At 59.9% G+C, this 57428-nt stretch carries 56 protein-coding genes (1 of these 56 running past the window's edge); 15 read left to right on the top strand and 41 right to left on the bottom strand.

Annotated features, from left to right (window positions below; translation table 11 throughout):
- Nucleotides 1-241 precede the first annotated feature (241 nt).
- The 5 genes from purT to ACIO0C_RS19255 all read right to left on the bottom strand — a co-directional run bounded on the left by purT (nucleotide 242) and on the right by ACIO0C_RS19255 (nucleotide 3463).
- A complete protein-coding gene (gene purT, locus ACIO0C_RS19235) occupies nucleotides 242-1423 on the bottom strand; it encodes a formate-dependent phosphoribosylglycinamide formyltransferase (RefSeq protein ID WP_401314603.1) in 1182 nt (393 codons plus the stop codon).
- Between the two features lie 99 nt (nucleotides 1424-1522).
- Complete coding sequence (locus tag ACIO0C_RS19240) at nucleotides 1523-1990, bottom strand: preQ0 transporter (RefSeq protein WP_401314605.1); 468 nt, start codon at nucleotides 1988-1990, stop codon at nucleotides 1523-1525.
- 81 nt (nucleotides 1991-2071) lie between these two features.
- Nucleotides 2072-2287: a DUF1289 domain-containing protein gene (locus tag ACIO0C_RS19245; protein ID WP_401314607.1), complete on the bottom strand. Its 216-nt coding sequence runs from the start codon at nucleotides 2285-2287 to the stop codon at nucleotides 2072-2074.
- Nucleotides 2284-2808, bottom strand: a complete 525-nt coding sequence (locus ACIO0C_RS19250) for a gamma carbonic anhydrase family protein (RefSeq protein WP_034150809.1) — start codon at nucleotides 2806-2808, stop codon at nucleotides 2284-2286. The genes ACIO0C_RS19245 and ACIO0C_RS19250 overlap by 4 nt, the downstream gene beginning before the upstream one ends.
- Before the next feature lie 55 nt (nucleotides 2809-2863).
- Nucleotides 2864-3463, bottom strand: coding sequence for a CoA pyrophosphatase (locus ACIO0C_RS19255; RefSeq protein ID WP_401314609.1), 600 nt, complete (start codon nucleotides 3461-3463; stop codon nucleotides 2864-2866).
- Between the two features lie 147 nt (nucleotides 3464-3610).
- On the opposite strand from ACIO0C_RS19255, the gene ACIO0C_RS19260 reads away from it, so the two are divergent.
- The 9 genes from ACIO0C_RS19260 (at nucleotide 3611) to cmoB (ending at nucleotide 11471) form a co-directional block, all read left to right on the top strand.
- Nucleotides 3611-4162 (top strand): NUDIX hydrolase, encoded by a 552-nt coding sequence (locus ACIO0C_RS19260; RefSeq protein WP_401314611.1) that lies wholly within the window; start codon nucleotides 3611-3613, stop codon nucleotides 4160-4162.
- A 125-nt stretch (nucleotides 4163-4287) separates the two neighbouring features.
- Nucleotides 4288-4791, top strand: a complete 504-nt coding sequence (locus tag ACIO0C_RS19265) for a murein L,D-transpeptidase family protein (RefSeq protein WP_401314613.1) — start codon at nucleotides 4288-4290, stop codon at nucleotides 4789-4791.
- 166 nt (nucleotides 4792-4957) lie between these two features.
- Complete coding sequence (lon, locus tag ACIO0C_RS19270) at nucleotides 4958-7375, top strand: endopeptidase La (RefSeq protein WP_401314615.1); 2418 nt, start codon at nucleotides 4958-4960, stop codon at nucleotides 7373-7375.
- A gap of 158 nt (nucleotides 7376-7533) precedes the next feature.
- Nucleotides 7534-7992, top strand: a complete 459-nt coding sequence (locus tag ACIO0C_RS19275; protein WP_401314617.1) for a hypothetical protein — start codon at nucleotides 7534-7536, stop codon at nucleotides 7990-7992.
- 126 nt (nucleotides 7993-8118) lie between these two features.
- The gene (locus ACIO0C_RS19280; protein ID WP_401314619.1) at nucleotides 8119-8487 is read left to right on the top strand and encodes a hypothetical protein; all 369 of its coding nucleotides are present in this window, start codon (nucleotides 8119-8121) and stop codon (nucleotides 8485-8487) included.
- Nucleotides 8488-8614: 127 nt separating this feature from the next.
- On the top strand, nucleotides 8615-9007 hold the full coding sequence (locus ACIO0C_RS19285) for a protease inhibitor I42 family protein (protein WP_401314620.1): 393 nt from the start codon (nucleotides 8615-8617) through the stop codon (nucleotides 9005-9007).
- A 2-nt stretch (nucleotides 9008-9009) separates the two neighbouring features.
- Entirely contained in the window at nucleotides 9010-9654 is a 645-nt protein-coding gene (locus tag ACIO0C_RS19290) for a lysoplasmalogenase (protein WP_401314622.1), read from the top strand.
- Between the two features lie 120 nt (nucleotides 9655-9774).
- Entirely contained in the window at nucleotides 9775-10518 is a 744-nt protein-coding gene (gene cmoA / locus ACIO0C_RS19295) for a carboxy-S-adenosyl-L-methionine synthase CmoA (protein ID WP_401314623.1), read from the top strand.
- Entirely contained in the window at nucleotides 10515-11471 is a 957-nt protein-coding gene (gene cmoB / locus ACIO0C_RS19300; RefSeq protein ID WP_401314625.1) for a tRNA 5-methoxyuridine(34)/uridine 5-oxyacetic acid(34) synthase CmoB, read from the top strand. Before cmoA ends, cmoB begins: the two co-directional genes overlap by 4 nt.
- 36 nt (nucleotides 11472-11507) lie before the next feature.
- On the opposite strand, the gene tadA is transcribed toward cmoB, so the two are convergent.
- The 7 genes from tadA to treP form a co-directional block, all read right to left on the bottom strand.
- Entirely contained in the window at nucleotides 11508-12005 is a 498-nt protein-coding gene (gene tadA / locus ACIO0C_RS19305) for a tRNA adenosine(34) deaminase TadA (protein WP_401314627.1), read from the bottom strand.
- A complete protein-coding gene (locus ACIO0C_RS19310) occupies nucleotides 12005-13381 on the bottom strand; it encodes a multicopper oxidase family protein (RefSeq protein ID WP_401314629.1) in 1377 nt (458 codons plus the stop codon). The genes tadA and ACIO0C_RS19310 overlap by 1 nt, the downstream gene beginning before the upstream one ends.
- Nucleotides 13382-13506: 125 nt before the next feature.
- Nucleotides 13507-13797 carry a PTS glucose transporter subunit IIB gene (locus ACIO0C_RS19315; protein WP_401314630.1) on the bottom strand — a complete coding sequence of 97 codons (291 nt, stop codon included), beginning with the start codon at nucleotides 13795-13797 and terminating at the stop codon, nucleotides 13507-13509.
- A gap of 2 nt (nucleotides 13798-13799) precedes the next feature.
- Nucleotides 13800-16334, bottom strand: a complete 2535-nt coding sequence (gene ptsP, locus ACIO0C_RS19320; RefSeq protein WP_401314632.1) for a phosphoenolpyruvate--protein phosphotransferase — start codon at nucleotides 16332-16334, stop codon at nucleotides 13800-13802.
- A 62-nt stretch (nucleotides 16335-16396) separates the two neighbouring features.
- Complete coding sequence (locus tag ACIO0C_RS19325) at nucleotides 16397-17620, bottom strand: maltoporin (RefSeq protein ID WP_401314634.1); 1224 nt, start codon at nucleotides 17618-17620, stop codon at nucleotides 16397-16399.
- Between the two features lie 105 nt (nucleotides 17621-17725).
- Nucleotides 17726-19375, bottom strand: a complete 1650-nt coding sequence (gene treC, locus ACIO0C_RS19330) for an alpha,alpha-phosphotrehalase (protein ID WP_401314635.1) — start codon at nucleotides 19373-19375, stop codon at nucleotides 17726-17728.
- Nucleotides 19376-19505: 130 nt separating this feature from the next.
- Nucleotides 19506-20948, bottom strand: a complete 1443-nt coding sequence (gene treP, locus ACIO0C_RS19335; RefSeq protein WP_401314637.1) for a PTS system trehalose-specific EIIBC component — start codon at nucleotides 20946-20948, stop codon at nucleotides 19506-19508.
- A 238-nt stretch (nucleotides 20949-21186) separates the two neighbouring features.
- Between treP and treR the strand changes: the two genes are divergently transcribed.
- Together treR and ACIO0C_RS19345 are read left to right on the top strand one after the other, a co-directional pair.
- Nucleotides 21187-21891 (top strand): trehalose operon repressor, encoded by a 705-nt coding sequence (treR, locus tag ACIO0C_RS19340; RefSeq protein ID WP_401314639.1) that lies wholly within the window; start codon nucleotides 21187-21189, stop codon nucleotides 21889-21891.
- 101 nt (nucleotides 21892-21992) lie between these two features.
- The gene (locus tag ACIO0C_RS19345) at nucleotides 21993-25079 is read left to right on the top strand and encodes a membrane-targeted effector domain-containing toxin (protein WP_401314641.1); all 3087 of its coding nucleotides are present in this window, start codon (nucleotides 21993-21995) and stop codon (nucleotides 25077-25079) included.
- A gap of 71 nt (nucleotides 25080-25150) precedes the next feature.
- Here ACIO0C_RS19345 and guaA read toward each other — a convergent pair whose 3' ends face one another.
- The 4 genes from guaA to ACIO0C_RS19365 form a co-directional block, all read right to left on the bottom strand.
- Nucleotides 25151-26728, bottom strand: a complete 1578-nt coding sequence (gene guaA, locus ACIO0C_RS19350; protein ID WP_008057764.1) for a glutamine-hydrolyzing GMP synthase — start codon at nucleotides 26726-26728, stop codon at nucleotides 25151-25153.
- A 99-nt stretch (nucleotides 26729-26827) separates the two neighbouring features.
- Nucleotides 26828-28297, bottom strand: coding sequence for an IMP dehydrogenase (gene guaB / locus ACIO0C_RS19355; RefSeq protein ID WP_401314644.1), 1470 nt, complete (start codon nucleotides 28295-28297; stop codon nucleotides 26828-26830).
- A 127-nt stretch (nucleotides 28298-28424) separates the two neighbouring features.
- Nucleotides 28425-28973, bottom strand: coding sequence for a sugar ABC transporter ATPase (locus ACIO0C_RS19360; RefSeq protein WP_401314646.1), 549 nt, complete (start codon nucleotides 28971-28973; stop codon nucleotides 28425-28427).
- A gap of 61 nt (nucleotides 28974-29034) precedes the next feature.
- Nucleotides 29035-29802 (bottom strand): sulfite exporter TauE/SafE family protein, encoded by a 768-nt coding sequence (locus ACIO0C_RS19365; protein WP_401314748.1) that lies wholly within the window; start codon nucleotides 29800-29802, stop codon nucleotides 29035-29037.
- A 183-nt stretch (nucleotides 29803-29985) separates the two neighbouring features.
- On the opposite strand from ACIO0C_RS19365, the gene xseA reads away from it, so the two are divergent.
- Entirely contained in the window at nucleotides 29986-31365 is a 1380-nt protein-coding gene (gene xseA / locus ACIO0C_RS19370) for an exodeoxyribonuclease VII large subunit (protein WP_401314749.1), read from the top strand.
- Nucleotides 31366-31368: 3 nt separating this feature from the next.
- Nucleotides 31369-32190 (top strand): peptidoglycan DD-metalloendopeptidase family protein, encoded by an 822-nt coding sequence (locus tag ACIO0C_RS19375; RefSeq protein ID WP_401314648.1) that lies wholly within the window; start codon nucleotides 31369-31371, stop codon nucleotides 32188-32190.
- A 134-nt stretch (nucleotides 32191-32324) separates the two neighbouring features.
- Here the strand turns inward: ACIO0C_RS19375 and ACIO0C_RS19380 are convergent, their stop codons facing one another.
- Nucleotides 32325-32681, bottom strand: a complete 357-nt coding sequence (locus tag ACIO0C_RS19380) for a hypothetical protein (RefSeq protein ID WP_401314650.1) — start codon at nucleotides 32679-32681, stop codon at nucleotides 32325-32327.
- 394 nt (nucleotides 32682-33075) lie between these two features.
- On the opposite strand from ACIO0C_RS19380, the gene leuA reads away from it, so the two are divergent.
- A complete protein-coding gene (leuA, locus tag ACIO0C_RS19385; RefSeq protein ID WP_401314652.1) occupies nucleotides 33076-34755 on the top strand; it encodes a 2-isopropylmalate synthase in 1680 nt (559 codons plus the stop codon).
- 97 nt (nucleotides 34756-34852) lie between these two features.
- Here leuA and ACIO0C_RS19390 read toward each other — a convergent pair whose 3' ends face one another.
- From ACIO0C_RS19390 to trmJ, 21 genes are all read right to left on the bottom strand, one after another.
- Nucleotides 34853-35644 (bottom strand): amidohydrolase, encoded by a 792-nt coding sequence (locus ACIO0C_RS19390; RefSeq protein ID WP_401314654.1) that lies wholly within the window; start codon nucleotides 35642-35644, stop codon nucleotides 34853-34855.
- Entirely contained in the window at nucleotides 35632-36780 is a 1149-nt protein-coding gene (locus ACIO0C_RS19395; RefSeq protein WP_401314656.1) for a pyridoxal phosphate-dependent aminotransferase, read from the bottom strand. Before ACIO0C_RS19395 ends, ACIO0C_RS19390 begins: the two co-directional genes overlap by 13 nt.
- A 151-nt stretch (nucleotides 36781-36931) precedes the next feature.
- The gene (gene der / locus ACIO0C_RS19400) at nucleotides 36932-38401 is read right to left on the bottom strand and encodes a ribosome biogenesis GTPase Der (protein ID WP_020795612.1); all 1470 of its coding nucleotides are present in this window, start codon (nucleotides 38399-38401) and stop codon (nucleotides 36932-36934) included.
- 139 nt (nucleotides 38402-38540) lie between these two features.
- Entirely contained in the window at nucleotides 38541-39692 is a 1152-nt protein-coding gene (gene bamB, locus ACIO0C_RS19405) for an outer membrane protein assembly factor BamB (RefSeq protein ID WP_032831492.1), read from the bottom strand.
- Nucleotides 39685-40326, bottom strand: a complete 642-nt coding sequence (locus tag ACIO0C_RS19410; protein ID WP_180205854.1) for a tetratricopeptide repeat protein — start codon at nucleotides 40324-40326, stop codon at nucleotides 39685-39687. Before ACIO0C_RS19410 ends, bamB begins: the two co-directional genes overlap by 8 nt.
- Nucleotides 40327-40367: 41 nt before the next feature.
- The gene (gene hisS, locus ACIO0C_RS19415; protein WP_401314659.1) at nucleotides 40368-41657 is read right to left on the bottom strand and encodes a histidine--tRNA ligase; all 1290 of its coding nucleotides are present in this window, start codon (nucleotides 41655-41657) and stop codon (nucleotides 40368-40370) included.
- A 35-nt stretch (nucleotides 41658-41692) separates the two neighbouring features.
- Nucleotides 41693-42802: a flavodoxin-dependent (E)-4-hydroxy-3-methylbut-2-enyl-diphosphate synthase gene (gene ispG / locus ACIO0C_RS19420; RefSeq protein ID WP_003185136.1), complete on the bottom strand. Its 1110-nt coding sequence runs from the start codon at nucleotides 42800-42802 to the stop codon at nucleotides 41693-41695.
- A gap of 3 nt (nucleotides 42803-42805) precedes the next feature.
- A complete protein-coding gene (locus ACIO0C_RS19425; RefSeq protein WP_401314661.1) occupies nucleotides 42806-43831 on the bottom strand; it encodes a RodZ domain-containing protein in 1026 nt (341 codons plus the stop codon).
- Nucleotides 43831-44589: a type IV pilus biogenesis/stability protein PilW gene (gene pilW, locus ACIO0C_RS19430; RefSeq protein WP_401314663.1), complete on the bottom strand. Its 759-nt coding sequence runs from the start codon at nucleotides 44587-44589 to the stop codon at nucleotides 43831-43833. Before pilW ends, ACIO0C_RS19425 begins: the two co-directional genes overlap by 1 nt.
- A 16-nt stretch (nucleotides 44590-44605) precedes the next feature.
- Nucleotides 44606-45748, bottom strand: a complete 1143-nt coding sequence (gene rlmN, locus ACIO0C_RS19435) for a 23S rRNA (adenine(2503)-C(2))-methyltransferase RlmN (protein WP_401314665.1) — start codon at nucleotides 45746-45748, stop codon at nucleotides 44606-44608.
- A gap of 28 nt (nucleotides 45749-45776) precedes the next feature.
- Nucleotides 45777-46202, bottom strand: a complete 426-nt coding sequence (gene ndk, locus ACIO0C_RS19440; protein ID WP_007903599.1) for a nucleoside-diphosphate kinase — start codon at nucleotides 46200-46202, stop codon at nucleotides 45777-45779.
- Nucleotides 46203-46290: 88 nt separating this feature from the next.
- Complete coding sequence (gene iscX, locus ACIO0C_RS19445; protein ID WP_401314667.1) at nucleotides 46291-46491, bottom strand: Fe-S cluster assembly protein IscX; 201 nt, start codon at nucleotides 46489-46491, stop codon at nucleotides 46291-46293.
- Between the two features lie 14 nt (nucleotides 46492-46505).
- Nucleotides 46506-46847, bottom strand: a complete 342-nt coding sequence (gene fdx / locus ACIO0C_RS19450; protein ID WP_102670192.1) for an ISC system 2Fe-2S type ferredoxin — start codon at nucleotides 46845-46847, stop codon at nucleotides 46506-46508.
- A 2-nt stretch (nucleotides 46848-46849) separates the two neighbouring features.
- Nucleotides 46850-48712, bottom strand: coding sequence for a Fe-S protein assembly chaperone HscA (gene hscA, locus ACIO0C_RS19455; RefSeq protein WP_401314670.1), 1863 nt, complete (start codon nucleotides 48710-48712; stop codon nucleotides 46850-46852).
- Between the two features lie 51 nt (nucleotides 48713-48763).
- Nucleotides 48764-49285, bottom strand: coding sequence for a co-chaperone HscB (gene hscB / locus ACIO0C_RS19460; protein ID WP_008025499.1), 522 nt, complete (start codon nucleotides 49283-49285; stop codon nucleotides 48764-48766).
- A gap of 8 nt (nucleotides 49286-49293) precedes the next feature.
- Entirely contained in the window at nucleotides 49294-49617 is a 324-nt protein-coding gene (gene iscA, locus ACIO0C_RS19465; protein WP_003227904.1) for an iron-sulfur cluster assembly protein IscA, read from the bottom strand.
- Between the two features lie 34 nt (nucleotides 49618-49651).
- A complete protein-coding gene (iscU, locus tag ACIO0C_RS19470; protein WP_007974006.1) occupies nucleotides 49652-50038 on the bottom strand; it encodes a Fe-S cluster assembly scaffold IscU in 387 nt (128 codons plus the stop codon).
- A 102-nt stretch (nucleotides 50039-50140) separates the two neighbouring features.
- Nucleotides 50141-51355, bottom strand: a complete 1215-nt coding sequence (locus tag ACIO0C_RS19475) for an IscS subfamily cysteine desulfurase (protein WP_020795599.1) — start codon at nucleotides 51353-51355, stop codon at nucleotides 50141-50143.
- Between the two features lie 50 nt (nucleotides 51356-51405).
- Nucleotides 51406-51897 carry a Fe-S cluster assembly transcriptional regulator IscR gene (gene iscR / locus ACIO0C_RS19480; RefSeq protein WP_007903581.1) on the bottom strand — a complete coding sequence of 164 codons (492 nt, stop codon included), beginning with the start codon at nucleotides 51895-51897 and terminating at the stop codon, nucleotides 51406-51408.
- Between the two features lie 240 nt (nucleotides 51898-52137).
- Nucleotides 52138-52914 carry a serine O-acetyltransferase gene (cysE, locus tag ACIO0C_RS19485; RefSeq protein ID WP_046820397.1) on the bottom strand — a complete coding sequence of 259 codons (777 nt, stop codon included), beginning with the start codon at nucleotides 52912-52914 and terminating at the stop codon, nucleotides 52138-52140.
- A 2-nt stretch (nucleotides 52915-52916) separates the two neighbouring features.
- On the bottom strand, nucleotides 52917-53687 hold the full coding sequence (gene trmJ / locus ACIO0C_RS19490; RefSeq protein ID WP_401314673.1) for a tRNA (cytosine(32)/uridine(32)-2'-O)-methyltransferase TrmJ: 771 nt from the start codon (nucleotides 53685-53687) through the stop codon (nucleotides 52917-52919).
- Between the two features lie 146 nt (nucleotides 53688-53833).
- Between trmJ and suhB the strand changes: the two genes are divergently transcribed.
- Nucleotides 53834-54652 carry an inositol-phosphate phosphatase gene (gene suhB, locus ACIO0C_RS19495; RefSeq protein ID WP_008057724.1) on the top strand — a complete coding sequence of 273 codons (819 nt, stop codon included), beginning with the start codon at nucleotides 53834-53836 and terminating at the stop codon, nucleotides 54650-54652.
- A 60-nt stretch (nucleotides 54653-54712) separates the two neighbouring features.
- Here the strand turns inward: suhB and ACIO0C_RS19500 are convergent, their stop codons facing one another.
- The 3 genes from ACIO0C_RS19500 to secD all read right to left on the bottom strand — a co-directional run.
- Entirely contained in the window at nucleotides 54713-55264 is a 552-nt protein-coding gene (locus ACIO0C_RS19500; RefSeq protein ID WP_401314676.1) for a glycine zipper 2TM domain-containing protein, read from the bottom strand.
- A gap of 119 nt (nucleotides 55265-55383) precedes the next feature.
- Nucleotides 55384-56298, bottom strand: a complete 915-nt coding sequence (secF, locus tag ACIO0C_RS19505; RefSeq protein ID WP_401314678.1) for a protein translocase subunit SecF — start codon at nucleotides 56296-56298, stop codon at nucleotides 55384-55386.
- 9 nt (nucleotides 56299-56307) lie between these two features.
- On the bottom strand, nucleotides 56308-57428 hold the 3' portion of the coding sequence (secD, locus tag ACIO0C_RS19510) for a protein translocase subunit SecD (protein WP_401314680.1). It continues 748 nt past the right edge of the window; only the last 1121 of its 1869 coding nucleotides appear in the window; the start codon falls outside the window, past its right edge; the stop codon is at nucleotides 56308-56310.

Below are 57428 nucleotides of genomic sequence, written 5' to 3' on the forward strand. Positions count from 1 at the left end.
CAGGACGTGCAGCGTTTGACGTAGCGATCAGCTTGATGCCTTTCGGTGGATTGCCGAAAGAACTGACGCGGGATCGCACTGAGTAAATGGGCTAAGCGGGTGCTGGTGAACATGAGTCAAAATCGAGTCCGAAAAGTCTGATTATGGCTGACAAGCGCCAACAGCAAGGGGGAGCAAGCTCCCCCTTCGGTTTTTACCGGACACTAGTGACGCTCTGCGTGGGAACGATCAGAGAGGGAGTCTACAGCTCTACCACAACAGCCTGAGAAGCGCGGGTCGCTTTAGCCCGGGCCGCTTCGATCGACTCATCCCGCGCCAGTGCAACACCCATCCGGCGCTGGCCATTGACTTCAGGCTTGCCAAACAGACGCAACGCCGTATCCGGCTCGCTCAACGCCGCGCCCAGGTTGGCGAAAGCGGTCTGGGTCGACTGGCCTTCCACCAGGATCACCGCCGAAGCCGATGGGCCGAACTGACGGATCAACGGAATCGGCAAACCAAGGATCGCCCGCGCATGCAGGGCGAACTGCGACAGATCCTGGGAAATAAGGGTCACCAGACCGGTGTCGTGCGGACGCGGCGACACTTCGCTGAACCAAACCTGATCACCCTTGATGAACAGCTCGACGCCAAACAGACCACGACCACCCAAGGCCTCGGTCACCGCCTTGGCCACACGCTCCGATTCAGCCAGGGCTACCGGGCTCATGGCCTGAGGCTGCCAGCTTTCCTGGTAGTCGCCCTTCTCCTGGCGATGGCCGACCGGTGCGCAAAAGGTCGTGCCGCCGACGTGACGCACAGTCAGCAGGGTAATTTCATAATCGAAATCGATAAAACCTTCGATGATCACCCGGCCTTTACCGGCACGCCCGCCTTCCTGGGCGTAATCCCAGGCCGTCTTCACGTCATCGACGCTGCGCAGCAGGCTCTGGCCCTTGCCCGACGAGCTCATGACCGGCTTGACCACGCAAGGGAAACCGAGGTCCTCGACGGCCTTGCTGTAGTCCTCGAAGGTGTCGGCGAAGTGATAAGGCGAAGTCGGCAGGTCCAGTTCTTCGGCGGCCAGGCGACGGATCCCTTCGCGGTTCATGGTCAGCTGTGCGGCGCGCGCCGTGGGGATCACGGTGAAGCCTTCGGATTCCAGCTCCACCAGGGTCGCGGTGGCGATGGCTTCGATTTCCGGCACGATGAAGTGCGGCTGCTCGGCTTCGATGACTGCGCGCAGGGCCGCGCCATCGAGCATGTTGATCACGTGGCTGCGATGCGCCACCTGCATGGCCGGCGCATTGGCGTAGCGATCCACGGCAATCACTTCAACGCCCAGGCGTTGCAGCTCGATCACCACTTCCTTGCCCAGTTCGCCACAGCCACACATCAATACGCGGGTCGCGGTGGGCGACAATGGAGTTCCGATACGGGTCATCTCAAGTCCTCAAGAAGCGGATCATCGAGGGATGCGGCGCCTGGCGCGCTTCCCATGGGGAGAAAGCGCGGCATTTTACATGAACCGCGGGGTTTGGCTTCAGCTGACGAGCGCCAGCTTGCGCAAGCGCCAGGCCATGATCAGCCAGACGGCCGTGACGCCGGCGAACTTGGAACCCAGGGCGGTGAGAATCACGCCCGGGGTCAGCGCGTCGATCATGCCGAAGAAGATGAACGTATCGAGCGGGATGCTCAGGGCCGAACTTATCCACAGGCGGTCGTGCAACGGGCGCCGGGTGATGCTGAACACCAGCCAGTCGATGCACTCCGACACGGCGAATGCCGTGGCGCTGGCCAGGGCGATGGAGGGATCGGAGGTGATGTAGGACAACACCAGCGCCGCCAGCATCGCCGCGATCGCGCCGTGACCGAAGCGGGTCTGCACCATGTCGCGCAACACGAACACCAGGCCGCCCCAGGCCGACCAGATGATGTCCAGGTCCGGGGCGGAGGAGAAGGCGTAGTTGATCAGCACGACACTGCCGATGTAGGCGATCAGGAAGAGCATGTGGGGCACCAGTCAATTTGGCGCACAGGGTACTTCAACCAAACGCCAATTCAAAAGATCGCAGGCTGCGATCTTTTGATCTTATCGGCCGGGTGTCTTGCCGATCATCCACACCAACCCACTGGCCTTGGCACGCTCATGGCACAACCCCAACACCGTGCGGCGCTCGTCGTTGCTCATGCGGCTCCAGCGGGTGATTTCCTCAACCGTACGCTGACAGCCCGTGCAAATGTCATCGTCGTCCAGTGCGCAAATATTCACGCAGGGCGATGCCACTGGGCGTTCTGGAGCGCTCATTGTTCCTGCTCAGCCAGATCGCGGGCATACCGCTGAGAGTTATGCACATAGTGGGCAGCACTGGCTTCCAGCATCTTTTTCTGCTGTTCGGTCAGCTCGCGCACCACCTTGCCGGGTGAGCCCATGACCAGCGAACCATCCGGAATTTCCTTGCCTTCGCCAATCAACGAATTGGCGCCGATGATGCAGTTCTTGCCGATTTTCGCGCCGTTGAGAATCACCGCGTTGATACCGATCAGGCTGTAGTCGCCCACGGTGCAGCCATGCAGCATGGCGTTGTGGCCGATGGTCACGCCGGTACCGATGGTGAGCGGGTAACCCATGTCGGTATGCATCACGGTGCCATCCTGGACATTGCTGTTCTTGCCGATCAGGATCAGCTCGTTGTCGCCCCGCAGCACGGCGTTGAACCAGACGTTGGCGCCCTCTTCCAGTTTGACCTTGCCCACCAGCACGGCATTGGGAGCGACCCAGCTCTGTGGATGGGTCTCGACACGGGCGTCGCCCAGGCGGTATTTCATCTTGTTGTCCTCAAGGCTCAGGCTGCGGCGTGTTCAGGCCATTCGAGTGATGGCTTCAGGTATTGATAAAGCTTTTAGGCGGTAAGTGCAGGCTGATTTTCGCGTCATAGAGCAGATTGATCAACTCCACTATCATGATCGCCGTCAGGCCCCAGATCTTGAATTCGCCATAGCGATAACTCGGCACGTACCAACTGCGCCCCTGGTAATCGATACGATGGGTATGCTCGCGCGGGTCCTTGCGGAAGAACTCCAGCGGCACACTGAACACAGCGGCGATCTCGGCATCGTTGGCCCGGTATTGGACAAAATCCGGAATCACCCCGACATAAGGCGTGACCTTGATGCCATGCAGGGAGATCAACGGGCTCAGCGGGCCGATCACTTCGACCAGGCCCGGTGGCAGGCCGATCTCTTCTTCGGCTTCGCGCAGGGCGGTAAACACGAGGTCGGGGTCTTCGGGGTCGCGTCGACCACCGGGGAAGGCGACTTCGCCACCATGGGTCGACAGCCCGCTGGCGCGCAGGGTCAAGACCAACTCCGGCTCGTCACTGCGGGTGATCGGTAGCAGGACGGCAGCTTCTGGGAAACGTCGGTCGGTCTCCAACGTGCGCGGTGTGTGGTGACTTACCCGATGCAGTAGCTCGTCCAGCATGAGTGTTCTCGATCAGTGCCTTACCCTGCATCATGCACCAATCGCTTCGGTCGCCCAACCCCCCGGACAGTGGCATGTCGCGAAACGACAACTTGCCGACAGCCACCGCCGCACGCCAAGATAGGCGCAGCATTCAGGAACCCAAGCATGAAATTTTGCAGTCAGTGCGGCAACCCGGTGACCCAACGCATTCCCGAGGGCGATTCGCGCCTGCGTTTTGTCTGCGACAGCTGTCACACCATTCACTACCAGAACCCCAACATCGTTGCCGGTTGCGTGGCGACCTGGGGCACCCAGGTGCTGTTATGCCGCCGCGCCATCGAACCGCGCCGTGGCTATTGGACCCTGCCCGCCGGCTTCATGGAAAACGGCGAAACCATCGAGCAGGCGGCCATTCGTGAGACCGCCGAGGAAGCCTGCGCGCGGGTGCGCAACCTGAACATCTATACATTGATCGATGTGCCGCACATCAGCCAGGTGCATGTGTTCTTCCGCGCCGAGCTGGCGGACCTGGATTTTGCCGCCGGTGTAGAGAGCCTGGAAGTGCAACTATTCGACGAAGCCGACATTCCTTGGGACGAGCTGGCTTTCCGCACGGTGGGCCGTACCTTAGAATGCTTCTTCGCTGACCGGCGGACCGAGGTCTACCCCGTGCGGTCCGAATCGATCCCGCCGCTGGTTCAGCCTGTCATCACTTGATGTCATCTTGGTATCATCACCCGGCGCGAAAAGATTGTCCGAACTCGGCCCGGACTCTCGGCAGCGCCTGCAAAAACACCTATAAATAGATATATGGTCGCGACACCTGCTGGGGAATCGTTTCAATGCGCTGGTTGCTTGCCCTGTTCTGCTTGTCGTTCGTCACGGTGTCCCAGGCTACTGCCATGGAGCCTCTGGACGGCAAGGTCATCGAGAAAATCCTGGTTCTCAAGTCTGCCCATCAATTGCAATTGATCAATGACGGCAAGCCGGTCAAGACCTATCGCATTTCCCTGGGCAAACGGCCCAAGGGGCCAAAGCTTATGGAAGGCGACAAACGCACGCCTGAAGGTTTCTACTGGATCGACTGGCGCAAGGTCAGCGACCGCTTCAACCTGGCGATGCATATTTCCTACCCGAACATCACCGATTCCGCTCGCTCACGGCGTGAAGGTGTCGATCCCGGCGGCATGATCATGATCCACGGCACCCCGGACACCGAAGAAAACCCCGAGCACCTGTTCCACACCCTGGACTGGACCGACGGTTGCATTGCCATGCGCAACATGGACATGCGCGAAATCTGGAACCTGGTGCCGGACGGCACGATGATCGAGATTCGTCCTTAATAAGACCGTTGAGCGTTCCCATGCCTTGGGAACGCTGCGCTGTCTGCAACAGGTAGATGCACACTACCTGTCCAGATCCTGAACGCTCCCCGAATATCCCCTCCCCCATTGAAACCACCAGAGGCCTGCCCCATCTAAGACCCATACCCCATTGCGCAGGTGCCCCATGAGCGACCAGCAAGCATTCCCCGAAGACCCCAGTGAATACGCCGATCCGGAAAACGCCGAGCAGCACACCCCAGGCAAGGGTCTCGCCCTTCCCGGCCAGAACCTGCCGGACAAGGTCTACATCATCCCGATTCACAACCGCCCCTTCTTCCCGGCCCAGGTCCTGCCGGTCATCGTCAATGAAGAACCCTGGGCGGAAACCCTCGACCTGGTCGCCAAATCCGAGCATCAGTCCCTGGCCCTGTTCTACATGGACACGCCCCAGGAAGACCCGCGTCATTTTGATACCTCGGCCCTGCCGCTGTACGGCACCCTGGTCAAGGTGCACCACGCCAGTCGCGAAAACGGCAAACTGCAATTCGTCGCCCAGGGCCTGACCCGTGTGCGCCTCAAGACCTGGCTCAAGCACCATCGCCCGCCGTACCTGGTGGAAGTCGAATACCCGCACCAGCCCACCGAGCCGACCGACGAGGTCAAGGCCTACGGGATGGCGCTGATCAACGCGATCAAGGAACTGCTGCCGCTCAATCCGCTGTACAGCGAAGAGCTGAAGAACTACCTCAACCGCTTCAGCCCCAACGACCCATCACCGTTGACCGACTTTGCCGCCGCGCTGACGTCGGCCACCGGCAGCGAACTGCAGGAAGTGCTCGACTGCGTGCCCATGCTCAAGCGCATGGAAAAAGTTCTGCCGATGCTGCGCAAGGAGGTCGAGGTCGCGCGCCTGCAAAAAGAAATTTCCGCCGAAGTTAATCGCAAGATCGGCGAGCATCAGCGCGAATTCTTCCTCAAGGAGCAGCTCAAGGTCATCCAGCAGGAGCTGGGGCTGACCAAGGACGACCGCAGCGCCGACATCGAACAATTCGAGCAACGGCTGACCGGCAAAGTGCTGCCGTCACAGGCGCAAAAGCGCATCGAAGAAGAGATGAACAAGCTGTCGATCCTCGAGACCGGTTCGCCGGAGTACGCGGTCACGCGCAACTACCTCGACTGGGCGACATCGGTGCCGTGGGGCGTGTACGGCGAGGACAAGCTCGACCTCAAGCACGCGCGCAAGGTACTGGACAACCACCATTCCGGCCTCGACGACATCAAGGACCGCATCCTCGAGTTCCTCGCGGTGGGTGCCTACAAGGGCGAAATCAGCGGTTCCATCGTACTGCTGGTGGGGCCGCCGGGCGTGGGTAAAACCAGCGTCGGCAAATCCATTGCCGAATCCCTCGGCCGACCGTTCTACCGCTTCAGCCTCGGCGGCATGCGCGACGAAGCCGAAATCAAGGGCCACCGCCGTACCTACATCGGTGCGATGCCGGGCAAACTCGTGCAAGCGCTCAAAGACGTCGAAGTGATGAACCCGGTGATCATGCTCGACGAAATCGACAAGATGGGCCAAAGCTACCAGGGCGACCCGGCCTCGGCGCTGCTGGAAACCCTCGATCCGGAGCAGAACGTCGAATTCCTCGACCATTACCTGGACCTGCGCCTGGACCTGTCGAAAGTGCTGTTCGTCTGCACCGCCAACACCCTGGATTCGATTCCTGGCCCCTTGCTGGACCGGATGGAAGTGATCCGGCTGTCGGGTTACATCACCGAAGAAAAAGTCGCCATCGCCAAACGCCACCTGTGGCCGAAGCAACTGGAAAAGGCCGGCGTGTCAAAAGGCAGCCTGAGCATCAGCGACAACGCGTTGAAGGCGCTGATCGACGGGTATGCCCGTGAGGCCGGGGTTCGCCAGCTGGAGAAAAACCTCGGCAAACTGGTACGCAAATCGGTAGTGAAACTGCTCGGCGAACCGAACGCCGTGATCAAGATTGGCCCGAAAGACCTCGAAACTTCGTTGGGCAAACCCGTGTTCCGTAATGAGCAAGTGCTGTCGGGGACGGGTGTGATCACAGGTCTCGCCTGGACCAGCATGGGCGGTGCGACCCTGCCGATCGAAGCCACGCGCATCCATACCCTCAATCGCGGCTTCAAGCTCACCGGGCAATTGGGCGATGTGATGAAAGAGTCTGCGGAAATTGCCTACAGCTACGTCAGCTCCAACCTGAAGTCGTTTGGCGGTGATCCGAAATTCTTCGACGAAGCGTTCGTGCACCTGCATGTCCCGGAAGGCGCCACCCCGAAAGACGGCCCGAGCGCCGGCGTGACCATGGCCAGTGCCCTGCTGTCCCTGGCACGTAACCAGCCGCCGAAAAAAGGCGTGGCCATGACGGGCGAACTGACGTTGACCGGGCATGTACTGCCGATTGGCGGGGTGCGTGAGAAGGTGATTGCGGCGCGGAGGCAGAAGATTTTTGAGTTGATCTTGCCGGAGCCTAATCGTGGGAGTTTTGAGGAACTTCCTGACTATCTGAAGGAAGGGATTACCGTGCACTTTGCCAAGCGTTTTGCGGATGTGGCGAAGGTGTTGTTTTAATAGCGGTAACTGCCAATGGCCAGGCTTGATTGCCTGGCCATTTTATAATCGACATGAATCGAAACCTCTTAATGCCGTAACCCGTTAATTAAATCAGTACCTGCACTTGAATACTGACTGTACATTCAAGACTCCTATACGCCTTCAAGTGACAGTTTATGTATATCGAACAACGCAGAAACCCTAACGACAGCCGCACAAGTAATGACATCCAATTTCGACCGTGCTGTCAGCAAAATTTCCTGAACGCCACTATCCAGGATCGTGAGGCATTCAACTCCGAAGTGTTTTACACCAGCGTCGGCTCCCGGGAAATCGTGGCCGTGTTCAAAGCCGGTGAAAACAACACCCCTCAAGACCGAGCATTTGATCTCTATCTACCTAAAAATATCGATAGCGGTATTTACCAACTGAATATCCCCGATCGACTGATCCAGATCGTACTTACTGAAAACTTTCCGGCGTACACAAGCTACTGGGCAACCGCAGGGGAGATCCAGCTGGAAGTTGACGGTGAGGCGCAGGAATACAGTGGCAGCTTTGACATCAAATTCAAAGACCGGCAGAACCGTGAGTTTGTATCTGACGGCATTTTTGCGTTTTCGTTGAGAAAATGAACGCCCCCCACAGGTCCTGCTGAAAATTAATCGCGAACAGATCTAACAACCTGACAACAATGACAGTATCAGCCTCTTATTTTTAACGGTATTTTCTGCTTTCCCACCTTCATCAAGGAACTCAATATGACGAACAAAAAAAGCACCAGCTATATAATTGCAAAACAAGGCGGCACCGAAATCTTCAGAACTACTAACGTCGGCGTAGAAAACAGAGGCTCGGATATTGTTATAAGGGGCCATGACACCCAGGAAAAACAAGGCTTCGGGATAGAAATCAACATTGATACGCCGAGCGGAGAACAACAGTTCCAAGTAGGGGGGGTTTTGCGAGTAATCTACCGCCACGAATGGAATGATCTGTACGCCACCCGAGGAACGTATAACGCCTATATTGAGAAGGGCTCCAGGCACGTCAAACTAACTTTCAAATTGGAGTTTGGTAACCTTGACGAGATCGAAGGAGACGTGGAAGTAACCATTTTACATCATTGACAACGCAGCATGTCCGCCCGCACCAGAGCCTGACACAGAGTCAGTATCCTCACCAGGCTCTGGTCACACTTTGTCTCATCTTCAGTTATGCTCGCCGTTCGTCGTGAACGTCGGAGCCACTGACCTTATGTCCCCCACTCGCCTGTTTATTCCTCTCGCTCTCACCTTGCTGGCCGCTTGCGCCACGCAACCTGCGCACAACGTGACCGTGGAAAAACAAAGCGAATGCCCCGTGCAACTGCACAGTGGGCAAAACCTGATCCTGACCCTGCCGAGCAATCCGACCACAGGTTACCGCTGGTCTATCCAGGATTCGGCCGGTGGTGTGTTGCGCGCGCTCAGCCCTGAGGTCTACAGCAACCCGGAAGACGCCGGCGTCGTGGGTGCTGCCGGCGTTTCAACCTGGCGCTTCCAGGCGTTCGCCACTGGCACCGGGCGTTTACGCCTGACCTCGCAACAACCTTGGGCACCGGAAGTGCTGCCGGTGGATGCCTTCGACTGCGCCATTTCGGTGAATTGACCGTGGGCTGGCTGATCCTGGCGCTGATGGGCGCCGTGACCTTTCTCTATGGACTCAGCGTGCATGCCACGCTGCTTTGCCTGCTGGTCAAGCCGTTGCCGGTGCTGGCCCTGCTCGGTTGGCTGCACGACGCACCACCCAGCGAGTATCGGCGCTGGATCAGCCTTGGATTGATTTTCTCCCTGCTCGGCGACGTGTTGCTGGCCTGGCCGGGGGATTTGTTTGTGTTCGGCCTCGGGGCGTTCCTCGTCGCCCACCTGGCCTACCTGAAAGCTTATTTGACTGACTGCAGACGGTTGGCCGTGTTGCCACTGATCCTGGCCCTCGGCGTCGGCGCGGTGCTGCTGGGGATACTGATTGCCCACGGACTGGGGCCATTGCTGATTCCGGTGATCGTCTATGGCCTGGCGATCAGCGCCATGCTCTGGCGTGCGCTGGCTCGGCTCGGCAGTGACGTGCCCAAGCGTTCGGCGCTGCTTGCGGCAGCCGGGGCCGTGGCGTTTGTGTTTTCCGATAGCGTCATTGGTATCAGTCGCTTTGTGGTGCCGTTTGATGCCGCGCCGTACGTGATCATCCTCAGTTATTGGTTGGGACAATGGGGCATCACGGCATCGGCGTTCGATCAAAAACCGCGCTGCTCGCGATAGCATTATCACTGACAGCGAAGATTCCGAGGCTCGCCCCGGCGGTTTATCAGACAACCCGCGCATCCCCGCCCCAACTTGGCTAAAATGCCGGCCTTTTCCACCGACACCGCCGGAACCGCCGTGAGCAAAGAATCCGATCGCCTTTTCGCCCAGCCTTTGGCCCAGGTGCCTGACTTCGCCTTCAATGAGGACGTGGTGCGGGTGTTCCCGGACATGATCAAGCGCTCGGTACCGGGTTATCCGACCATTGTCGAAAACCTCGGCGTGCTCGCCGCGCAGTTCGCCCAGCCCAATACTGTGCTCTACGACCTCGGCTCGTCCCTGGGGGCAGTGACTCAGGCACTACGTCGACATGTGCGCACCGACGGCTGCCGCGTCATCGCTGTGGATAACTCCGCGGCGATGGTCGAGCGATGCCGTGAATACCTGAACGGCCAGGACTCGATGTTCCAGGAGTTGCTGCCGGTGGAAGTGGTCGAAGGCGACATCCTCGCCCTCGAATTCAAGCCTGCCTCGGTGGTGGCGCTGAACTTCACCCTGCAATTCATTGCTCCCGATCAGCGAAGCGCGTTGCTGTCGCGCATCCACCAGTCCCTGTTGCCCGGTGGTGCATTGATTCTCTCGGAAAAACTGCGCTTTGAAGACGAGCAGGAGCACGCGTTGCTCACCGACCTGCACGTCGCCTTCAAGCGTGCCAACGGCTATAGCGAACTGGAAATCGCCCAGAAGCGCAGCGCCATCGAAAATGTCATGAAGCCCGATAGCCTCGAAGAACATCGCGAACGCCTGTTGGCCGCCGGGTTCTCGAAAGTCGTGCCGTGGTTCCAGTGTCTTAACTTTGCCTCGTTGATTGCCCTGCCATGATTGATCTGTCTCCCCTCGCCCGCCGCCTGGCTGGTACACCGCTGGCCGATTGGGCCAACACCCTGCAGCAGCAACTCGACAAGAAAATGGAAAAGGGTCACGGCGACCTGGAGCGTTGGCAGAGTGCGCTGGACGCTTTGCCGAAGATCCAGCCAAGCGAAGTCGACTTGTTGAACGGTTTGAAGCTGGACACCGATTGCGACGATGAAACCCGTGCACAGATGCGTACGGCATTGATGGGTTTGTCGCCGTGGCGCAAAGGGCCATTCGATCTGTTTGGCGTACACGTCGACACCGAATGGCGTTCGGACTGGAAATGGTCGCGCGTCGCACCGCACCTGGACCTCAAGGGCAAGCGCATCCTCGATGTCGGCTGCGGCAACGGTTACTACATGTGGCGCATGCTGGGTGCCGGTGCGGACAGCGTGATCGGCGTCGATCCGAACTGGTTGTTCTTCTGTCAGTTCCAGGCGGTTCAGCGTTACCTGTCCGAGCCCAATGCCTGGCACCTGCCATTCCCTTTCGAAGACCTGCCGCCGAACCTCGAGGGCTTCGACACGGTGTTTTCCATGGGTGTGTTCTACCACCGTCGCTCGCCGATCGAGCACTTGCTGGCGCTGAAGGATTGCCTGGTCAAGGGCGGTGAACTGGTGCTCGAAACCCTGGTGGTCGAAGGCGACAAACATCAAGTGCTGGTGCCGGAAGACCGTTATGCGCAAATGCGCAACGTGTGGTTCCTGCCGTCAGTACCGGCGCTGGAGTTGTGGTTGCGTCGTGCCGGTTTTACCGACGTGAAGTGTGTGGACGTGAGCGTCACCACCGTTGAAGAGCAGCGCGGCACGGAGTGGATGAAGTATCAGTCACTGAGCGACTTCCTCGATCCCGAAGACCACAGCAAGACCATTGAAGGACTGCCGGCGCCGATGCGGGCTGTTATCGTCGCTCGTAAGTAACGATGATCGTTCCCACGCTCTGCGGGGGAACGATCATTACTCGGCTGGTTTGGCACGCCGGGCCTTGAAGAATTCACTGAGCACCGCCCCGCATTCTTCCGCCAACACCCCACCCTCATACAACACCCGATGATTCAAGAAGCCCTGGGTAAAGAACTGCCCCTGGCTCTGCACAATCCCGGCCTTGGGCTCCAGCGCGCCATAGACTACCCGTGCAATCCGCGAATGCACGATCAACCCGGCGCACATGCTGCACGGCTCCAGCGTCACATACAGCGTGCTGCCCGGCAGGCGATAGTTGCTGACGGCTTGGGCCGCGGCGCGGATCGCGACCATCTCGGCATGGGCGCTCGGATCGTTGCCGCTGATCGGGCAATTGAAACCACGGCCGATGATTTCACCGCCCTGCACCAGCACCGCCCCCACCGGCACTTCGCCAAGCGCGGCACCTTGCGCGGCGAGGGCCAGGGCCTCACGCATGAAGTCACGATCACGGCTGCGGTCGATGATCGCCGCGGGACGAATCTGACGCATCACGCCACCTCGATGGCGGCCATCAGGCCGGTTTCCATGTGATCGATCACATGGCAATGGAACATCCAAACCCCAGGGTTATCCGCCACCAGCGCCACTTGCGCACGCTCGTTCTTGCCCAACAAATAGGTGTCGGTGAAGTACGGGATGACCTTATGGCGGTTCGAAGCAATGACTTTGAAGCTCATGCCGTGCAGGTGAATCGGATGCTGATATTGAGTCATGTTTTTCAATTCAAAAATGTAGCTTTTGCCCTTTTCCAGCTTGGCAATCGGGCGGTCGGCGCAGGTTTTATCCGTGATGTCCCAGGCTTTGCCGTTGATCTGCCACAGACTCGGCGGCTTGCCGTTGTCGACGTTGACTGACACCGAACCGACCCATTCGAAATTGAAGTTGAGTTTCTCGGCATTGGCCAGGTCTGGCTCCGCTATCGGGTTGGCGGGCAGTGCCGCAGGCCATGCAGTCGGCGCGTCGGAGTTGGCCACGGAGCGCAACGTGCCCAAACGAACGGGACCGTTACGCAAGGATAATTCTTCACCCGCCGGCGGCGCTTTGATCGCCAGACAAATACGCATGCCCGGGCCGAGCCAGTACTCCTTGCCCAGTGGTCGCGGTTCGATGGGGTTGCCATCCAGTGCGTAGATCTGCGCTTCGACACCCGGGATATTCAGGCGATAGGTAAGGGTGTTATCGAGGTTGAGCAGGCGCACGCGAGTGATCTGCCCGGCAGGCAAGTCGATGACCGCCTGGGGCACACCGTTGATGGTCGACAGGCGCCCCGCCGTACCACCTCGGGCGGCTTCGCGAGGAATGCTGAAGTCGACAAAAGCGCCCTGCTCATCGACATGCCAGTTCTTCAAGCTCAAGGTTTTCTCGTACTTGAAGCCGGTCGGCTCGCGCTCCTCGACGATCAGCGGGCCGACCAGCCCGCGCCCGAGCTCTTCGCTGCTGCTCACGTGCGGGTGATACCAGTAGCTGCCGGCATCGGGCACGCGAAATTTGTAATCGAAGTATTCACCGGGCAATACCGGCAACTGCGATACGTAGGGCACACCGTCCATCTCCAGCGGCAAGCGAATGCCATGCCAGTGGATGGTGGTCGCCACCGGCAAGTGGTTGATGAAGCGCACCCGCAGCCATTCACCCTGGCGCACGCGTAACTCGGTGCCAGGCGCCGACGGGCCAAACGCCCAGGCTTCGGTCTTGTGCCCGGGCACCAGTTCGACATCCAGCGGCGCCGCAATCAGCTCATAGTCGTGACCCGCATCGGCGTCGGCCATCTTGCCCAGCCAGTAACGCGATGCGCCGCCCGCACCGACGCCAACGACAACAAGACCGGCCAGGCCACCGAGGATTTGGCGACGGGTGAAAGACATGAACTCAACTACCTCACGTATCAGCGACAGGCCCACAGGCCTGCAAAAGGCGAATACGATACACCTGCGGTTGGGAAACAGTAAGAGTGACCGGGAGACGCACATCATTTGTGACGAGGGATGGCTTAAGGCTGAAGGCCGGTGATCAGGTGCACCACGCCGCCCTCCAGCACCATGACGCCTGGCACACCGGCCAGACTCAAAGCCTGCCGATTGATCCGCGCCACATCGCGCAACTCCACCCGAACCCGGGTCAACGCCACAGGCTGCTGCGACTTGAGGTTATCCGCGCCACCCAACGCGGCCACCACATTCGCCGCCAGGCCAGGCACCGATGGCGCAACTACTTTCGGCTCGTCTACGACCAGATCCGGCGTCAAGGCTTTCCAGAACGCTTGCTGCATTTTCTCGAACATGTTCAGTTCTCCAGTACCAGCGAAGGAACGACCCTCGCGTCGTTATACAGCCGCAAGGCCGCGCGTACTTGCTCAGCACTTTCCAGGCCCAGGACCTGTTGGGCGATGGCCTGGCAATCCACCAGGTCCACGGTGCGAATCGCCGCCTTGACCGCCGGAATCAACGGCACGCTCACCGATAGCTCATCCACTCCCAGCCCCAGCAGGAGCGGCGTGGCCAGGGTTTCCGAGGCCATGGCACCGCAAACGCCCACCCATTTGCCTTGGGCATGGGCGGCTTTCACGGTGCTGGCGATCAGGCGCAATACCGATGGATGAAAACTGTCAGCCTGACCGGCCAACCGCGGATGATCGCGATCCATGGCCAAGGTGTATTGGGTCAGGTCGTTGGTGCCGATGGAGAAAAAATCCACTTCAGGCGCAAACAGATCCGCCATCAGCGCCGCTGCGGGTACCTCGATCATGATCCCCAGTTTCGGCAGTTCCGTAAGGCCCAGGGCCAGCGCCTCTTCTTCGAGCAGCTGCCGAGCCAAACGCAACTCCGACAGTTGCGCCACCATCGGCAGCATGATGTGCAGGCGAGTCAGCCCTGCACAGCTGAGAATTGCCTTGAATTGATCGCGCAACAGTTGCGGACGGTCCAGGCACAGGCGAATTCCGCGCAAGCCCAGAAAGGGGTTGGTTTCACTGTCCATCGCAACGTACGCCAAAGGCTTGTCACCGCCAACATCCAGGGTGCGCACCACCAGATTGCGCGCGGACCCCAGGACCCTGGCGATGGCACTGTAGGTGGATGCCTGCTCGTCGTGGCTCGGCGCATGGTGGCGATCCAGATATAGAAACTCTGAACGCAGCAAACCCACACCCTCGCCTCCCAGCGCCATCGCCTGTTCGGCTTCAGCCAGCGAAGCGATGTTGGCCGTCACCTCGAAATGATGACCGTCGCGGGTACAGGCAGCCCGCGATGCCTGGGCCAGTTCATGGTGTTGGCGTTGCCGGGCAAGCGCGCGCCTGGCTTGAAGTTGTTCAATGGCGGCCAGATCCGGGTCGAGCTGCAGCTCACCCTTATCGGCATCGAGCAACACCTGGGTGCCGTTGGCCAGCGCCAGCACTTGCACCGGCAACCCGCAGATTGCAGGCAAGCCGGAGGCCCGCGCCAGAATCGCGACATGGCTGGTGGCGCCACCACCGACGGTGGCAAAGCCCAACACCTTACGGGTATCGAGCCCGGCGGTCTGCGACGGTGTCAGTTGATCGGCAATCAGGATGGCGCCTTCAGGCAACTCCAGCTTGCGGTCCTGCACGCCGAGTATCAATTTGAGCACCCTCTGGCTGACGTCGGCCAGGTCTGCCGCTCGTTCGGCCAACAGGGCATTGCCCAGGTTCTTGAACAGGGTTGCCGTCGACTCGGTGGCCGCACGCCAGGCGAAGCCGGCGCTTTTGCCTTCGTCGATCAGCACATGAGCCAAGTCCAGCAAACCCGGGTCTTCGAGCAGCTCCTGGTGAGCCTTGAAGATCCCGGCCTGGGCATCGCCCGTGGCGTTTTCACACATCTGCTGCAAAGCGCAAACAGCCTCGGCCAACGCTGCGCACAGGCGATCGCGCTCAACCTGCGAACCTTCACCCCATTCGCTCACATCAAGGGCCTGATCGGCGATCTGGACCACCTGGCCAAATGCCGAACCCGCCGAAGCACACACCCCTCGCAGCACTTTGGGCGATGAAGTCTCCAGGGGCACCGAGGCAACGTCCGCCGTCACAGTCACCGCCTCGCCACATCCGGCGATCAGCAGTTCGGCCAGTGTCTTGATCGCCGCCTCAGCGTCCGGGCCGACCGCACTGACTTGCACAACGTCAGCAAAAGCCGTCTGCAACGCCATGATCGCCACCAGGGATTTGCCGTTCGCACGCTCCTGCTGTTTATGCAGATGAATGCTTGCCGAAAAGCCTTTCGCCGCCTGGGCGAATACCGCCGCGGGACGCGCGTGCAATCCGTTCGGGTTGGGCAACGTCAGCGGTTTGGAGAACAGCGCCCCGACCTCTTGCGACACAGCCTCTTGCGTTACTTGCCCGACAGGGTTCAAGCCCAGCAACGGCTGACCACTGTCTACCCACCCCGTTTGCGCCCCCAGCCAGGTGAACGGCTCACCGCTGATCACCAGCATCAAGGTCAACAGGCTGCGTGCATTCAAGGCAACATAATCGGCATCGAACTCGATCAGCGCCTGCCCGACGTCAACCTGCTGCCCCTCCTCCACCAACCGCTTGAACCCCGTGCCTGCAAGGTTCACCGTGTCGAGCCCGATGTGCATCAAAACCTGCACGCCATTTTCATCGGTGATGCTGACCGCATGCCCACTGGCCTGCACATTGCTGACCACGCCGCAAAGCGGCGCGCACAAGGTTGTTGAAGCCGGATCGATGCACAGCCCATCGCCGATGACCCGGCTGGAAAACACCGGGTCAGGCACGAGGTCCAGAGGCATCAATACGCCGGACAGGGGCGCGTGGAGCTGCAATTGTTGGGATATGGCCATGACGTCACCTGCTGTTTTGTTCTTTGAAAAGCCGATGGAGCGCGAGGCTCCGACAGCATCGCTTATTTCCACCAGTACTCGACCTGCAATCCGACGTTCGAACCGTGTCGCGCCCTGCCAAAGGCACCGGTGTCGGACAACGCTGATCCCGCCGCCAGCTCATTGGCCGCACGCTTGGCCGCCTCGTTCCAGCTGGCATAGGTGTAATACAGGCGCACTTCGGGGCGCGCCCAGAATGCGGGGCCCTTGGGCGACCAGGTCGGGGCGAAGGTGAACTTGCTCAGCTTGCGCGTGCCACCCGTGGCGTCGACCTGATCGAGACCCAGCTCGGTCACCAGCTTGAACTGCTCGGTAATCGCGTAGGCAGGCCGAACGCCAAGGGAAACCCAGTTCTGGTCTGCGCCGCCTGGGCGAACATCCTTCTGATAGACCGCCTCAACCTGCCCGCCAAACCGTGGCGTCACCTGCCAGTCGAAGAACTCCACCACCCGGTAGCTTTTATTGCTGTCGTCGAGCTTCACGTTACCGGTATAACCCAACCCGGTGCCGGGCCCTTCGCCGTACTGAAACGCGAGTTTGTTCTTGCCCCCCAGAAAACCCTTTTGCACATGCTGGGTGGTCATCGCCCAGCCACGATGAGCGTCGCTGCTGTCGGGTTTGTCGATATAGCTCAGGCCAAATTCCAGCTCACCGCCGGGGTTGGTGTTGAAACCGGCCACGTTGAAATCGTGACGATTGATATAATCCTTCTGGTACAGGTTGTCCTTGCGCGAGAAGGCGTAGCTGTATTTCAGGTCACCGATCAGCACGTCCTCGATGCCGCCCCCAGTGGCGCTCTGGTTCCAGTAGTAAAAGTCGGAAATGTGGATGTCGTTGCGTTTGTAATAGCGCCGACCGGCCCACAACGAACCGCCGTTGAGGCCCGGCATGTTCGACCATTGCGCATACAACTGCGGCAGGCGCACCGAACCGTTGTCGCCTTGGAACGTCGGGCTTTGATCGTACTGGTTATACAGCGAGGCCATGCCGTCGACGCTGAGCACCGAACCATCGTCCAGGGTGAACAGATCCTGACGCAATTCCAGCTCCCCATACTGCTCGCACTCGTTGCCCAACCGATATTTCGTCTGCGCCCCCGGTAATTGGAAGCACGATTGGGAACTGCTGTTGACCGACGTACCGACGCCACTGCGCAAGTAGCCCCCAAACTCCAGAGCCTGCGCCGATAGTGGCAATGCCAGGCACAGGCCAGCCGCTGCAATGCTGCGATTTATTGTTGTTTTCAAGAAACACCCCATTATTTTTATTGTGTGCAGCAGCAAAATCGGCGCGCAAAACTCCCCCGCGCAGCGTTCTGCGTGTTTTTTGAAACGGTGCTTTCTGGTGAGGACTTAGTGGTCGGTCAAGTGCAAGGCAAACGACTCATAGGGTCGTAAAAACACCTGTCGATTGCGCGGCGGACAGTCCGCATAGTTGCTGATGACCAAGCGCTGAGTCATGAATTCACTGATCACTGCATCCGGCAATTCAACTTCGCAAGGCGTCCCGTAGAAGTTGTTAAGTACCAGCAAACGTTCGCCGTTTCCTTCCCTTACATAGGCCCAAACTTGTGCGTGCCCAGGCAACAACTGACGGTAAACACCGTCGGATATGAGCACTTCGGTACGCCGCAAATTGATCAACTTGCGGTAGTGGTGCAGCACTGAATCCGGGTCGTCGAGTTGAACGGCAACGTTGATCTGCGCCGCGTTGGCCGGTACGCCGATCCAGGGTTGCGCCGTGCTGAAACCCGCGTTTGGTCCGGTGCTCCAATGCATCGGTGTCCGGCTGTTGTCGCGGGACTTCTGCATGATCGCCGCCATGTTGTCGGCATCGCCAACACCCGCCTCACGCTTGAGCCGGAAGATGTTCAGGGTTTCGACATCGCGGTACTGATCGATGTGATCGAAACCCGGATTGGTCATGCCCAGTTCTTCACCCTGGTACACAAATGGCGTGCCCTGGAGAAAATGCAGCGCGGTGCCGAGCATCTTTGCCGACACCACACGATGTTCGCCGTCATGACCAAACCGCGAGACCACCCGCGGTTGGTCGTGATTACACCAGAACAACGCATTCCAGCCGCCGCCGGCCTGCATGCCGGTTTGCCAGTCGGAGAGGATGCGCTTGAGTTCGATAAAGTCGAAATCGGCGCGAATCCACTTCTGCAAGTTCGGGTAATCGACCTTCAAGTGATGGAAGTTGAAGGTCATCGACAGTTCTTTCGAGTCCGGCCGCGAATAGCGAATACAGTGGTCGAGACTCGTAGACGACATCTCGCCGACGTTGATCAGGTCATGGCCTTCGAACACTTCGCGGTGCATTTGCTGCAAGTATTGGTGAACATTCGGGCCGTCGGTATAGAAGCGTCGGCCGTCGGTATTGTCCTCGGGAAAGTCCGCCGGTTTCGAGATCAGGTTGATCACGTCCAGTCGGAACCCTCCCACACCTTTATCCCGCCAGAACCCCATCATCCTGAAAACTTCGGCGCGCACCTTCGGGTTGTCCCAGTTCAGGTCGGCCTGAGTGTGATCGAACAGGTGCAGGTAATACTGGCCGGTCTGCGCCTCGTATTCCCATGCCGAACCACCGAACTTGGATTCCCAGTTATTGGGCTGATCGCGCCAGATGTAGAAGTCGCGATACGGATTGTCGAGACTGCTGCGCGCCTGCTGGAACCAGGCGTGCTCGATCGAGGTGTGGTTGACCACGATATCGAGCATCAACTTGATCCCACGCTTGCCAGCCTCTGCAATCAACAACTCGCAGTCGGCCATGGTGCCGTAGCTCGGATCGATCGCATAGTAATCGCTGATGTCGTACCCGTTGTCGCGCTGGGGCGAACGCAGGAACGGCGTGATCCACAGGCAATCGACACCCAGCCAGTGCAGGTAGTCGAGCTTGGCCACGACGCCGAGCAAATCACCCGTGGGGTTGCCCGCGTGGCTGTGAAAACTCTTCGGGTAGATCTGGTAGATCACCGAGCGTTGCCAGTCTTGCATGGCGGATTCCTTCAGTAAGTTTTGTACCGGCCTTGCGGGCCTCTTCGCGGGCAAGCCCGCTACCACAGTGACCGCATTCCAATGTGGGAGCTGCGGTGCGACGATTCGACTTGCCCGCGAATGCGATCTGTCAGGCGACCCGATACCCGGGCCGGACAATCTTCATGCTCAACCCACAGGTCAGGACAAACGGCACGACCAGGGCGATGATCATCCCGATCACGAACATCGGGATGAACTGAGGAATGATCGAGATGAATCCGGGCAAACCGCCGACACCGATGGCCGAGGCCTGGACCTTGTTCAGCGACAGGAAGATGCACCCCAGCGCCGAGCCGATCAGTGCCGCGTAAAACGGAAACTTGTAGCGCAGGTTCACCCCGAACATGGCCGGTTCAGTGATGCCGAAGTAGGCAGAAATCGCCGAGGTCGAGGCCATGCTTTTGTCTCGTACGTTGCGGGTCATGTAGAAAACGCCCAGTGCCGCGCTGCCTTGGGCGAGGTTGGACATGACGATCATCGGCCAGATGAAGGTACCGCCCTGGGTCGAGATCAGTTGCAAGTCGACCGCGAGAAACATGTGGTGCATGCCGGTGATCACCAGGGGCGCGTACAGCAGGCCGAAGATCGCCCCGCCGACCATCGGCGCCAGATCGAACAAAGTGACCACACCTTCAGTGATGAGAATCCCCAGATGCCGGGTCACCGGGCCAATGACCGCCAGCGCCAGTACGCCGGTGACCACGATGGTGGTGATCGGCACCACCAGCAATTGCACAGCATTGGGCACTCGCGCCCTTAACCATTTTTCGATGACGCTCATTACGTAGGCCGCCAGCAGGATGGGCAGGATCTGCCCCTGATAACCGACCTTTTCGATCTGGAACACACCCAGGATGTCGAAGTACTGCAAACGTTGGCCGTCGAGACCGGCGACGGCCTTGCCGTAGTTCCAGGCGTTGAGCAGATCGGGGTGAACCAGCATCAGGCCAAGCACGATGCCGAGGATTTCGCTGCCACCGAATCGTTTGGCGGCTGACCAGCCCACCAGCGCAGGCAGGAACACGAACGAGGTGTTGGCCATCAGGTTGATCAGGCTCCAGAGCCCGTCGAGCTTCGGGTAGGCGTGCAGCAGGGTTTGGCCCTCGATGAACATGCCCTTGGCGCCGATCAGGTTGTTGATGCCCATCAGCAGGCCCGCAATGATCAACGCTGGCAGGATGGGCATGAACACGTCGGAAAACACCCGCACCAGGCGCTGCATGGCGTTTATCTTTTCGGCACTTTTCTGTTTGACGTCGGCAATTGTCGACGCGGCCAGACCGGTTTGACGGCGCAATTCTGCGTAGACCTTTTCCACCTCACCAGGGCCAATCACCACCTGGAACAGGCCGCCGGTGAAGAATGAGCCTTTGACCAGGTCGATCTGGTTCAGCGTGGCGCTGTTCACCCGGCTCGGGTCCTTGAGGGCAAGACGCAACCGTGTGACGCAATGCGCGGCCTGCTCCAGGTTGTCGCTGCCACCGAGGCTTTGCAGCAGCTCGCTGACGATGTTCGGATAGTCGTGGCTCATGCTTGTTCTTCCGCTGTGGTTTTTTGTTATTGGCAGCACGCCGAAGCGAAAAGTACTCGTCTGTACGAGTTAAATCAACAACTCGTACAGACGAGTTTGAATTTGTTCACCTGCAAGCCGACAGGAGGCGATTTTTCCTACCCTCGCAGAAGATGAAATCCTAAACCTGCATGGACAAACCCCTACCCTGCCCTTAAGGTTCGAAACCTCGAGCACTTTGCGGCACAGAGCCATCCCCATGAGTAAATACAACCAGATCTACAGCGATCTGCTTGCCAGCATCACCACCGAACGTCTGGAGCGCGGCGCCCGGTTGCCCTCCGAAACCGAACTGATGGACAGCTACCAGGCCAGCCGCGGCACCGTGCGCAAGGCCATCGAGCAACTGCAGGAGCGCGGTTTCGCCCAGAAAGTCCACGGTAAAGGCACCTTTGTGCTGTCGACCAACCCGATCGAATTCCAATTGGGTGGCATCGTCAGCTTTCAGGAAACCTATCCGCGCCTGGGCAACGACGTCAGCACCGAGGTGGTCGAGTTCAGCCAGATCCCGCTCGAAGGTGCACTGCTCGAACACATCAAGGCTGAGGAAGGCAGCCTGATCACCAGGATCAAGCGCGTACGGCGCATCGATGGAAAACGCGTGATCCTCGACATCAACCATTTCGTCAGCGACGTCATCCCCGGACTGTCGCGGGACATCGCCGAACACTCGATCTACGCCTTCATCGAACAGACCCTGCAACTGCAGATCGCCTACGCCCAGCGCACCATTGAAGCCGTGCCCCGCAGCAAGGACGACCAGCAACACCTGGACCTCGACGGACAGAGCCATGTGATCGTGGTCAGCAACCAGACGTTTCTGCAGGACGGTCGGCAGTTCGAGTACACGGAATCGCGGCACACCCTCGACAAATTCTACTTTTCGGATGTGGCGCGGCGCTGACCCGGCATAGGGTTGAACCGCGTGCTGGCATAACTATGTAGTGCACGCTCCTTGAGCAAATGGGTAATCCTCGCAGGCCCCATTTCTCAAGGAACGAGATCATGCCTACCGATCAAAATATCCCGACCAAAAGTAATGCCGCCGACCGGGAACAGCTCAAACTCATTGCACCCGTTGTCGTGGCGGCCTGCCCTGGCTTGCAAGAAGAAGCCCATGCCGTCGCCAGCGATATCCTGAAAAAACACGGCATCACCGGCCACGACCCCGACCAGGTCTGGTGGCATCGGTTCGACAACGTCACGGCCAGCAGCAACAAGACATTCCTGGGCTGGGAACACGCGCCCAAACCCTGTGAGTCGTTCACGCTGACACAACTGGTCATCCATCGGTTTCGCGTGACCGACCAGGACGACGCCCTCGAACTGAACAGCAATGGCGGGTTTTACACCGCCGATGCCAACGCCAGTATCTACAACGAAACCAATGAAGTGCGGATGTACCCCAGCAAGGTGCTCGCCGACCTGTGGGAGCTGAACTTCAGTGACCGCTACCTGAACAGATTCAATGCATTCTGGGCCACGCATTTCGATGACTACCGGGCCCTGGCCAAATGTAACTACCTCAGTAAAGCCATCGAGGCGTGCGAGAGCGGGCAGCTGGGGGAAGACGACTTCCAGACCGTCGTCAGGGCCGCCGTCGGCGACACGCCCTGGCCTATCACCCTGGCGACCCTGCAGGCGCAAAACACCGTGCCTGCGGACCTGCAAGTCGGTGCGCTGGATGTCGCAGGCCATGTCGCCACCGACATCCTGCGCATCGTCGACCGCAACGGTCGGCAAATCACCTACGTACCTGGCGCAGCCACACCTTTCCACGTGCACCCGACGCCCACCGACATGCACTGGTGGATGCTGCTGCAGATGAACGAAGAGCAGGCCCGCAGCGAATTCATGACCCATTTCCCGCTGTCTGTGCGCAAGGAGGTCCACGACAACATTACCCCGCTGATGAACCAGCTGGTCGGCACCTGGGGCAAATACGATCACCACCTGATCAATCAGAAAAACATCACCGTCAGCGGCGACGTGTTCACCTGGCAGAGCCGGGCCGTGCAAGGCGCGATGCTGGAGGAAGCCAACCTTACCCTGGTGACCAATGGGCAAATGCGCGAACACCTGTGGCTGGGTTATCTGACTGTGGGCCTAAAGGTCTTCGGCCCGTTGGCGGTTCTCGGCTGGCCCATCGCCTTGCCCGTGATCGGGGCCAGCATCGCCGCGATGGGTTTGAACATCGACAAGGCGGTCAATGGCAGAACGGCGGCGGAGCGCAAGGCAGGCGTGATTGGCGCGGTGCTCGCTGGCATCAATGTGCTGTTCAATGTTCCGCTGCTCAGGGAAGCGAGTGTGTTGGACGAAGCCGGGGCTGCGGCTGAAGCGGCTGAAGCAGCCGAGACGGCGGACCTGGACAAGACGCTCGACCCGGAGGAATCCGCGGAACCGCGCGCGACCGATGAATCAGAGGAAGGTCCTCTGCAACCTGATGTATTACCGACCCTGCCCGACGAGACCGGGAATGCGTTTGAAGTGCCAGAGCATTGGCAAAGCAATGAACTCCTCGAAAGCTACACCATGGCCACCAGCGGGAAATACCAGGGTATCTACACCCTGAACTCAAATCCTCCCCACGCCATCCTGATCAACGAACAGGCTTACTACGTGCGTTACGAGGCTGACGTCAATGGCGGCGGCACCTGGGCCATCATCGACCCGCAAAACCCCAACGCCTTTACGGGCTCGATTCCTGTACGCCTGAATGCCGAGGGTGAATGGGAGCTGGCACCGAAACTTCGTTTGACCGCCGGCGGTAAAGGCCCCAGCAAGCCCGCCTCTGGCAAGCCTGGCGCCAGTAAGCCTGGCCCCAGCGAGCCTGTTCCCGGCCCCTCCCGGCCCAGGGCTCCGGTGCTGCCCAAAAATGATCTCTCGCACTTGACCCGCTACGATTCCCCCAACGGCCGCTCGCTGAACCACCTTGCGTTGGGAGAACCGGAAACCCATATAAAAATCGTCAGCATGCATGGAGGGCAAATCAGAGGAATCTCCTCCTATGAACAATATGTTGCCGGGCGTCGCACAATGCTGGTCAGGGATGCCATCGGATTCCAGGCACCCAAGGACTTTTTCGCCTCGCTGCCGCCCCGGCCGGTCCAGCCCGTGATCACGCCAGCCACAACCGTTACCGAACTCATCGAGAAGATATACGACGCAGCACCGGGGCTGGTGGTCGGTGAAAGTCAGGATCGCATCGCCAGCATGCGGTTTCTGATCGAAAACATGCCGACGCTGGCCAGGCAAGGCGTCAAGACGATCTACATGCATCGTCTGCTCAACGACTTCAGTCAAATCGACCTGAACAAATTCGCCGAGACCGGGCAGATGGAGGGCATGCTGGAGAAGTACCTGACAAAACTGCCAGGCGATCCTGCAGGACAGTTCACGCCACTGGAGGTCGTCAAAACAGCCCAACAGAACGGCATTCGAATCCAGGCCACCGACTGCCTGGCAAGTTATCGCTATGTAGACGCGACCATGAGCGCCGTAGCACGGCAATCCGTCAAGACCTACCTCACCCACACCATCATGCAGGCCACCCAAGCCCGCAACGGCGGCGGAAAATGGCTGGTGCTCACCGACCAGGAGAGTACCAACACCTTCAGGGGAATGGCCGGCATCAGCGAAACCGAGGGGGGTATCGGTTTGCGCATCGAAGAGGTACGACCCGATCAGAGCCTGCACCTGGACATCGACCATGGCATCGATGTAGGCCATGACATTGCGGGGATTCCTGGCCAGATGCGCGGCAATACCAACACCCTGTATGCCGACATCAACCTGCAAATGCCGACGCCGTTCATTCAACGAACGCCGGAGCAGATCAAACATCTGCTGTTGCGCCAAGGCATGTTCACCATTGAAGGGCCGGAGGATTCCCTGACGCTGATTCATCGCAGCCGCACCAACCAGATTGTGCGAACGACAATCGAACGGACGATGGATAACGGTTTTCGGATCAACCGACCTGCCTGGGCCGACGTGCATCAGGTCACCTACGCGAATCTGCTCAGCCTCGCCCACGCACTCAACCGCATGGGCCTGACGCTGGAAGGTCGACTGCCCTCTGTAGCGGCCTGATACGCAAAAGGCCCCGTGAATTCGCATTCACGGGGCCTTTGCGGTGTTACAGGCGATCAGTCAGAGCGGGATCATTCCCACTCGATCGTCGCTGGCGGCTTGCTCGACACGTCGTAGGTGACGCGGGAGATGCCTTCGATTTCATTGATGATGCGGCCGCTGACGGTTTCCAGCAGTTCGTAAGGCAGGTGTGCCCAACGCGCGGTCATGAAGTCGATGGTTTCCACGGCACGCAGGGCCACGACCCAGGCGTAACGACGGCCATCACCGACCACGCCAACCGATTTCACCGGCTGGAACACCACGAATGCCTGGCTGACCTTGTGGTACCAGTCGGCCTTGCGCAGTTCTTCGATGAAGATGTGGTCGGCACGACGCAGCAGGTCGGCGTATTCCTTCTTCACTTCACCCAGGATACGCACACCCAGGCCCGGACCCGGGAACGGGTGACGGTAGACCATGTCGTACGGCAGGCCGAGTTCCAGGCCCAGACGACGGACTTCGTCCTTGAACAGCTCGCGCAGCGGCTCGACCAGTTTCAGGTTCATTTCTTCCGGCAGGCCGCCCACGTTGTGGTGCGACTTGATCACGTGGGCCTTGCCGCTTTTCGCGCCAGCCGACTCGATCACGTCCGGGTAGATGGTGCCCTGGGCCAGGTACTTGATGTTTTCCAGTTTGTTGGACTGGGCATCGAACACGTCGATGAAGGTACGGCCGATGATCTTGCGCTTCTTCTCAGGGTCGGACTCGCCGGCCAGGTTGTCGAGGAACTGGTCCTCGGCGTTGGCGCGGATCACCTTGACGCCCATGTTCTCGGCGAACATGGCCATCACTTGCTCGCCTTCGTGCAGGCGCAGCAGGCCGTTGTCGACGAAGACGCAGGTCAGCTGGTCGCCGATGGCCTTGTGCAGCAGCGCGGCAACCACGGAGGAGTCAACGCCGCCGGACAGGCCGAGCAGTACGTTGTCGGTGCCAACCTGGGCGCGAACCTGGGCGATGGCGTCTTCAGCGATCTTCGACGGGGTCCACAGCGCTTCGCACTCGCAGATGTCGAGGATGAAGCGCGACAGGATGCGACCGCCCTGCTTGGTGTGGGTCACTTCCGGGTGGAACTGCACGCCGTAGTAGCGACGCTCGTCGCTGAACATGCCGGCGATCGGGCAGCTCGGAGTGCTGGCCAGGATGTGGAAGTCTTCCGGCATGCGGGTAACTTTGTCACCGTGGCTCATCCATACGTCGAGGCCAAACAGGCCGTCGGCGTCGATGTGGTCTTCGATGCCGTCGAGCAGGCGGCTCTTGCCGACCACGTCGACACGGGCGTAACCGAACTCACGCAGTTCGGAACCTTCAACCTTGCCGCCCAATTGCTCGGCCATGGTCTGCATGCCGTAGCAGATACCGAAGACCGGCACGCCCAGGTCCCACACCGCTTGCGGTGCGCGAGGGCTGTCGGCGACGTGTACGGACTCGGGGCCGCCGGCGAGGATGATCCCTTTTGGCGCGAATTCGCGAATCGCTTCGTCATCCATGTCGAACGGGTGCAGTTCGCAGTACACGCCGATTTCACGCACGCGGCGGGCGATCAGCTGGGTGTACTGGGAACCGAAGTCGAGGATCAGGATGCGGTGGGCGTGAATATCGAGGGCCATGATTCAGTCTCGTCTAAGTCATTCAGAAACAGTCGTGATTCAGAAACAACTCGGGGCTGAATAATACAGCCCCGGTTGCTTAACTTTTTACTTGAAGGCTCAACCTACGCGGTAGTTTGGCGCTTCCTTGGTGATCTGCACGTCGTGGACGTGGGACTCGGCCATGCCAGCGCCGGTGATCCGTACGAACTCAGGCTTGGTGCGCATCTCTTCGATGTTGGCGCTACCGGTGTAGCCCATCGAGGAACGCAGGCCACCCATCAACTGGTGGATGATCGCGCTCAGGGTGCCCTTGTACGGAACACGCCCTTCGATACCTTCCGGAACCAGCTTCTCGGCGCCTGCCGAGGAGTCCTGGAAGTAACGGTCGGAGGAACCTTGGGCCTGGGACATGGCGCCCAGCGAACCCATGCCGCGGTAAGCCTTGTACGAACGGCCCTGGAACAGTTCGATCTCGCCCGGCGCTTCTTCGGTACCGGCGAACATCGAGCCCATCATCACGCAGGAAGCACCGGCCACGATGGCCTTGGACAGGTCACCGGAGAAACGGATGCCGCCGTCGGCGATCAACGGAACGCCAGTGCCTTCGAGGGCAGCGGCGACGTTGGCGATGGCACTGATTTGCGGCACGCCGACACCAGCGACGATACGGGTGGTGCAGATCGAGCCAGGGCCGATACCGACCTTGACTGCATCAGCGCCAGCTTCGGCCAAGGCCTTGGCGGCAGCGCCGGTGGCGATGTTGCCGCCGATCACCTGCACTTCAGGGAAGTTCTCTTTAACCCAGCGAACGCGGTCGATCACGCCTTTGGAGTGACCGTGGGCGGTGTCGACCACCACCACGTCAACACCGGCATTGACCAGGGCCGCGACGCGGTCACCGGTGTCTTTACCGGTACCGACGGCAGCACCCACGCGCAGACGACCTTGATCATCCTTGCTGGCCAACGGGTAAGCCTTGGCTTTTTCGATGTCGTTGACGGTCATCATGCCTTTGAGGGCGAACTTGTCGTCGACGATCAGCACGCGTTCGATGCGGTGCTTGTGCAGCAGCTCGCGAACGTCGTTCTTGTCGGCGCCTTCCTTGACCGTGACCAGGCGCTCTTTAGGCGTCATCACTTCACGGACAGAGGCTTCCAGACGGTTTTCGAAACGCACGTCACGGGAAGTGACGATGCCGACCAGGTCGCCATTGTGCAGCACCGGAACGCCGGAGATGTTGTGCAGGCGGGTCAGTTCGAACAACTCGCGCACGGTGGCGTCGGCGTCGATGGTGATCGGATCCTTGACCACACCGGCTTCGTAACGCTTGACCTTGCGCACTTCGGCAGCTTGCTGCTCGATGGTCATGTTCTTGTGGATAATGCCGATACCACCTTCCTGAGCCATGGCGATTGCCAGACGGGCTTCAGTGACGGTGTCCATGGCGGCGGAAACCAGTGGAATATTCAGCTCGATGCCACGGGTAAGGCGGGTCTTGAGACTGACTTCGTTAGGAAGCACCTCGGAATAACCGGGCACTAGGAGAATGTCGTCGAATGTCAGAGCTTCTTGGCTGATACGCAGCATCGCGGGGGCTCCCGAGCGGGAAAATGGAAGCGCGCCATTATAGTCACACACCCCCTCGGGTTCAATGTAAAACTCTGTCTATTATCAACCTAATAGATATACGGAACATATCGCCCCCTGCATGCGCTCAGAGTTCGACCTTCACCCAACTCACCGGCTGATCCAGCCAATCGGCAAATTCGTCGAGAAAGCTCTGCTTGAACCCCGCCTCGGCCCAGTTGTTGAAAATGAAGCCCAGGTTGGAAAAGCCGCACTCCTGCAGGAACAGAAAGCCGTTGATGTCATCTTCATGCCCGCATTCAGGGCAGGTGAAGTTATCGGTACGCCCAGGCATCCAGTCTTCGAGGCTTTCAAACAGCGCTTCACCGATTTCCTTGCGACACTCGGCACAACCGGCCTCGCCAAGAAACCCCTTGGCCGGCGTATAGATGCAGCGCTTGGTGACGACCTCCAGGCCATTGATCGGTTCACCGAACGGCAGGGCTTGCGGGTGCAGGACCACTGCCCGGGCGCCATCGGCGATGGCGTGGGCCATGCGATTGCCGGTGCGGCCACAGGTGGTCAGCTCTTCGTTGATGATGTTCTTGCGCACCAGCCAACGCACGATCGCCCGGGCCCGTGGCTCATGCACCGGCAGTGTGGAAATTTTCGGGACAATGATGCTTTGGGAATTCATGGGGCGGCCTACTGTAACGCTTTGAAAGAATCCCGGCAGCTTAAGCCCAAGGCTTCAGAGGTCAAGTACTCAAGTAACGCCCGATCAAGGCGATACCGCTGGCCAGGACCAGCCAGGTCACCAGTCGCACGAACGCCTCGCGTGACAACTTCATGGTCAACCGTCGCCCGATCCACAGGCCCAGTGCCATGGCCGGCAGCAAACACAGCGCCAGCACCAACAAGGGTAGCTCGGCATAGACACCCGCGACAATGAACAGGCTCAGGCGCACCACCGTGCTGCAACTGATCAGCGCACTCTGGGTCGCGCGAGCCGCCTCCTTGGGCAAGCGGCTGTTCAAATAGATCGCATAGAGAAAACCACCACTGCCAAACAACGCCCCGAACATCCCGCCCACGGTGCCCATCGGCAATGCCCAGGCGACAGACAACTGCGACGGGCGGGTTTTGATCCACAGGCTGTAGATGGCATAGAGACTGATGAACAGCCCCATCAACAGCAGCAACAGATCGGACTTGAGGTTCAAAAGGAAGATCACGCCCAGCGTGCAACCCACGGCCATGCAGGGCAGTAATCGCAACAGTTCAGGCTTGGCGACATCACGTCGCGAGGGCAACAGATTGCCGAATGCCGCGACAAAATCCAGCAACACCAGCAACGGCACAATCTTCGACAGTGGCATGAACAGGATCAGTATCGGCCCGGCCACCAGCGCCGTGCCGAAACCGGCAATGCCGAACACGATGTAGGCCAGGGCGATGCCCAAACCGATTACCAGCCAGTCCGTGGCGCCGAATGGCCATTGGCTCATCAACTCAAGCACATTAATTCCCCAGTCATCCATGAATCGCGAAGCAGACTCTACTCCTGTAGGAGCGAGCCTGCTCGCGATAGACCTGAGGGCGACGCGTTCATCCAGACACAACGCGTTACCGTTAACGTCCATCGCGAGCAGGCTCGCTCCTACAGGGGATCGTGCATTCGGTTGGAGAATGCCTTTATCATGCGCCCCATGATTAAAGATCCCTTTGCAAGACTCGGCCTGGATCGCGAAGTCCTGACCGTCAGCCAGCTCAACGGCCGCGCGCGGGTGTTGCTTGAAGACGTTTTCAGCAACATCTGGGTCGAAGGCGAAATCTCCAACCTCGCCCGGCCGGCGTCGGGCCACGTGTATTTCACCCTCAAGGACAGCGGCGCCCAGGTGCGTTGCGCGCTGTTCCGACAAAACGCCGCGCGCGTGCGTCAAGCGCTGAAGGATGGCCTGGCCGTCAAGGTACGCGGCAAAGTCTCGTTGTTCGAGGGCCGCGGTGATTACCAACTGATCCTCGATACGGTGGAGCCGGCCGGTGATGGGGCGTTGCGCCTGGCTTTCGATGCCCTTAAAGAAAAACTCAGCGCCGAAGGCCTGTTCAGCGCCGAACGCAAAGTGCCGCTGCCGGCGCATCCGCAGCGAATCGGCATCATCAGCTCGCCCACCGGTGCGGTCATCCGCGACATCATCAGCGTGTTCCGCCGCCGCGCGCCGCAGGTGCAACTGACCCTGATCCCCACCGCCGTGCAGGGTCGCGAAGCCACCGCGCAGATAGTCCGCGCATTGAAACTGGCGGATGCCCGCGGCTTCGACGCGTTGATCCTGGCCCGCGGTGGCGGTTCGCTGGAAGACCTCTGGTGCTTCAACGAAGAAGCCGTGGCGCGCGCGGTGGACGCCTGCGTGACGCCGATCGTCAGCGCCGTCGGCCATGAAACCGACGTCTCCATCAGTGACTTCGTCGCCGACGTCCGCGCGCCCACACCATCGGCCGCCGCCGAACTGCTGGCACCGGATTCCAGCGACCTGGTACGCCGGGTCGAAAGCCTGCACCGGCGCCTGGTGATGCGCATGCGCGATCGCCTGATGCGTGATCGGCTGCGCCTGGAAGGTATCTCTCGCCGACTGCGACATCCCGGCGAACGCCTGCGCCAGCAAGCGCAACGCCTGGATGACCTGGACATGCGCATGCGCCGCGCTTTCGAACGCAGCCTCAACACCCGTCGTGAGCGGCTGATCCGCCTGGAAACCCGCCTGGCCGCGCAACATCCGGGCCGGCAATTGGCGATGCTGCGCCAACGTCTCGACAGCCTCGCCGAACGCTTGCCCCGCGCCATCCGCGAGGGCCTGAAGAACCGTCGCATGCAACTGCAGAGCCAGATGCAAACACTGCACGTGGTCAGCCCCCTCGCGACCCTCGGCCGTGGCTACAGCATCTTGCTCGACGAGCGTGGCAATGCGATCCGCAACGCCGCTCAGACCCACACCGGCCAGCGCCTGAAGGCCAAACTGGGTGAAGGCGAACTGCAGGTGCGGGTCGAAGACAATCACCTGACGCCCGTCACCCTTTCCTTACTGGACTGATCCATGCCGCGTTTTCTAGCTCCGCTGCTGTTGCTGTGCCTGACCTTCAATGCCCACGCTGACAGTTACATCACCCGCCTGTTGAACAAACCGGTGCCGGGGGGCGTGGCCGTGGTCGACCTGGGCGCTGCCGCACAAGCGCCGAAAGCCAGTTATCAGGGCAAACCGGTGCTGGTGATCAAGGAACAGAACAACTGGCTGGCGATTGTCGGCGTGCCGCTCACGGTCAAGCCGGGTGCCCAGTCCATCAGCAGCGGTGGGCGCAGCCTGGGTTTCACCGTCGGCAACAAGAAATACCCGGAACAGCGCATCACCCTCAAGAATACCCAGCAGGTCAATCCTGACCCCGACAACCTCAAGCGCATCGAGCGCGAACTGGCCGAGCAGATCGCTGCCTACCGCACTTTCAGCCCGAATACGCCGAGTAACGTGCTGTTGGACAAACCGGTGAACGGTCCGCTGTCGAGCAAGTTCGGCGTGCGCCGGTTCTTCAACGGTGAAGAGCGTAACCCTCACTCAGGCCTGGATTTCGCCGTGCCTGCCGGTACGCCGATCAAGACCCCGGCCGCCGGCAAGGTGATCTTGATTGGTAACTACTTCTTCAATGGCAACACGGTTTTTGTCGACCATGGCCAGGGCTTTATCAGCATGTTCTGCCATATGTCGAAGATCGATGTGAAGGTTGGGCAGCAGCTGGCGCGTGGTGGCGTGGTTGGCAAGGTGGGTGCGACGGGGCGGGCGACCGGGTCGCATATGCACTGGAATGTCAGCTTGAATGATGCGCGGGTGGATCCGGCGATTTTTATCGGGGCGTTTCAGCCTTGATCCGTTACATGGCTGATGGCCCCTTCGCGGGCAAGCCCGCTCCCACAGTGACCGAGGTGAGCATGATTTTTGTGTACAACGCCAATCCCTGTGGGAGCGGGCTTGCCCGCGAAGGCGGCGTCACAGGCGATCATTTACTCGGCATCCAGGTCCTCGATCCCATGAACCTCCCGGTCCGCCAGGCAATGCCTGACCCACTCCTGTGTCTCCGGTGAAAACCAGGTCAACTCCTCCGGCGAGATCAGCTCCCGCGCACACAACCCAAGCAAATGCGAACGTGCTTCATGGCGTGAAAACCTGAAGACGCCAAACGCCCAATACAGTTCTTTTTGCCCGGCCTTGAGCAATTCCTCACTGGCGTCGATCCGCTCGTAGGGCGCAATACTCTTGTCCAGCACGATCTTTTCAACGTCGGTCATGATCCGGGTGCACATCCGCTCATGGGCCACCGGACGCAATACGCAATACTGTTTCCAATCGGACTCGTTCATTGCCGTCTCCCGCTTGCCCGTCGAGGCTTTAAAGAAGAATAGCCCCCGAAGCGAGGCCTCGACGCGCAAAGCGCCGATTGCGCATCGTTCAAACCTTGCGCAAACATCCTGAAGATCAGACTTATGCAGAGCAATAAAATCTCGATAAATACGGCCTAAAGAGGATTCCTCTCAATTTTTTTCCACTGCTTGCCATCCTTCCCCCCCGCGGTTAGGGTTGAAGGCATGAAAACCTCTCACACCCTCATTCAGCTTCGTCAGCACCGCAGTTTGTGCCTTGTCAGCGCACGACTGCCGGGCTGAATCGCGGCGCCTCATCCCAAGCGTTACTCCAAGAACATTTTGATCCACCGGCAGGCCGCCTTTTTTCGGCCCACACAATAAGGATTTCCCGATGAGCATGCTCAAAGACCCGTCTTCGAAATACCGCGCGTTCCCGACCATCGATCTCCCGGACCGCACCTGGCCATCGAAGACCATCACCGCCGCGCCGATCTGGTGTAGCTCCGATCTGCGCGATGGGAACCAGTCGCTGATCGAACCGATGGACGCCGTCAAGAAGCTGCGCTTTTGGAAAACCCTGGTGCAGGTCGGCGTGAAGGAAATCGAAGCGTCGTTCCCGGCCGCTTCGCAAACCGACTTCGACTTCGTGCGCACACTGATCGAAGGCAACCACATCCCGGACGACACCACCATCCAGGTGCTGACCCAAGGCCGTGAAGACCTGATCGAGCGCACCTTCGAATCCCTGCGTGGGGCGAAGAAAGCCATCGTTCACCTGTACAACGCCACCTCCCCTTCCTTCCGTCGTATTGTCTTCAACCAGGACAAGGACGGAATCAAGGAAATCGCCGTGAGCGCGGCCAAGCTGTTCGTGAAATACGCCGCCCAGCAGCCGGAAACCCAGTGGACCTTCCAATACTCGCCAGAGACCTTCAGCGCCACCGAACTGGATTTCGCCAAGGAAGTCTGTGATGCGGTGATCGAAGTCTGGAACCCGACGCCCGAGCACAAGATGATCCTCAACCTGCCGGCCACCGTCGAATGCGCGACCCCGAACATCTATGCCGACCAGATCGAATGGTTCGGCCGTCACATCAACCGTCGTGACAGTGTGATCATCAGCCTGCACACCCACAACGACCGTGGCACCGGCGTGGCCGCCACTGAGCTGGGCCTGATGGCTGGCGCCGATCGCGTCGAAGGCTGCCTGTTCGGCAACGGCGAGCGCACCGGCAACGTCGACCTGGTGACCGTGGCCCTGAACATGTACACCCAGGGCTTGAACCCTGAGCTGGACTTCTCCGACATCGACGGCGTGCGCAAGGTCGTCGAAGAGTGCAACCAGATTCAGGTTCACCCGCGTCACCCGTACGTTGGCGACCTGGTGCACACCGCATTCTCCGGCTCGCACCAGGACGCGATCCGCAAGGGTTTCGCCCAGCAAAAATCCGATGCCCTGTGGGAAGTGCCGTACCTGCCGATCGACCCGGCCGACATCGGCCGCAGCTACGAGGCGGTCATCCGCGTCAACAGCCAGTCGGGCAAGGGCGGCATCGCTTACCTGTTGGAACAGGAATACGGCATCAGCCTGCCGCGTCGCATGCAGATCGAATTCAGCCAGGTCGTGCAGCGTGAAACCGATCGCCTGGGCCTGGAAATGACCGCCCAGCAAATCCACGCGCTGCTGCACAGCGAGTACTTGCAAGCCAACACCCCGTACGCGCTGGTCAGCCATCGCCTGCAGGAAGAAAACGGCCACAGCGCCGTCGAAGTGGAAGTGGCCAGCAAAGGCCAGGGCGAAACCAACCTGCACTGGCGCGGCAAGGGCAACGGCGCCCTGGAAGCACTGGTGGCCGGCCTGCCGATCCCGGTGGAAATCATGGACTACAACGAACACGCCATCGGCGCGGGCACCAATGCCAAGGCTGCGGCCTACATTGAACTGCGAGTGAATGGCGAGCGTGCGGTGCACGGCGTGGGAATCGATGAAAACATCACCACCGCCAGCTTCAAGGCCCTGTTCAGCGCGCTGAACCGCTCGCTGAGCCAGCCGGAAGCGAAAGCGGCGTAATCAGCCTTCGCTGAAATGCAAAAGGCCCCGGGGGAGAACCTCGGGGCCTTTTTGTTTGCCAGTTGATCATTCCCACGCTCTGCGTGGGAACGATCGGTCAGGTGAACTCGAAGGTATCGGCATCCAGATTCGCCGGAAACCGTGTGCGATAAGCCGCCAGTTCCGCCGCATCCAGCATCACCTTGAACACCCCGTCCGCCTCCCCTGCGCTTAGCAATGTCTCGCCCTGGAAATCCAGCACCTGGCTGTCCCCGGTATACGCAAAGCCTTTGCCATCGGTGCCGACGCGGTTAACCGCTGCCACGTAGCACAGGTTCTCGATCGCCCGTGCCGGCAGCAATCTATTCCAGTGCTGACGCCGTGCACCCGGCCAGTTCGCCGTGTACAGCAGCAAGTCCGTGTCCTGCGGGTCACGGCTCCACACCGGAAAGCGCAGGTCGTAGCAAATCAGCGGCCGTACCCGCCAGCCCTTGAGCTCGAACTGCACCTGGCGCTCGCCCGGGGTGTAGTGATTGTGCTCGCCGGCCATGCGGAACAGGTGACGCTTGTCGTAGTGCCACACTTCGCCGTCCGGCCGTGCCCACAACAGGCGGTTGCGATGGCTGCCATCAGCGGCCTGCACGATCACGCTACCGGTGATCACCGCATCGAATTTTGCCGCCTGCGTCCGCAGCCATTTGCTGGTCGGTCCATTTTCGGCTTCGGCGAGGGTCTCTGAGTCCATCGAAAAACCGGTGGTGAACATCTCCGGCAGAATGATCAGGTCCGCGCCGCGAGCCTGTTCCAGCAAGGGTTCGAAATGCTCCAGGTTGGCCTGGCGATCATGCCAGGCCAGGGTGGTCTGGATCAGTGCAACGGTCAGGTTTGGCAGCGCACTCAGATCACGCATAGTTTTTCCGCTGCTTCACGCAGGGTCTCCTCACGTTTGGCAAAGCACAGGCGCACCAGGCGCTGGCCAACCGGTGGCGTCTGGTAGAACACCGAGATCGGGATGCTCGCAACGCCATGTTCACGGGTCATCCACAGGGCCATCTCGACGTCGTTGAGGTCAGGACGGATCTGCGAGTAATCGACCAACTGGAAATACGTACCGGCTACCCGGGTGAAACTGAAGCGCGAGGGCGCCAACAGATCGCAGAACAGGTCACGCTTGGCCTGATAGAACGCCGGCAACTCTTCCACGTGCTCCGGGTGTTCGGCCATGAAGTCGGCCAAGGCATATTGCAGTGGTGTGACGCCGCAGAAATTCACGTACTGGTGCACCTTGCGCAACTCTGCCGTCAGGGCCGGCGGCGCGACCACGTAGCCGGTTTTCCAGCCGGTGACGTGGTAGGTCTTGCCGAAGGAACTGACCACGAAGGCGCGCTGATACAGCTCTTCATGGGCCAGCACACTGACATGGGGCACACCGTCATAGACCAGGTGTTCGTAGACCTCATCGCTGATCACATAGATGTCGCGATCGCGGATCAACGCCGCCAGTTGGTCCAGCTCGGCACGGTTGATCAGTGCGCCGCTGGGATTGTGCGGGGTATTGAGGATGATCATGCGCGTGCGCGGACTCAGTGCCTGGGCGAGCTTCTGGAAGTCGATGCTGAAGTCGTCCAGCCCCAGTTGCACGTGAACACAACGGCCACCAGCCAGTTCGACCGAGGGCTCGTAACTGTCGTAAGCCGGATCGAACACGATGACTTCGTCACCGCTATGGATAACGGCCTGAATGGCGCAGAAAATCGCCTCGGTCGCACCGGGCGTCACGGTCACTTCGCTGTCCACATCGACGGTGACGCCGTAGCTGCGGGCGATTTTCGCCACGATCTGCTGACGCAGTACCGGCAAACCGGTCATTGGCGAGTATTGGTTGTGGCCATTGGCAATATGCCGACCGACCGCATCGCACAGGGCCTGCGGTGCAGCGAAATCAGGAAAACCCTGGGACAGGTTAATCGCCCCGGTTTGCGCCGCGAGCTGAGACATCTGCGTGAAGATGGTGATGCCGACATTCGGCAGCTTACTGGTGATCATCGAGGACTCCCTGCTCTACACCCGGCTCTAACGGCGGCGCGGGAGAGCCCGAGGATAGCCCAAACGGCGCGCATAAAAAAAGGGCGCCAAAAGCGCCCTTCTTCAAGCTGATCGTTCCCACGCGGAGCGTGGGAACGATCAAAACCGCAGATCAGCGCTTGTCGCGGCGCTTCTTGTCGGCCTTCTTGTGGTGCGACATCAAGCGACGCTTCTTGTTGACCTGGCGGTCGGTCAGCGAGTTCTTGTTGCCTTCGTACGGGTTCTCGCCGCCCTTGAACTCGATGCGGATCGGTGTACCGACCAGCTTCAAGACACGGCGGTAAGTGTTTTCCAGGTAACGCACGTAAGACTTCGGCACCTTCTCGATCTGGTTACCGTGGATCACGATGATCGGCGGGTTCGCACCACCCAAGTGGGCGTAACGCAGCTTGATCCGGCGGTTGTTGACCATCGGTGGCGCGTGCTCGCCAACTGCGTCTTCCAGGATCTGGGTCAGGCGGTTGGTTGGCCAGCGGGTGACCGCGGACTTGAACGAGTTCTGCACCGAGGCGTAGAGGTTGCCCACGCCAGTGCCGTGCAGTGCCGAGATGAAGTGGATGTCGGCGTAGTCAACGAAGAACAGTCGACGTTGCAGCTCGACCTTCACGAAGTCACGCTCGCTCGGCGTCATGCCGTCCCACTTGTTGATCGCGATGACCAGCGCACGACCCGACTCGATGGCAAAGCCCAGCAGGTTGAGGTCGTGGTCGACCACACCTTCGCGGGCGTCCATCACGAAGATCACCACGTTGGCGTCTTTGATCGCTTGCAGGGTTTTGACCACGGAGAACTTTTCGACTTCTTCGTGGATCTTGCCGCGCTTGCGCACACCGGCGGTGTCGATCAGCGTGTACTTCTCGTCGTTACGCTCGAACGGGATGTAGATACTGTCGCGGGTGGTGCCGGGTTGGTCATACACGATTACCCGGTCTTCACCGAGCATGCGGTTGACCAGGGTCGACTTGCCAACATTCGGGCGACCGATGATGGCGATCTTGATCCCGTCTTTTTCGCTCGGACCAGGAATGCGCTTGGCTTCCTCGCCTTCGGCGACGTCCTCTTCCTCGCCTTCTTCCGGCTCTTCTGCGTCTTTAGGGAACTCGCTCAGGGCGATTTCCAGCATCTGGGTGATGCCACGACCATGAGCACCGGCGATCGGGATCGCGTGGCCCATGCCCAACGGAGCGAACTCGGCGCGGGCCATGTCAGGGTCGATGTTGTCGACCTTGTTGGCGACCACGTAGGAACGCTTGTTACGTTTGCGCAAATGCTCGGCGATCATCTGATCGGCGGCGGTGAAACCGGCCTTGGCATCTACCAGGAACAGAACAACATCCGCTTCTTCAATGGCCAGCAGCGACTGCTCGGCCATTTTTTCGTCCATACCATGCTCGTCACCGGAGATACCGCCGGTGTCGACCAGAATGTAGGAACGCCCTTGCCACTTGGCCTCACCGTATTGGCGATCACGGGTCAGACCGGACAAGTCGCCGACGATGGCGTCGCGAGTCCTGGTCAGGCGGTTGAACAAGGTGGACTTGCCGACGTTCGGTCGGCCCACCAGGGCGATTACGGGAACCATGCGGCTCTCCACTTCGTTATTTCAGAAAATACAAAAGCCGCTGCGAGGCAGCGGCTGGTGCTCGGGGCAGCGCCTGTAAGCGCTGCGAGCCCCGCAGAACAGGGCCGCTTGGGGATTAACCCCAAGCATAGTCAAAGCTTTACTTGATGGTCAGGGCTTCCAGCTTGCCACTGTTGCCATACACATAAATCGTGTCACCCACCACCAGCGGACGCGCGCGCAGGCCGTCGCTGTCGATGCGCTCACGGCCGACGAATCGACCGTCTACCTGACTCAACAGGTGCAGGTAACCTTCCAGGTCACCCACTGCAACGTAGCTGGAGAACACTTCCGGAGCCGACAGTTGGCGGCGGGCCAGCGAATCGTTGCTCCACAAGGCTGTGGTGGAACGCTCGTCGACGCCTTCAACGGTGCCCGAAGACAGACTCACGTAGACGCTGCCGAAACCCTGGGCGACACCGGCGTAGCTGGAAGCATCACGCTGCCACAGCTGACGGCCGCTTTGCAGGTCCAGTGCCGCAACGCGACCCTGGTAGCTGGCGACATAGATGGTCTCGCCGGACAACAGCAAGCCGCCGTCGATGTCGACCACGCGTTCCAGTTCCGAACGACCTTGCGGGATCGCTACACGCTGTTCCCACACCGGCACGCCGTTGGAAATGTCGAGAGCGACCACCTTACCGGTCGAGAAGCCAGCCACCGCGAGGCGGTTGGTCACGATCGGTGCGCTGGTACCGCGCAGGGTCAGTACCGCAGGCGTGCTGTCATACAACCAGCGCTGGTTGCCGGTAGCGGCATCCAGACCGATCAAACGGTCGTCCTGGGTCTGGACCACGACCACATCGCCATTGTTGGCTGGCGGTGCGAGGACTTCACTGGACACGCGAGCGCGCCATTTCTCTTCGCCGTTGATGGCGTCCAGGGCAACGATTTCACCCTTGATCGTACCGATCGTCAGCAGACCGTAACCCACGCCAACGGCGCCGGAAACAGGCAGTTCGAGATCTTTCTTCCACTTGACGTCGCCGTTGCTGCGATCCAGCGCCATCACCACACCGGTGACATCGGCGGCATAGATGGTATCGCCATCGATGGCCGGAACCAGCATGTTGTAGGTTTCGCCCTGACCGTCACCGATCGAACGACTCCACTGCTTTTGCAGGACCACTTCTTCCTTGAAGTCAGTCAACTCGGCCGGTGGCAATTCTTTCTTGCTGTTGCTGCTGCAACCCGCGGCCAAAATGGCCAGGGCCAGCAATGCTGCATGCTTCCAACGGATCACGTCACGCATCCCCTTTGGCCAGGTCGTCCAGCTTGATTTGCAGGCCACCGACCGCCGCTTCATCCGACAGTGCCGCCTTGGCTTTTTGATACGCCGCGTGCGCTTCGTCGGTACGACCCAGCTGCACCAGCAGGTCGCCCTTGAGTTCTTCACGAGTGGCCAGGAAGGCCTTGTCGGCATCACCTTCCAGCAGCTTCAGGGCTTCATCGACCTTGCTCTGCGCGGCCAGCACCTGCGCCAGGCGCTGACGGGCGATTTCGCCCAGTGCCGGGTTGGCCGGCTTGGCGACGATGGCCTTCAGCTCGTTGGCTGCGTCATCGAGCTTGCCACTGTCGACCGCGACTTTCGCCACGAACAGGCTGCCGTACTGCGCATAGGCACTGCCGCCGAACTCGCTGTTGAGCTTGCCGGCCAGATCCGAGACACGCGCCGCATCCGGCTTGCCATCAGGCGTCAGCGTGGTTTCGAGCAATTGCTGATAGAGCATCGAGGCGCCTTGCGACTGGTTGCTCTGATACTTCTGGAACGCCTGCCAACCGAACACGATGACCAGCGCCAACAGGCCGCCGGTGACCAGGGGCTTGCCGTTGCGTGACCACCATTCCTTAAAATCCGCCAGCTGTTCGTCTTCGGTACTCGACACCCCAATACTCCTTAATCGCTAATTCGGCTGTTAAGACAGCTTCAACCCTGCACGACGCAGGTGGCCAGGTGTGCAGCAAGCGCATCCCAGGCAATGCTTTGTTGTTCGCCCTGGCCACGCAGGGGTTTGAAACCTACCACTTGCTGGGCCATCTCGTCGTCACCGAGGATCAGTGCGTACAGCGCACCGCTCTTGTCGGCCTTCTTGAACTGGCTTTTGAAGCTGCCGGCACCGGCATTCACTTGCAGGCGCAGGTTGGGCAACTGGTCGCGCACGCGCTCGGCCAGGGTCAGGCCAGCCAGCTCGGCAGCTTCACCGAAGGCGCAGAGGTAGACGTCGACCTGACGGGAGATTTCTTCCGGGATCTGCTTCAGGGTTTCCAGCAGCAATACCAGGCGCTCGATGCCCATGGCGAAACCGACGCCGGCAGTAGGCTTGCCGCCCATCTGCTCGACCAGGCCATCGTAACGGCCACCGGCACACACGGTGCCCTGGGCGCCGAGTTTGTCGGTGACCCATTCGAAAACGGTCTTGCTGTAGTAGTCCAGCCCGCGAACCAGCTTCGGGTTGATCACATAAGGAATACCGGCGGCGTCCAGGCGAGCCTTGAGGCCCTCGAAGTGCACGCGGGATTCTTCGTCGAGGTAGTCGGCCATTTTCGGCGCATCGACCAGAATCGCCTGTGTGTCGGCATTCTTGGTGTCCAGGACCCGCAGCGGGTTGGTTTTCAAGCGGCGCTGGCTGTCTTCGTCCAGCTTGTCCAGGTGAGCGGACAGGAACTCGACCAGCGCTTCACGATAACGACCACGGGACTCGCTGGTGCCCAGGCTGTTGAGTTCGAGCTTGACCGCATCGCGGATGCCCAGCTCGCCCCACAGGCGCCAGGTCAGCACGATCAGCTCGGCGTCGATGTCCGGACCGTCGAGGTTGAACACTTCGACACCGATCTGGTGGAACTGACGATAACGGCCTTTCTGCGGACGCTCGTGGCGGAACATCGGGCCGATGTACCAGAGTTTCTGCACCTGGCCACCGCCGGTGATGCCATGTTCGAGCACGGCACGCACGCAGGCTGCGGTGCCTTCAGGACGCAGGGTCAGGGAGTCGCCGTTACGGTCGTCGAAGGTGTACATCTCTTTTTCGACGATGTCGGTCACTTCACCGATGGAGCGCTTGAACAGCTCAGTGAACTCGACGATCGGCATGCGGATCTGCTTGTAACCGTAGTTATCCAGCAGGCGCGAAACGGTGCCTTCGAAATGACGCCACAGGGGGGTCTGTTCGGGCAGGATGTCGTTCATGCCACGAATGGCTTGCAATGACTTGCTCACATTAAATCCTTAAATTCGTTCGGCGCGTCGTCGGCTCAGCCGCGCGCGATAACCGCTGCGTCAGCTTCGACCTTTTCGGCCGCTTTCTGGCGGATCAAGCGTTCAAGCTCATCCACCAGATTGTCATTCGTCAGTTTCTGCGACGGCTTGCCGTCGATGTAAATCAGGTTTGGCGTGCCGCCGGTCAAGCCGATATGGGCTTCCTTGGCTTCGCCCGGCCCGTTGACCACGCAACCGATGACCGCGACGTCCAGCGGCACCAGCAGGTCTTCGAGGCGCCCTTCCAGCTCGTTCATGGTCTTGACCACATCGAAGTTCTGCCGCGAGCAGCTCGGGCAGGCGATGAAGTTGATGCCACGGGAACGCAGATGCAGGGACTTGAGAATGTCGTAGCCGACTTTCACTTCCTCAACCGGGTCAGCCGCCAACGAGATGCGAATGGTATCGCCAATCCCTTCGGCGAGCAGCATACCGAGGCCCACGGCAGATTTCACTGTGCCTGAACGCAAACCACCGGCTTCGGTGATCCCCAGGTGCAGCGGCTGGACGATTTCCTTGGCCAGCAAGCGGTAGGCTTCGACGGCCATGAACACGTCGGAGGCCTTCACGCTGACCTTGAAGTCCTGGAAGTTCAGGCGCTCGAGGTGTTCGACGTGGCGCAACGCCGATTCGACCAGGGCGGCGGGGGTTGGCTCGCCGTATTTTTTCTGCAGGTCTTTTTCCAGAGAGCCGGCGTTCACCCCGATGCGGATCGGAATGCCGCGGTCGCGGGCGGCATCGACCACCGCACGCACACGGTCTTCGCGACCGATGTTGCCCGGGTTGATCCGCAGGCAGTCAACACCCAGTTCGGCCACGCGCAAGGCAATGCGGTAGTCGAAGTGAATGTCGGCGACCAAGGGTACTTTGACAAGCTGCTTGATCTTGCCGAAGGCTTCGGCGGCGTCCATGTCCGGCACGGATACCCGCACGATGTCGACACCCGCGGCTTCCAGGCGATTGATTTGCGCAACGGTCGCAGCGACGTCATTGGTGTCGCTGTTGGTCATGCTTTGCACAGCGATGGGCGCATCGCCGCCAACAGGTACATTACCGACCCAGATCTTGCGCGATTCGCGACGTTTGATTGGAGATTCGCCGTGCATGACTTATTGACCCAACTTCAGGCGAGCAGTCTCGCCACTGGTGAACGGAGCGACATTGACCGCCTGACCGTTGTAGCTGACCTGCGCGCCGCGGGCATAACCCAGGCGCACGGAAAACGGCGGCTTGCCATTGAGGGAAACGCTTTCGCCTTTACGCTTCAGACCGCTCAACAGCACCTTGCCGTTGCCGTCGGTCACCTGGGTCCAGCAGTCGGCGGTGAACTGCAGTTGAACCTGGCCCTGACCAGCCGCCGCAGGCGCTGCTGGTGCTGGTGCTGGAGCCGCAGCGGTTGGCGCTGGAGCAGTTGGAGCAACGGGCGCAGTCACTGCTGGTGCTGCAACAGCAGGAGCAGGAGCAGCCGGGGCTGGCTTCGCAGGTGTGGCAACGAGCGGAGCAGTGGCGGCCGGCGCAACGGGTGCCGGCGCCGGCGTTTCAGTCGGTGCCTGGGTCGCGGTGTCGGCCTGTGGCAATGCCAGGGCCGTTGTAGTTTCAGCCCGGCCCTCGGCGACCGCCTGGTCTTCCGGTTCGTCCAGCGGATGAATCTGGGTGGTGCCGTCGGCGCCTTCGACTTCAACGTGTTCCGGGCTCAGGCTGATCAGGTCCTTGGTGCGCAGCGACGTCTGGTCCTGCCACCAGACAAAACCGCCACCGACCACGGCCACCAGCAACAACAGGCTGACAATGCGCAAAATGGTGTGGGACACGCGCACTGGCTCTTCGATGCGGCCCAGGCTGTGAACGCTGCTGCCCTTGGAGTCGGTACCGGTGGATTGGTCGAACTGCTGGACCAGCACGGCCTGGTCCATGCCGAGCAATTTGGCATAGGCGCGAATATAGCCGCGAGCGAAGGTATGCCCTGGCAGCTTGTCGAAATCACCGGCTTCCAGATTGCTCAGGGAATTGACGGTAAGGTTGAGCTTGAGGGCCACTTCGGCCAGCGACCAGCCATTGCTTTCGCGGGCCTGGCGCAAGGTCTCACCGGGGTTAACGCGATTCGCTGCTACAACTTCGGGATGCGCCGCTTTCATCATTGCTCCGACAGGTATTGCTGATATTCCGGTGTACCGGGATAGAGTCGTTTTAATTGCAGGCCCGCACTGGCGGCCTTGTCGCGATCATCAAACACTTTTGCCAGGCGAATGCCGAGCAATAGACTACGTGCATTTTGCTCGGCAAGCAGGCTAAAACGGTCGTAATAGTCACGCGCGGGCACATAATGCCTGTCTTCGTAAGACAACTCAGCCATTTCCAGCAATGCCCGAGGCTGTTGTCGATTCAAACGCAGGGCTTTTTCCAGTTGTTGCTGGGCCAACTCGCGCTGGCCGAGCATCGAAGCGGTCATGCCGAGGTTCTCGAACACCCGCGAACGCTCAGGATACAGGGTATCGGCCGCGGCCTGTTCGAAGCGCTCGTAGGCTTCCTTGTAACGTTTCTGCTCGAAGAGAAAGCTGCCGTAGTTGTTGAGGATTCGCGCATCGGCGGGACGGGAAGACAGCGCCTTGCGAAAATGCTGGTCAGCCAGCTCCGGCTCCATTTCGGCCTGGAACACCAACCCCAACGCCGCATTGGCGTCCGGGTCCGCGGCGTCCAGATCCAGCGCCTTCTTCAGCGGCACTTTTGCGCGCTCGGTCATGCCTTGTTGCAGATAACCGATGCCCAGTTGCACGTAGGCCTCGCGCGCCTCGTCACGGCCTTTGCTGGTCTTCATCGGGTTGTAGTCGCCCGAAAGCACACAGCCAGCGCACAGGCTGGCCATTAGCAAAAGCAGCGCAAAGCGCAGGGACATGGAGATCCTCTCTTGATTACTTCGCAGCGTTCGAAGCCATATCGTTGTCGGCGTTCAGTTCACGCACGGCGATATAACGTTCGCTGCGACGGGTGCGATCCAGCACCTGCCCTACCAATTGACCACAGGCCGCGTCGATGTCTTCACCACGGGTGGTGCGGACAGTGACGTTGAAACCGGCATGATGAAGCTGATCCTGGAACCGGCGGATGGCGTTGTTGCTCGGCCGCTCGTACCCGGAATGCGGGAACGGGTTGAACGGGATCAAGTTGATCTTGCACGGGATGTTCTTGAGCAGCTCGATCATTTCCACAGCGTGCTCGACCTTGTCATTGACGTCCTTGAGCAAGGTGTACTCGATGGTCAGCACGCGCTTTTCGCCCAGGGACGACATGTAGCGCTGGCACGACTCGAGGAGCATCTTAAGCGGATACTTCTTGTTGATCGGCACCAATTGGTTACGCAATGCGTCATTCGGTGCGTGCAGGGACAACGCCAGGGAGACGTCGATGTGCTTGGACAGCTCATCGATCATCGGCACCACGCCGGAGGTCGACAGGGTTACGCGGCGCTTGGAAATGCCGTAGCCCAGGTCGTCCATCATCAGGTGCATGGCGGCGATGACGTTGTCGAAGTTCAGCAGCGGCTCACCCATGCCCATCATCACCACGTTGGTGATGGCTCGGTCGACGGTCGCCGGGACGCTGCCAAAGGATGTGTTGGCAATCCACACCTGGCCGATGACTTCGGCGGCGGTGAGGTTGCTGTTGAAGCCTTGCTTGCCGGTGGAGCAGAAACTGCAATCCAGGGCACAGCCTGCCTGGGACGAAACGCACAAGGTGCCGCGTTTGCCCTGGGGAATGTACACGGTCTCGACGCAGCTGCCGGACGCCACGCGCACCACCCATTTACGGGTGCCATCGCTGGAGATGTCCTCGCTGACCACTTCCGGACCGCGAACTTCAGCAACAGCCTTGAGCTTTTCGCGCAAGGCCTTGCTGACGTTCGTCATGGCGTCGAAATCATCGACGCCAAAGTGGTGAATCCATTTCATTACCTGACCGGCACGGAAACGCTTCTCCCCGATTGAGTCGAAGAATTTTTCCATTTCCTGTTGAGTCAGACCCAGCAGGTTAGTTTTTACAGTCGATGTAGTCATGGATTCACCTTCACTCTTAAGCCAATGCTTAGCGAGTGGTTACTTCAGTAGCTGCGAAGAAGTACGAGATTTCGCGAGCGGCAGCGGCTTCGGAGTCCGAACCGTGTACGGCGTTGGCGTCGATCGAGTCAGCGAAGTCAGCACGGATGGTGCCAGCAGCAGCTTCTTTAGGGTTGGTAGCACCCATCAGCTCACGGTTCAGAGCGATAGCGTTTTCGCCTTCCAGAACCTGAACAACAACTGGACCGGAGATCATGAAAGCAACCAGGTCGTTGAAGAAACCACGAGCGCTGTGCTCAGCGTAGAAGCCTTCGGCTTCGGCTTTGGACAGTTGCTTCAGTTTCGAAGCTACAACGCGCAGGCCAGCTTTTTCGAAACGAGTGGTGATCTCGCCGATCACGTTTTTAGCAACGGCGTCAGGCTTGATGATGGAGAAAGTACGTTGAACAGCCATGGTGTAACTCCAGAAACGGTAATTTGCGAAAAATTAAACCCGCGAATTATACGCGGGTTCTTGGGTATTGCCTAACCTGCAGCGTGGCTCAGTCGCGTTCTTCGATCCAGTGGGCCTGAATGGCCTCCAGGATCTTTTCGCCACAATGCTCAGGCAAGTCGTCGAACTCGGGCAATTCCATCACCCATTTGCGCAGATCGACGAAGTTGACCGACATAGGGTCCACGTCGGGCTTGCTTTCAGCCAGCTGGATCGCGATTTCCAGCACATCAGTCCACTTGAGTTTCATGACAATTCCTTGAATCAGTGCGGTGCTTCGGCTGCGTGGTTGAGCGAGTACTTCGGAATTTCGACGGTCAGGTCTTCGGTGCCGACCTTGGCCTGACAGCCCAGGCGCGACTCACGCTCCAGCCCCCAGGCCTTGTCGAGATAATCTTCCTCCAGCTCATCAGCCTCTTCCAGCGAATCGAAACCCTCGCGGATGATGCAGTGGCAGGTGGTGCAGGCGCAGACGCCGCCGCAGGCACTTTCCATCTCGATATGGTGTTCGTGGGCCAGCTCGAGGATGGAAATACCCGGTTCAGCCTCCACAACCATGCCATCCGGGCAAAACTTTTCGTGTGGCAGAAAAATGACCTGCGGCATCGTTATTCCTCAATCTCATTCAGGTTGCGCCCCGCCAGCGCGGCTTTCACCGTCGAGTCCAGGCGGCGGGCAGCAAAGGCGTCGGTCACTTGCGACAGACGCTTGGTCTGCTGCTCGATGGCGTAACCATCGGTACCTTTCATCAGTTCGGTCAGTTCCTGCACCTGCAGGTCGATGACCATGCGCTCGTCGGCGTCCAGCAAACGCTCGCCATCAGCCTCCAGGGCAGCCTGTACCGCTTCGATCAGCCGCTGAGCATCGACCTGCTGCTCGCGCAGAACACGGGCCACCTTGTCATCATTGGCGTGCTGGAACGAATCCTTGAGCATCTTCGCGATTTCGCCGTCGGTCAGGCCGTAGGACGGTTTGACCTGGATGCTGGCTTCGACGCCCGAACCCAGTTCACGGGCGGAAACACTGAGCAAGCCATCGGCATCGACCTGGAAGGTCACGCGAATCTTCGCCGCGCCGGCCACCATCGCCGGAATACCGCGCAATTCGAAGCGCGCCAGGGAGCGGCAGTCGCTGATCAGCTCGCGCTCGCCTTGCAACACATGGATCGCCATGGCCGACTGGCCATCTTTGTAAGTGGTGAAGTCCTGGGCGCGAGCGACGGGAATGGTGGTGTTGCGTGGAATCACCTTCTCCATCAGGCCGCCCATGGTTTCCAGGCCCAGGGACAACGGAATCACGTCCAGCAGCAACAACTCATCGCCATCGCGCTTGTTGCCGGCCAGGGTATCGGCCTGGATCGCGGCACCGATGGCCACCACTTGATCCGGGTCGATTTCAGTCAGTGGCTGACGCCCAAAGGCTTCAGCGACGGCTTCGCGAACGCGTGGTACGCGCGTCGAACCGCCGACCATGACCACCGCATGCACGTCTTCCAGCTCTACGCCGGAATCACGCACCGCGCGGCGGCAGGCTTTGAGGCTGCGTGCGACCATCGGCTCGATCAAGGCATCGAAGGCTTCGCGGGTCAGCTCGGCTTTCCAGTCGCCATGGGCCACTTCGACCGACGAGGCGTTGGTCAGGGCTTCTTTGGCAGCGCAGGCCGTTTGCAGCAGTTGACGCTGCGCACCCGGATCGAGATTGGCCGACAGGCCGGCGCTCTCGATGATCCAGCCAGCGATCGCGTGGTCGAAGTCATCGCCGCCCAGGGCGCTGTCGCCGCCGGTAGCCAACACTTCGAACACACCGCCGGTCAGGCGCAGAATCGAAATATCGAAGGTGCCGCCGCCCAGGTCATAAATCGCCACCAGGCCTTCGGCGTGCTGATCGAGCCCGTAAGCCACCGCCGCTGCCGTCGGCTCGTTGAGCAAGCGCAGCACGTTAAGGCCGGCCAGTTTGGCGGCGTCCTTGGTGGCTTGGCGCTGGGCGTCGTCGAAATAGGCCGGAACGGTGATCACCGCGCCGACGAGCTCGCCGCCCAAAGTCGCTTCAGCACGCTGACGCAGGACCTTGAGGATATCGGCCGACACTTCGACCGGGCTTTTCGGGCCCTGGACCGTGTCGATGAACGGCATGTGCGACTCGCCACCGACAAAGCGGTATGGCAGTTGATCGCCCAATTGCTTGACGTCGGCCAGACCACGACCCATCAAGCGCTTGACCGACAGCACGGTGTTCAAGGGATCGGTGGCGGCTGCCAGCTTGGCGGATTCGCCAACCTCGACGCGATCGGCGTGATAGCGCACGGCAGACGGCAGGATAACCTGCCCTTGCGCGTCAGCCAGAGGTTCGGAAAGACCACTGCGCAACGCAGCGACCAGCGAATTGGTAGTGCCCAAGTCGATCCCCACAGCCAGGCGACGCTGGTGCGGTTGAGGACTTTGGCCGGGTTCGGCGATCTGCAGTAGGGCCATCGTTATCAGGACTTATCTGTATATCAGGCGTGCGACCGGAGCGGCACTGGGTTAATCGTCGAGGCGCTCTTCCAGCTGGCGCACTTCGTAGGTGAGCTTGTCGAGGAACTGCATGCGCCGCATCAGGCGTTCGGCCTGCTCACGTTGCGCTGCATCATTCCAGCAGGCTGCGAAACTGTCGTTCAGTTTTTCCTGGGCCACTTTCAGGCGGCGCTTGAAGACGGCAACGCCATTGAGGTCGGCGCTGTCCTGCAGGTCTTCGAGCTCTTCGCGCAACTCCATCTGTTGCAGCAGAAACTCCGGATCATGCACCGTGACCTCCAGCGGCAGCTCGCCACCATTCAAGGCGAGCAGGTAACGCGCGCGCTTGGGTGGACTCTTGAGCGTCTGGTAGGCCTCGTTGAGGCTCGCGGATTGCTCCAGCGCCAGCCGCTGCTCCCGCTCGGAAGCGTCGGCAAAGCGGTCCGGATGAACACTGCGCGCCAACTCACGGTAGCGCGTAGCCAGCTGGTCGAGATCCAGGTTGAAGCTCGGTTGCAGCTCGAATAAAGCGAAATGACAAGGAGTACCCACGACAAGCCTCAGATGTTGAAGCTTTCGCCGCAGCCACATTCACCGCGCACGTTGGGGTTGTTGAACTTGAAGCCTTCGTTCAACCCTTCCTTGACGAAATCGAGCTCGGTGCCGTCCAGGTAGGCCAGGCTTTTCGGGTCGATGATCACTTTCTCGCCGTGACTCTCGAACACCTGGTCCTCTGCAACCACCTCGTCGACAAACTCCAGCACGTAGGCAAGGCCGGAGCAGCCCGTGGTGCGAACACCCAGGCGAATCCCCTCACCTTTGCCGCGCCCGTCAAGGGAGCGTCGCACGTGTCGAGCAGCCGCTTCTGTCATGCTGATAGCCATCGGTGACTCCTTACTCGTCGCCAAAAACTGAAAGTCAGATCAAGCCTTTCTTCTGCTTGTAATCGCGAACGGCCGCTTTGATGGCGTCTTCGGCGAGTACCGAGCAGTGAATTTTCACTGGCGGCAGGGCCAGCTCTTCAGCCAGCTGGGTGTTCTTGATGGTTTCCGCTTCGTCCAGGGTCTTGCCCTTCATCCACTCGGTGGCGAGGGAGCTGGAAGCGATAGCCGAACCGCAGCCGTAGGTCTTGAACTTGGCATCTTCGATGATGCCGGCGTCGTTGACCTTGATCTGCAGGCGCATCACGTCGCCGCACGCCGGAGCGCCGACCATGCCGGTGCCGACATCAGGATCTTCCGCGTCCATCTTGCCGACGTTGCGCGGGTTTTCGTAGTGGTCGATGACCTTTTCGCTGTAAGCCATGATTCTCAATCCTCACTCATCAGGGCCGCTCTTGAGACCCTGTAGCTGCGCTTGCGTCAGTCGCCGCGTCGCTACAGGAGCTGTATCTGGCGGCTTCTTTATTTAGTGTGCCGCCCACTCGATCTTCGAGATATCGACGCCGTCTTTGTACATGTCCCACAGCGGCGACAGAGCGCGCAGCTTGGTAACGGCCTCGCAGACTTTCTGCGCGGCATAATCGATTTCTTCTTCGGTGGTGAAACGGCCGAAGGTGAAGCGGATCGAGCTGTGTGCCAGTTCGTCGTTGCGGCCCAGGGCGCGCAGTACGTACGAAGGCTCAAGGGACGCCGAGGTACAGGCCGAACCGGACGATACCGCCAGGTCCTTGAGCGCCATGATCAGCGACTCGCCTTCGACGTAGTTGAAGCTCAGGTTCAGGTTGTGCGGGACGCGGGCAGTCATGCTGCCGTTGACGTACAGCTCTTCCAGGTGCTCGACCTGCTTGTAGAAACGGTCGCTCAAGGCCTTGATGCGCACGTTCTCGGCAGCCATGTCTTCCTTGGCCACACGGAAGGCTTCGCCCATGCCGACGATCTGGTGGGTTGCCAGGGTGCCCGAACGCATGCCGCGTTCGTGACCGCCGCCGTGCATGGTCGCTTCGATACGTACGCGCGGTTTGCGGCTGACGTACAGGGCGCCGATGCCTTTAGGACCGTAGGTCTTGTGGGCGGAGAACGACATCATGTCGACTTTCAGCTTCTGCAGGTCGATCTCGACCTTGCCGGTGGACTGGGCGGCGTCGACGTGGAACAGGATGCCCTTGGAACGGGTCAGTTCGCCGATGGCCGCGATGTCGTTGATGGTGCCGATTTCGTTGTTCACGTGCATCACCGACACCAGGATGGTGTCGTCGCGCAGTTCGGCTTCGATCATCTCAGGCGTAACCAGGCCGTCGGTGCGAGGCTCGATGTAGGTCACTTCGAAACCTTCACGCTCCAGTTGGCGCATGGTGTCCAGGACAGCCTTGTGCTCGATCTTGGTGGTGATCAGGTGCTTGCCTTTGGTGGCATAGAAATGTGCCGCACCCTTGATTGCCAGGTTGTCGGATTCGGTGGCACCGGAGGTCCAGACGATTTCGCGCGGGTCGGCATTGACCAGGTCGGCCACCTGACGACGGGCGTTTTCGACGGATTCTTCGGCTTTCCAGCCAAACACGTGGGAACGGGACGCCGGGTTACCGAAGTTTCCGTCGACCAGCAGGCATTCACTCATCTTTTGCGCGACACGCGGATCAACCGGGGTAGTCGCAGAGTAATCAAGGTAAATCGGCAATTTCATGGACTATCTCCTAAATCAGGCTGGCTGGCGTGCCGCTAGCTCTCTGGCTGTCATTCGACGGCGGACGCTTCAATCTTGTCCAGGCGTGGCGCCTTGCTGTTGCAACGGCGCTGATCCTGACGCTGGGCTACTTCTTGCACCTCACGGCGAGTTACAAGGTCAGCCAAGCTGATACCGCTCAGAAATTCGTGAATCTGCAGGCTCAGATCGCACCACAAGTGGTGGGTCAGACAGGTGTCGCCTTGATGGCAATCACCCTGGCCCTGGCATTTGGTTGCATCGACCGATTCGTTCACCGCATCGATCACCTGGGCGACCTGGATACCTTGCATGTCGCGTGACAGCTGGTAGCCGCCGCCTGGACCGCGGACGCTGGAGACCAGATTGCTGCGGCGCAATTTGGCAAACAGCTGCTCGAGGTAGGACAGGGAGATGCCTTGGCGCTCGGAGATATCGGCCAGGGACACGGGCCCGTGCTGCGCGTGCAACGCCAGGTCGAGCATGGCGGTCACGGCGTATCGGCCTTTTGTAGTCAGTCGCATGGACAATTACCACGGAGTTCGGAATGAGGCGAGTATGCAATTCCCGAGTATTTAAGTCAACTATAAGACCTAGTGCTTTAGTCAGGTTTACCCGCAAAAGAGCGGCCGCATCATAGCAAAGGCTGGGCAGATACAGCCAGCAATTGCGCGTTATCGTTCTTCGCGGGCAAGCCTCGCTCCTACAATTGAAATGCATTCCCCTGTAGGAGCGAGGCTTGCCCGCGAAGGGAGCGACGCGGTTTAGCTGGCCTGACTCTGATCCTTGTCCTTCACACAGGCGAAATCTTCTTCGCGCAGTTCAGGCAGGTCCTTGGCACAGTAATTACTGCCCAGATCCTTCAACGCCCCGCACATCCCCTCCAGGCGCCCATCGACCGCCTGCAGATGATCGAGCAGCTGATTGATGGCGCGGGCCACAGGGTCCGGCATGTCTTCCGTCACACCGTAGGCATCGAAGCCGATCTTCTCGGCCATGGCCTTGCGCTTGGCGTCCAGCTCCTGGTCGGGCTTGACGATGATCCGCCCTGGAATACCCACCACCGTGGCCCCCGGCGGCACTTCCTTGGTCACCACGGCGTTGGAGCCGACCTTGGCACCCGCACCCACCGTGAACGGCCCCAGCACCTTGGCGCCGGCACCGACCACCACACCATCACCCAGCGTGGGGTGGCGCTTGCCCTTGTTCCAGCTGGTGCCGCCCAGGGTCACGCCCTGGTAAATCGTCACGTCGTCGCCGATTTCAGCGGTCTCGCCAATAACGATGCCCATGCCATGGTCAATGAAGAAACGCCGGCCAACCTTGGCCCCCGGATGAATCTCGATCCCGGTCAACCAGCGACCGAAGTTCGACACCAGCCGCGCCAGCCATTTCAGGTCCGCACGCCACAGCATCGCCGACAAACGGTGAATCCAGATGGCATGCATACCCGGGTAGCAGGTCAGGACTTCAAAAGCGTTACGCGCCGCCGGGTCTCGATGGAATACGCTCTGGATATCTTCACGCAAACGCTCAAACATCATTAATCCTTCCGCTTAAGAAGCTCGCCACGGGCCGCTTTCTGGGTTTCCGTGAGGATGCCACGCAAAATATTCATTTCCGCCCGGCTGACCGAGCTGCGTCCGTACAACCGGCGCAGGCGCGCCATCAAGTGCCGTGGCTTTTCCGGGTCGAGGAATTCGATGGCCACCAGGGTCTGCTCCAGGTGCTCATAGAATCGCTCCAGCTCATCCATGGTCGCCAGCTCAGCGCTTTTGACCGATGCCACTTCTTCCTTCTCGACCTTGGTTGGCTGGCCTTGGGCTGCCAGCCAGGCCATGCGCACTTCATAACTCAACACCTGCACCGCCGCCCCAAGGTTCAGCGAACTGAACTCAGGGTCTGATGGAATGTGCACGTGATAATGACATCGCTGTAGCTCTTCGTTGGTCAGGCCGGAATCTTCACGACCGAACACCAGGGCGATCTCGGCGCCCTGCCCGGCTTCCTCGACCACTTTCGTGCCGCATTCGCGCGGATCGAGCAGCGGCCAGGGAATGCGCCGGTCGCGAGCACTGGTACCCAGCACCAGGTTGCAACCGACCAGGGCATCTTCCAAGGTGGCGACGACTTGCGCATTTTCAAGGATGTCACCGGCACCGGACGCGCGGGCATCGGCCTCGTGGTGCGGGAACAGGCGCGGCTCAACCAGCACCAGGCGCGACAGGCCCATGTTCTTCATGGCACGCGCAGCCCCGCCGATATTGCCCGGATGACTGGTATTGACCAGGACGATACGAATGTTTTGCAGCAAGGGAGGCGCTCTCGAACACGATAATCGGGAGCCGAATCTTACAGCTGTAGCTACCGTTAAGCCATGAAAGCGAACGTCGTCCTTCTCCTGTAGAAACTTTCTGATAGAATGCCCGGCTTTCTTTAACAACCTTAGGTGACACATCCATGCAGCCCATGCTGAATATCGCGCTGCGCGCCGCCCGCAGCGCCAGTGAATTGATCTTCCGCTCCATCGAGCGCCTGGATACCATCAAGGTCGACGAAAAAGACGCCAAGGATTATGTATCCGAGGTGGACCGCGCCGCCGAACAGAAAATCATCGACGCACTGCGCAAGGCGTACCCGAATCACTCGATCCTGGGTGAAGAGACCGGCATGCACGCAGGCTCAGGCATCGAAGGCGAAGAGTACCTGTGGATCATCGATCCGCTGGACGGCACCACCAACTTCCTGCGCGGCATTCCTCACTTCGCTGTCAGCATCGCCTGCAAATACCGCGGTCGCCTGGAACACGCCGTGGTCCTGGACCCGGTTCGCCAGGAAGAATTCACCGCCAGCCGTGGTCGCGGCGCCCAACTGAACGGCCGTCGCCTGCGCGTCAGCGGTCGCACCAGCCTGGACGGCGCCCTGCTGGGTACCGGCTTCCCGTTCCGTGACGACCAGATGGACAACCTCGACAACTACCTGGGCATGTTCCGCGCCCTGGTTGGCCAGACCGCCGGCATCCGCCGCGCAGGTTCCGCGAGCCTGGACCTGGCCTACGTGGCTGCCGGCCGTTTCGACGCCTTCTGGGAGTCGGGCCTGTCCGAGTGGGACATGGCGGCAGGCGCCCTGCTGATCCAGGAAGCAGGCGGCCTGGTGAGCGACTTCACCGGCGGTCACGACTTCCTTGAAAAAGGCCACGTCGTTGCCGGCAACACCAAATGCTTCAAGGCAGTCCTGACGGCCATCCAGCCGCACCTGCCGGCCTCGCTGAAGCGCTAAGCGCCCCAAGCGACAAAAAAGCACCCTGCGGGGTGCTTTTTTTATTCCAGCTTCAGCGGATCAATGCGCCTGCTGATTCTCCGACAAGATCAACTTGCCCTCTTTATCCACAGGAATCTGGTTGCCCGGATCACGATCCATCCGCACCTTGCCTTCCTTGCCATCCAGCGAATAGCGCACGTCGTAACCGACCACCTTGTCACTGATATCATTCACCGTATTACAACGGGTCTGGGTCGTGGTGTAGGTGTCACGCTCCTGCATGCCTTCCTGAACCTTGTTACCGGCATAACCACCACCGACAGCGCCTGCAACCGTGGCAATCTTCTTGCCGGTGCCGCCGCCGACCTGGTTACCCAGCAAACCACCCGCCAGCGCACCTACCACGGTACCGGCGATCTGGTGTTGATCCTTGACCGGCGCCTGCCGGGTGACCGCTACATCCTTGCACACTTCACGTGGAGTCTTGATTTGTGTCTTGACCGGCTCAACGGCGAGTACTTGCGCATACTCAGGACCGTTATTCTTGACCAGGCTGTAGGTGGCCACAGCACCACCGGCAGTCACACCGACAGCACCCAGTACAGCACCAACCAGCATCGACTTGTTCACATGAACCTCCTTACCATCACGCGCGGGATAAACCCGCGCTTCTCCTTGCCTTGGAGCATAAAAAAAGGCGCGAGTTCAACTCGCGCCTTTTTGGACTACATCCCTGGAGGAAGCTTCACTCAAGGACGGTCGTCGATTTCCTTCTCGGTGTTGGCCGCAGGAATCAGGTCTTCGGAACTCAGGTTCAGCCAGATCAGCACCACGTTGGCGATGTAGATCGACGAGTAAGTACCCGCCAGAACACCGATGAACAGGGCGATGGAGAAGCCGAACAGGTTGTCGCCACCGAAGAACAACAGGGCCGCGATCGCCAGCAAAGTGGAGATCGAGGTGGCCATGGTGCGCAGCAGGGTTTGCGTGGTCGAGATGTTGATGTTGTCGATCAGGCTGGCCTTGCGCAGTACCCGGAAGTTCTCACGAACCCGGTCGAATACCACGATGGTGTCGTTGAGCGAGTAACCGATGATCGCCAATACCGCCGCCAGCACCGTCAGGTCGAAGGTGATCTGGAAGAACGACAGGATACCGATGGTCACGATCACGTCGTGAATCAGCGAAACAATGGCGCCGACTGCAAACTTCCACTGAAAGCGGAAAGCCAGGTAGATCAGAATACCGCCCAGCGCCATCAGCATGCCGAGGCCGCCCTGGTCGCGCAGTTCTTCACCAACCTGCGGGCCCACGTACTCGACGCGCTTGACCACAGCCGGGTTGTCGCCACCGACTTTTTGCAGCGCTTCAGCGACTTGATGACCCAGTTGCGGGTCTTCACCCGGCATACGCACCAGCAAATCGGTGGTTGCACCAAAGCTCTGCACGATGGCGTCGTTATAACCCGAAGTGGCAAGTTGCTCACGCACCTTGGTGACATCGGCCGGACGCTCGTAGGTCAGCTCGATGAGCGTACCGCCGGTGAAGTCCAGGCCCCAGTTCATGCCCCTGGTCACGACACTGAACAAGGCCAGCACGGTAAGGAACAATGTGACGCCGAACGCAACGTTGCGAACGCCCATGAAGTTGATTGTACGTAACATGGCAGCCCCTTAAATCCACAACTTCTTGAAGTCACGTCCGCCGAAGATCAGGTTGACCATCGCGCGGGTCACCATGATGGCCGTGAACATCGAGGTAAAGATCCCGAGGGACATGGTCACTGCGAAACCCTTGACTGGGCCGGTGCCCATCGCAAAGAGAATCCCGCCGACCAGCAAGGTGGTCAGGTTGGCGTCGAGAATCGCGGTGAATGCCCGGCCGAAGCCTTCGTTGATTGCGCGCTGCACGCTCATGCCCGCGGCGATCTCTTCACGAATCCGCGAGAAGATCAGCACGTTGGCGTCGACCGCCATACCCATGGTCAACACGATACCGGCGATGCCCGGCAGGGTCAGCGTTGCCCCCAGCAGCGACATCAAGGCCAGCAGCAACACCATGTTCACCGTCAGTGCAACGGTGGCGATGATGCCGAAGAAGCGGTAGATGGCAATGATGAACAGCGAGACAAACAGCATGCCCCACAGCGACGCATCGATACCTTTGGTGATGTTGTCGGCACCCAGGCTCGGGCCAATGGTGCGCTCTTCAGCGAAGTACATCGGTGCAGCCAGACCACCGGCACGCAGCAGCAGGGCCAGTTCGGACGACTCGCCCTGGCCGTTCAGGCCGGTGATGCGGAATTGCGCACCCAGCGGCGACTGGATGGTCGCCAGGCTGATGATCTTCTTCTCTTCCTTGAACGTTTGAACCGGTACGTCTTTCTCGACACCGTTGACCACTTGCTTGGTGTAAGTGGTGACCGGGCGCTGCTCGATGAAGATCACCGCCATGCTGCGACCCACGTTCGAACGGGTCGCACGACTCATCAGCTCGCCACCGTGGCCATCCAGGCGGATGTTCACTTCTGGCGTACCGTTTTCGCCGAAACCAGCCTTGGCGTCAGTCACCTGGTCACCGGTGATGATCAGGCCACGCTCGATCAGCGCAGGAGGACGATTGCCTTCACGGAACTCGAAAGATTCGGAAGTGGCTTTCGAAGCACCCGGCTCGGCAGCCAGACGGAACTCGAGGTTGGCCGTCTTGCCGAGGATACGCTTGGCTTCGGCAGTGTCCTGCACGCCCGGCAGCTCAACCACGATGCGGTTGGCGCCCTGACGCTGGACGATCGGTT

Origin of the sequence: Pseudomonas sp. NPDC087336 (genome assembly GCF_044744285.1) — a bacterium.
Taxonomy (GTDB): Bacteria; Pseudomonadota; Gammaproteobacteria; order Pseudomonadales; family Pseudomonadaceae; genus Aquipseudomonas.

Coding starts and splice junctions, on each gene's coding strand:
- iscA (WP_003227904.1), bottom strand. CDS start 49,617: ATGGCTATCAGCATGACAGAAGCGGCTGCTCGACACGTGCGACGCTCC.
- guaA (WP_008057764.1), bottom strand. CDS start 26,728: ATGGCCCTCGATATTCACGCCCACCGCATCCTGATCCTCGACTTCGGT.
- ACIO0C_RS19265 (WP_401314613.1), top strand. CDS start 4,288: ATGCGCTGGTTGCTTGCCCTGTTCTGCTTGTCGTTCGTCACGGTGTCC.
- ACIO0C_RS19345 (WP_401314641.1), top strand. CDS start 21,993: ATGCCTACCGATCAAAATATCCCGACCAAAAGTAATGCCGCCGACCGG.
- treP (WP_401314637.1), bottom strand. CDS start 20,948: ATGAGCCACGACTATCCGAACATCGTCAGCGAGCTGCTGCAAAGCCTC.
- fdx (WP_102670192.1), bottom strand. CDS start 46,847: ATGCCGCAGGTCATTTTTCTGCCACACGAAAAGTTTTGCCCGGATGGC.
- ACIO0C_RS19310 (WP_401314629.1), bottom strand. CDS start 13,381: ATGTCTTTCACCCGTCGCCAAATCCTCGGTGGCCTGGCCGGTCTTGTT.
- lon (WP_401314615.1), top strand. CDS start 4,958: ATGAGCGACCAGCAAGCATTCCCCGAAGACCCCAGTGAATACGCCGAT.
- pilW (WP_401314663.1), bottom strand. CDS start 44,589: ATGTCCCTGCGCTTTGCGCTGCTTTTGCTAATGGCCAGCCTGTGCGCT.
- hscA (WP_401314670.1), bottom strand. CDS start 48,712: ATGGCCCTACTGCAGATCGCCGAACCCGGCCAAAGTCCTCAACCGCAC.
- tadA (WP_401314627.1), bottom strand. CDS start 12,005: ATGCGTCAGATTCGTCCCGCGGCGATCATCGACCGCAGCCGTGATCGT.
- der (WP_020795612.1), bottom strand. CDS start 38,401: ATGGTTCCCGTAATCGCCCTGGTGGGCCGACCGAACGTCGGCAAGTCC.
- ACIO0C_RS19250 (WP_034150809.1), bottom strand. CDS start 2,808: ATGAAATACCGCCTGGGCGACGCCCGTGTCGAGACCCATCCACAGAGC.
- secF (WP_401314678.1), bottom strand. CDS start 56,298: ATGTTACGTACAATCAACTTCATGGGCGTTCGCAACGTTGCGTTCGGC.
- ispG (WP_003185136.1), bottom strand. CDS start 42,802: ATGCACGGCGAATCTCCAATCAAACGTCGCGAATCGCGCAAGATCTGG.
- ACIO0C_RS19240 (WP_401314605.1), bottom strand. CDS start 1,990: ATGCTCTTCCTGATCGCCTACATCGGCAGTGTCGTGCTGATCAACTAC.
- ACIO0C_RS19245 (WP_401314607.1), bottom strand. CDS start 2,287: ATGAGCGCTCCAGAACGCCCAGTGGCATCGCCCTGCGTGAATATTTGC.
- ndk (WP_007903599.1), bottom strand. CDS start 46,202: ATGGCTGTTCAACGTACTTTCTCCATCATCAAGCCTGACGCCGTTGCT.
- ACIO0C_RS19380 (WP_401314650.1), bottom strand. CDS start 32,681: ATGAACGAGTCCGATTGGAAACAGTATTGCGTATTGCGTCCGGTGGCC.
- ACIO0C_RS19260 (WP_401314611.1), top strand. CDS start 3,611: ATGAAATTTTGCAGTCAGTGCGGCAACCCGGTGACCCAACGCATTCCC.
- ACIO0C_RS19425 (WP_401314661.1), bottom strand. CDS start 43,831: ATGAAAGCGGCGCATCCCGAAGTTGTAGCAGCGAATCGCGTTAACCCC.
- ACIO0C_RS19395 (WP_401314656.1), bottom strand. CDS start 36,780: ATGATCACCAGTAAGCTGCCGAATGTCGGCATCACCATCTTCACGCAG.
- ACIO0C_RS19360 (WP_401314646.1), bottom strand. CDS start 28,973: ATGAATTCCCAAAGCATCATTGTCCCGAAAATTTCCACACTGCCGGTG.
- cmoB (WP_401314625.1), top strand. CDS start 10,515: ATGATTGATCTGTCTCCCCTCGCCCGCCGCCTGGCTGGTACACCGCTG.
- treR (WP_401314639.1), top strand. CDS start 21,187: ATGAGTAAATACAACCAGATCTACAGCGATCTGCTTGCCAGCATCACC.
- iscR (WP_007903581.1), bottom strand. CDS start 51,897: ATGCGACTGACTACAAAAGGCCGATACGCCGTGACCGCCATGCTCGAC.
- ACIO0C_RS19315 (WP_401314630.1), bottom strand. CDS start 13,797: ATGTTCGAGAAAATGCAGCAAGCGTTCTGGAAAGCCTTGACGCCGGAT.
- iscU (WP_007974006.1), bottom strand. CDS start 50,038: ATGGCTTACAGCGAAAAGGTCATCGACCACTACGAAAACCCGCGCAAC.
- leuA (WP_401314652.1), top strand. CDS start 33,076: ATGAGCATGCTCAAAGACCCGTCTTCGAAATACCGCGCGTTCCCGACC.
- ACIO0C_RS19280 (WP_401314619.1), top strand. CDS start 8,119: ATGACGAACAAAAAAAGCACCAGCTATATAATTGCAAAACAAGGCGGC.
- ACIO0C_RS19285 (WP_401314620.1), top strand. CDS start 8,615: ATGTCCCCCACTCGCCTGTTTATTCCTCTCGCTCTCACCTTGCTGGCC.
- cysE (WP_046820397.1), bottom strand. CDS start 52,914: ATGTTTGAGCGTTTGCGTGAAGATATCCAGAGCGTATTCCATCGAGAC.
- ACIO0C_RS19475 (WP_020795599.1), bottom strand. CDS start 51,355: ATGAAATTGCCGATTTACCTTGATTACTCTGCGACTACCCCGGTTGAT.
- ACIO0C_RS19375 (WP_401314648.1), top strand. CDS start 31,369: ATGCCGCGTTTTCTAGCTCCGCTGCTGTTGCTGTGCCTGACCTTCAAT.
- suhB (WP_008057724.1), top strand. CDS start 53,834: ATGCAGCCCATGCTGAATATCGCGCTGCGCGCCGCCCGCAGCGCCAGT.
- ACIO0C_RS19275 (WP_401314617.1), top strand. CDS start 7,534: ATGTATATCGAACAACGCAGAAACCCTAACGACAGCCGCACAAGTAAT.
- treC (WP_401314635.1), bottom strand. CDS start 19,375: ATGCAAGACTGGCAACGCTCGGTGATCTACCAGATCTACCCGAAGAGT.
- purT (WP_401314603.1), bottom strand. CDS start 1,423: ATGACCCGTATCGGAACTCCATTGTCGCCCACCGCGACCCGCGTATTG.
- bamB (WP_032831492.1), bottom strand. CDS start 39,692: ATGCGTGACGTGATCCGTTGGAAGCATGCAGCATTGCTGGCCCTGGCC.
- ptsP (WP_401314632.1), bottom strand. CDS start 16,334: ATGGCCATATCCCAACAATTGCAGCTCCACGCGCCCCTGTCCGGCGTA.
- ACIO0C_RS19390 (WP_401314654.1), bottom strand. CDS start 35,644: ATGCGTGATCTGAGTGCGCTGCCAAACCTGACCGTTGCACTGATCCAG.
- xseA (WP_401314749.1), top strand. CDS start 29,986: ATGATTAAAGATCCCTTTGCAAGACTCGGCCTGGATCGCGAAGTCCTG.
- rlmN (WP_401314665.1), bottom strand. CDS start 45,748: ATGACTACATCGACTGTAAAAACTAACCTGCTGGGTCTGACTCAACAG.
- ACIO0C_RS19255 (WP_401314609.1), bottom strand. CDS start 3,463: ATGCTGGACGAGCTACTGCATCGGGTAAGTCACCACACACCGCGCACG.
- iscX (WP_401314667.1), bottom strand. CDS start 46,491: ATGAAACTCAAGTGGACTGATGTGCTGGAAATCGCGATCCAGCTGGCT.
- guaB (WP_401314644.1), bottom strand. CDS start 28,297: ATGCTGCGTATCAGCCAAGAAGCTCTGACATTCGACGACATTCTCCTA.